Raw genomic sequence first — 47,462 nt, forward strand, 5'->3', positions numbered from 1 at the left:
ATTGCTTTTTATCTTTAAAATCGTATAATAATCTTTTCTTGAGGTCTTTTTAAAACCGAGTGCAAATATACAACGATTTTTATTACTTGCAAGTAGTTTTTTAAAAATATTTTAATTTCTATTTATTATCTTTGCAACCTTAAAAATATACTATTATGTTTCACAGAAATATCAAACTAATTTTAACTGGTTTAATCTTTATCGCTGCGATATGGCAGTTTACTGAAAGCAATATCGGAAATGGAATTTTTCTTATCCTATTGTCCTTGATTCCGTTGTTTCTTTATTTTAGAAATGAATTTATTTTACTGGCTTTTTTACAATTAAGAAAACAAAATTTCCCTGGAGCAAAAGCTTGGTTAGATAAAATTAAAAATCCGGAAACAGCTTTAGTTCAAAAACAACAAGGTTATTATAATTACCTAAACGGAATTATGTTATCGCAAACCAACTTAATTCAAGCAGAAAAATATTTCAAAAAAGCTATCGAATTAGGATTGAATATGGATATGGATTTGGCTGTTGCAAAACTAAATTTAGCTGGAGTTGCGATGTCAAGAAGAAGAAAACTTGAAGCTACCAACTTAATTGCAGAGGTCAAAAAATTAGACAAACAAGGAATGTTAGCCGATCAAATTAAAATGATGAAGGAACAGATGAAGAAGATTTAGTGTTCAGTTTTCGGTTATCCGTTTTCGGTTATCAGTTATCAACGTTCAGTTATCCGTTTTTGGTTGGCAAGTACTTAAATAAAAAAGTTCGCAGTTTTTGCGAACTTTTTTTATGTTTAAATCTTTGTGCCAACTGAAACACTGATTACTGAATACTTAATATTAATAACCTTGCGTTGGTATTTCTATAATATACTTTTTCTTTGCAGGATTACTTAACTTTTTATCTCTTAACCAAGGATTGTGAATTTTTAAAATCTTGTAGTTAATTCCTTGTGACTTGGCAAAAGTTGCTAAATCGGTTATCGAGCTGTCGACTTCAATAGTTTTTGTTGGAATGTTATCATACAACTCGTGTTTCGCTACCTCAAAACCATATAAAGTTGGGTTTTTCATAATTTCTTTTAAAGCTAAAATTCTGAACACGTATCTTGAGGTTTCATCGGTCAATAACAAATCATAATAATCTGAAACTTTTTGCTCCACAATTTTGTTGTTAATTCCTGACATACCACCATTGTAAGATGCAGCAGCAAGTGTCCAATTTCCAAATTTTTCTTTGGCTTTTAACAAGTACTTACACGCAGCTTCGGTTGATTTTTGCAAATGGTAACGTTCGTCAATACCTTCGGTAACTTCCATTCCTTTTTCTTTGGCCGTATCGGGCATGAATTGCCAAACACCTCTTGCTCCAGCAGATGACACTGCGTTGGTCAACGAACTTTCAATCACGGCTAAATATTTAAAATCATCTGGAACACCATATTGTTTTAATATAGGTTCGATGATTGGAAAAGCGCGGTTAGCTCGTTTTATAATTAATATGGTTGAAGAATGTAAATTAGCATTAATCAATAATTCTCTATCAAATCGTTCCTTGACATCAGCAATTTGTAATGGCGCTCGTTCACCTGCAAAATCTACCGTACTTGGAAAATATTGTGACGTCTTTTCGCCTAACTCCTTTTCTCTAGTTGTTCCTGAAATTGCAAAAATAAATAATCCGCTTGCGAAAATCATAACAACGGCAATTCCAAACATTTGAATCTTTTTCATTTTCTGAGTAATTTTATTAAGTGACAAAACTACAAAAATCGAGCCGCAAATTATTATTTATCCAAAATGATTTTAGGCAAATTAGCATTAAACCATCTGTATTTACTAATAATCATTGCGTGCGTTCCTCCTTTCACATTTATAAAATTTTTAATGTTTTTAGAAGGAAAAACCTCATCAGCATCTCCGTGAATATGAATGATTTCGGCATCAATTTTAGTTCTACTCCAACACACCATTTGCTCAATTGCCCAATCTAAATAAATTTTGTCGCGCATGTGCAAATACTTCTCATATAACTTTAGTTTTCGTTTTAAAGTATCGCCAAAAGCATATTTCACTAATTTTTCGACATCTTGCATCAAGCCTGTAGGCAATAGTTTGTAGGCTTTAGTGGTTTTTGCAATCTTCATTCGCCTTGGCAATTCCACATTAGATTTCACACTCGAAATAATGATTACCTTTTTAAGATTTAAAAAAGCTTTCATTTCTTGAACCAAAACGCCTCCGAAAGAAACACCTATTAAAACGGCATTATCGTGTTTAACATCTTCTGCCATTCTTTTGGCATAATCTACTAAAAGCTCATTAGATTCGGGCAAAAACCAACTTAACAAATGCACTTCAAAAACATCCTTAGGCAAATCAATTAATTCAAATATTGTTGGACTTGCTGCTAATCCTGGCATAAAATAAACGTGTGTCTTACTCATAATTTAACTTAATTCAGTGGCTTTATCCATATTTTATTCCGAAATTTGCATAAAATTAATTTATTTATCCCACTTATACATGAACTCAGAGTTAATTTTAGAAAAAATGGAAATTAAAGACAATACCTTCGCTAGACAGTTTGAAACTTTGGTAGATGGAAAATTGGTTTCTGTTGAATATTCGTTTCAAGAAAAAAAGATTTTCTTAACTAGAATTAATGTTCCGGAAGGATTTACCGATGAAAATTTTATTACTGATTTATTAAAAAACATTATGGAAATTGCCTACGAACGCAAGTTAAAAGTGGTTCCGATTCTACCAAAAATTGCTTTGTTTTTCAGAAAAAATGTAACCTACAGAGATTTATTACCTCCAGGTATCAAAATATAATTTGAATTTCCAAAAAAGATAAAATCCCAAATTCTATATACACTAGTAGAATTTGGGATTTTTTAGTTATTTTTATGCAATGAATGCAGAAGAACTTAACCTCAACATTATTTCTTTTTTTGAAGAAATCCCAAAATATTATGGTTGCAAAACCGAAATTACAGAAGGATTATTTTCAGATTTAGAAGTATTGGATGCCAACCTTACCACTTGGAATTTATCTGAATTTGATTTAATTCGCTCTGCCTATCGCAATAACGGCAAACGATTTATGTTTGAAGGTTCTTCAATGTACTACGAAATTTCGGGTGAACGCATTGTTGGTTTTAAACAATCTGGAAGAAACAAATTTGAATTCATCGAACAATACAGCGCAACCGTTTTTAGAATTACAAAATTAAGATTTCACTACAACTATTAAATAGTCTACAATAAGCAAATTTTATTGTTATTTTATCAAAATTATTATTTAAAATATAAGAAATCCATTTGATAAAAATAAAATTAGTATCTAATTCTCATTTTAAAAATTCTTGGCATCAAATTTGAATGGTCAAAATTTGTAAATAATTCGCTTAGTAAATCCGGAATACTAAAAGTTATTTAAAGACAAAAAATCAATCTTTAACATTTTAAAAATTTAATTAAATGAAAAATTACCCTTTTTATTTAAGTGTATTCCTATTGCTTTTATTCAGCAATTGCAAAAACGGATCAAGCTCAGAAAATTATGCCACAGATACAACATCGGTAGCAATTGAAACCGATTTAAAAATCGAATCTATCGAAAATGAAAACAAAGATTCTAACTCAGAAAGTTATGCCGAACTAGAAGAAAATCCCTTTGAATCTCCAAAAAACAATCCGCTATCAACCTTTTCTATTGATGTTGATAATGCTTCTTACACCAACATTAGAAGATTTATAAACAACGGACTGAAAGTTCCAAAAGATGCTGTTAGAGTTGAAGAAATGATGAATTTTTTCAAGTATACTTATCCGCAACCTACCGATAATCATCCGTTTTCTATCAATACTGAATACAGCGAAAGTCCTTGGAATGAAAAACACAAATTATTAAAAATTGGTTTGCAGGGAAAAAATATTCCGATGACTAATTTACCTAAATCTAATTTGGTTTTTCTAGTCGACGTTTCGGGTTCGATGAGTGATGACAACAAACTTCCATTATTAAAAGAATCAATGAAAATTTTGGTCAAAGAACTCCGAAAAGAAGACAAAGTTTCTATTGTAGTTTATGCTGGTTCTGCTGGCGTTGTTCTAGAACCAACCTCAGGATTAGAAAAAGAAACCATTATGGATGCTTTTGACGATTTGCAAGCTGGAGGAAGTACTGCTGGCGGAGAAGGAATTGAATTGGCCTACAAATTAGCACAACAAAACTTTATAAAAGAAGGAAACAATCGCGTAATTATTGCAACTGATGGCGATTTTAATGTTGGCGCTTCTTCTGACGATGAGATGATTGATTTGATTGAAGAAAAAAGAAAATCAGGTGTTTTTCTAACCGTTTTAGGTTTCGGAATGGGAAATTATAAAGACAGTAAAATGGAAATTTTAGCCGATAAAGGCAACGGAAATTATGCTTACATTGATAACATTCAAGAAGCCAATCGATTTTTGGGAAAAGAATTTAAAGGTTCGATGTTCGCCATTGCCAAAGATGTAAAAATCCAAATTGAATTCAATCCAAAACACGTTCAAGCTTACCGATTAATTGGTTATGAAAATAGAAAACTGAAAGCGGAAGATTTTAAAAATGACGCGATCGACGCAGGCGAATTAGGAAGCGGACACACCGTTACTGCTTTATATGAAATAATTCCGGTTGGTGTTGAAAGTAGCTTCACTCCTTCTGATTTGAAATATACTAAAGTAAAAAATGACGAGGTAACTTATAATGAAGAATTAGCCACAGTAAAATTTAGATATAAAAAACCTGACGGAGAAAAAAGTGTTGAACTAATTCAAACCATACAAAATCAATCAGTTGCATTAGTTAATAGTTCTAAAGATTTTAAATTTAGTAGCGCTGTGGCTTGGTTTGGATTGAAATTACGAGATTCAAAACTAATAGCTAATGCCTCAACTTCTGAGATAAAAAAATTAGCAAAATCAGGATTAGCCTCGGACGAAGAAGGTTATAAATCAGAATTCCTACGTTTGGTTGAGTCCGTCAATTAAGTTATTTGTAAAAAAAGAAACCCTGAAAACAGCTATTTTCAGGGTTTTATATTTTTAAGCTTCAATGTTTATAAATTCCATTCTCACACTTCCATCTTCGTCTATTCTTGTCAAGTTGATTTCGTGCAAAGTATTTACTAATTCAGGATTCCAAGGCGTCTTTACTTTTACATAATTCTCTGTAAAACCGTGAATGTAACCTTCTTTATTTTCACCTTCAAACAAAACTGTTCGGTTGGTTCCAATTTGACTTTCGTAAAAAGCACGGCGTTTTTTTACCGACAATCCGCGAAGCATTTTACTTCTTTTTGCTCTCACATTCATTGGAACCACTCCATCCATAGTTGCAGCTTCCGTATTATCTCTTTCGGAATAGGTAAAAACGTGTAGGTACGAAATATCCAATTCGTTTAAAAAATTATAAGTTTCTAGGAAATGTTCGTCCGTTTCACCAGGAAAACCTACAATGACATCAACACCAATACAAGCGTGTGGCATTACTTTTCTGATATTTTCAACTCGATCAACATAAACTTCTCGTTGATAACGACGTTTCATTTTTCCCAAAATTTCATTACTTCCTGATTGCAAAGGAATGTGAAAATGAGGTACAAAAGTTCTGCTTTTTGAAACAAAATCAATGGTTTCGTTTTTCAATAAATTAGGTTCGATAGAAGAAATTCTTAAACGTTCTATTCCTTCAACTTCATCAAGAGCTTTTACTAAATCAAGAAATGTGTGCTCGTGTTTTTTATTTCCGAATTCACCTTTGCCGTAATCGCCAATATTTACGCCAGTTAAAACTATTTCTTTAATTCCTTGTTGTGAAATTTCATAGGCATTTTTCAATACATTTTCTAAAGCATCACTTCTAGAAATTCCTCTCGCCAATGGAATGGTGCAATACGTACATTTGTAATCGCATCCATCTTGCACTTTAAGAAATGCACGCGTTCTATCACCAATAGAATAACTTCCTACATAAAAATCGGCTTCTTCAATTTCGCACGAATGCACTTCGCCCATATCATTTTTGGACAAATCATTAATATAATCGGTGATTTTAAATTTTTCTGTGGCACCAAGAACCAAGTCAACACCATCTACAGCAGCGAGTTCTTCGGGTTTTAATTGCGCATAACATCCAACGGCAGCAACAAAAGCTTTATCGTTGAGTTTCATTGCTTTTTTGACAATTTGCTTGAATTGTTTGTCGGCATTTTCTGTAACCGAACACGTATTGATGACGTACATATCTGCGACTTCTTCAAAATCAACTCGTTCAAAACCTTCGTCTTGAAAATTTCTAGCAATAGTTGATGTTTCTGAGAAGTTCAACTTGCATCCTAAAGTGTAGAATGCTACTTTTTTTCTATTTTCCATAAGTAAACCCAATTGATGAAACCTGTCTGCCGACAGGCAGGTCGTTGTCAAAAAATTGAGAGTGCAAAGATAATTAAACAATTAATTAATGAAGCAATTAATTTTCATATTGTTACATTGCTTAATTACTAAATCCGACTACTCTTTTCTATATTTCTTAGTTTCTTCAAAAACGTGTTCGAGAATTCTAGCATCTTCTTCCGAAAATTCTACATTTCGTCTAGCCATTACAATTTTAGCCGTTTGAAAAGCTTTATTGGTTAAGTAAGTTGTAAATCCGGATGCTCCACCCCAAGAAAAACTCGGCACAAAATTTCTAGGAAAACCACTTCCAAAAATATTAGACGATACACCTACAACTGTAGCTGTATTGAACATCGTATTGATACCACACTTACTGTGATCACCCATCATTAATCCACAGAATTGTAATCCAGTTTTTGCAAAACCTTCGGTTTCATAACTCCACAAACGTACTTCTTCGTAGTTGTTTTTTAAGTTTGAATTGTTACTATCAGCACCAATATTACACCATTCACCTAGAACAGCATTTCCTAAAAATCCGTCGTGACCTTTATTAGAATATCCAAAAAGCACTGAATTACTAACTTCGCCACCGATTACTGAATGTGGTCCAACTGTAGTAGCACCATAAACTTTAGAAGATAATTTTACTCTTCCCGATTCGCACAGTGCAAATGGTCCGCGAATAACAGAACCTTCCATAATTTCGGCATTTTTACCGATGTAAATTGGTCCAGTTAAGGCATTTAAAGTTACGAATTCTAGCTTTGCTCCTTCTTCAATGAAAATATTTTCGGCAGCCAAAACATTTACTGATTTTGGAATAGGTTGCGAAATTCTTCCTTCAGTTATTAAATCAAAATCTTCTCTAAGTGCGCTATCATTTTTGGCAAAAATATCCCAAGTATTTTCGACTGTTAGACAATCATCGTTGAACTCTATAATTTCGTAAGTATCAAAATCAACCTCTTCTTGAGAATCGTTAGTATAAAAAGCTATGACTTCATCACCTTTAAATATGGCTTGATTTTGTTCTAGATTTTTGACCATTTCTGATAAAATTTCATTGGGCAAAAACGATGCGTTAATCATCACATTCTCTTCTAATTCAACCATTGGATATTTTTCAGAAAGATATTCTTCAGTTAAAGTTGTGGTTGTATATCCTAAATATTTTTCCCATTTTTCACGAATAGTTAAGATTCCGATGCGTATTTCGGCAACAGGACGCGTAAATGTGAAAGGTAAAAGTGCGTTTCGAACGGTTCCGTCAAAAAGTATATAGTTCATTATTGGTTGCGAATTTAAAGTTGCGAGTTCAAAGTTACAAAAGTTTAGTTCATAAAAAAACCTCCCAAAAAATTGGAAGGTTTTAATAAAATTTGAACTACTAAAAAATTATTTTGCTTTCTTAGCGTATTTGCTATTAAATTTATCAATACGTCCTGCAGTGTCGATAAGTTTAGATTTACCTGTGTAAAATGGATGTGATGTTCTTGAGATCTCCATTTTAAAAACTGGATATTCAACTCCTTCGTGAATGATTGTTTCTTTAGTTTCTACTGTTGATTTAGTAATAAAAACATCTTCATTTGACATGTCTTTAAAAGCAACTAATCTGTAATTTTCTGGGTGAATTCCTTGTTTCATTGTGTAAATCTTTTATTTGTTATGAAGTAGTTTGTTGTGAAGCTTTTAGAATAAAAGGTATCAACTGGCTACGACTTTTAATTATTATTTTATTTTGAGTGTGCAAAAATACAACTATTTTTTATAATTCAAAGATTTAAAGCACTTTTTTTAATTGAATTATATATTCGGCAGTAATTATGGAATTACTATATTTGTGGATTAATTTTAAAGACAATAAAATGAATGAAAATAAATCGGCTGCTAAATCAGGATTGAACTATGGTTTGCTCTTTGGCGCCATAATGATTTTGGAGTTTGTAATTGGTTATGTAATGAATATTGATCCTCAGACAAATCCAACTTATGGAACAATAATCAATGTGTCAAACTTTTTAATTCTTCCATTCGTTTTTATTTATTTAGGTTGTAACAATTACAAAACTAACATAAATGGAGGATTCGTTAGCTTTGGAGAATGTTTAAAAATTGGCGTTACAATATGCGTTATTGCAGGACTTCTATCTGGAATTTTTATGGTAGTTTTTAACCTTATCTTGCCTGAATACATGACGGAAATGTATGATAAAGTTGGTAAAATGATGGTTGAAAAAAATCCTGAATTGACATCAGAACAAATTGAAATGAGTATTTCTATGATAAAAAAATTCTCCCATCCTGCTATATTATTACCTGTTACGGTACTTATGTATGCTTTTATTGGGTTAATTCATTCACTAATAGTTGGTGCTATTGTTAAAAAAGACCGCAATCAAGGTTTCTAAGTAATGAATCTATCTATAATTATCCCTTTATTAAACGAACAAGAATCGTTACCCGAGTTGCATTCATGGATTGTAAAAGTCATGAAAGAAAACAACTATACCTATGAAATTCTTTTTATAGATGATGGTAGTACCGATAATTCTTGGCAAACTATTGAAAATTTATCTAAAGAAAATTCTAATGTAAAAGGCATTCGATTTTTAAGGAATTTCGGAAAATCACAAGCACTTCATGCCGGTTTTGCAAAAGCGCAAGGCGATGTTATTATCACTATGGATGCTGATTTACAAGATAGTCCAGACGAAATTCCGGGTTTGTTTAAAATGGTTACTGAGCAGAATTTTGATTTGGTTTCAGGTTGGAAAAAGAAACGTTACGACTCTGTTGTTTCTAAAAATCTTCCGTCTAAATTATTTAATTGGGCAGCTAGAAAAACTTCTGGTGTTCATTTAAATGATTTTAATTGTGGTTTAAAAGCGTATAAAAATATTGTAATAAAAAACATTGAAGTTTCGGGTGAAATGCATCGTTATATTCCGGTTTTAGCAAAAAATGCTGGCTTCGGAAAAATTGGCGAAAAAATTGTAATTCACCAAGCTCGAAAATATGGCGAATCTAAATTTGGAATGAGCCGCTTTATCAATGGCTTTTTAGATTTAATCACCATTTGGTTTTTGTCGCGATATGGCAAACGACCAATGCATTTATTTGGTGCAGCAGGCGTTTTGATGTTCATCATTGGTTTTTTAGCCACAGGATTTATCATAACTTTGAAACTGATCAAACTATATTCAGGGTTTGAAACCATTTTAGTAACCGATAATCCCTTGTTTTATATTGCCTTAACCTCAATGATTATTGGTTCGCAATTGTTTCTTGCAGGATTTTTAGGAGAAATTATTCTTCGGACAAAAAACAATGAAGAACGCTATAAAATTGCTACTGAGATAAATTTATATTAATACAAAGCGAAATATCGCATTTCAAGATAACATTATGCACATCGAACAAACTATTTTAGATAAAGTCAATGAGTGGTTAACACCGACCTTTGACGAACAAACCCACGATGCTATCAAATTAATGATGACTTCGGCTCCAAAAGATTTGGAAGAAAGTTTTTATAAAAATTTAGAATTCGGAACTGGCGGAATGCGTGGAATAATGGGCGTTGGAACCAACCGAATCAACAAATATACTCTTGGAAAAAACACACAAGGTTTGTCAAATTACATGATAAAATCATTTCCAGGCGAACAGTTAAAAGTAGCAATCGCCTATGATTGTCGTCATAATAGTGATACTTTGGCAAAAGTTGTGGCCGATGTGTTTTCGGCAAATGGCATTCACGTGTACTTATTTTCAGATATGCGTCCGACTCCAGAATTATCTTTTGCCTTAAAATATTTAAACTGTCACGCCGGAATTGTTTTAACCGCATCTCACAATCCACCAGAATATAACGGATATAAAGTATACTGGCAAGATGGCGGACAATTAGTTCCACCACAAGATGGCGAAATTATTGAAGTAATTGAAGCTTTGAATTATAGCGAGATTAAATTTGAAGCCAATAACTCTCTAATTGAATATATAGATGTTGCCATTGATGAAGCCTTTGCAAAATCGACGGTTGAAAATGCAAGTTTTAACACTCCAAAAGAAGCAAAAGAAACCTTAAAAATTGTTTACACTTCGCTTCACGGAACATCAATTAAGTCAATACCAAACGTTTTAGCAAAAGCAGGTTACACTGACGTGAATATTGTTAAAGAACAAGAAGTTCCAAACGGTGACTTTCCTACGGTGAAATCTCCCAATCCAGAAGAACCTGAGGCGTTATCGATGGCTTTGGCTTTGGCTAATGAAATAGATGGTGATATTGTAATCGGAACTGATCCTGATTCTGATAGACTTGGTGTTGCTGTGCGCGATACTGATGGCAAAATGATTTTGTTAAATGGTAATCAAACTATGGTTATTATGACTGCCTTTCTTCTAGAACAATGGAAACGTGCAGGAAAAATTGATGGAAAACAATTTATTGGTTCCACCATTGTTTCTACGCCGATGATGCTTGAATTGGCTTCAGGATATAATGTAGAATGCAAAGTAGGTTTGACAGGATTCAAATGGATTGCTAAATTCATAAAAGATTTTCCGGAATTGAAATTTATTGGTGGCGGCGAAGAAAGTTTCGGATTTATGGTTGGCGATGCTGTGCGCGATAAAGATGCTGTTGGTGCTTGTTTGTTAGTTTGCGAAATTGCAGCTCAGGCAAAAGCAGCAGGAAGTTCACTATATAAAGAATTATTAAATCTATATGTAGACTTCGGATTCTATAAAGAACATCTGATTTCCTTGACTAAAAAAGGAATTTCTGGAATGCAAGAAATCAATCAAATGATGATTGACTTACGCGAACATCCAATGAGTGAAATCAATGGACAACGCGTTGTTTGTATTGAAGATTATGAAAATTCAACTTCTAAAAATATGTTTTCGAATGAAATTGAATCTATCGCAATTCCGAAATCTAACGTATTAATATATTATTTAGAAGATGGCTCTAAAATTTGTGCACGCCCAAGCGGAACCGAACCTAAAATTAAATTCTATTTTAGTGTAAATGCACCTTTAGATACTGTTGCAAATGCCAAAGAAATCGAATCAGAATTGGATACAAAAATTAAAAATATAATCGCAGCAATGCAGTTAAACTAATGGACGAAAATATAAAAAAAATAATTCCTTTTGTAAAACCTTATAAATATCACGTGATATGGAATGTGATTTATAATATTTTATATGCCTTGTTCAGCACTTTATCATTCGTAGCTTTAATACCAATGATGGATGTTTTATTCAAGAAAGAAAATAAAGTACTTGAAGAACCAACCTACACCACCATTTGGAATATTGTAACTTATGGTAAACAGTACTTATATTATCAAATAAACACTTTGTCTAAAAATGACGGTCCGCAATTTGCTTTAATTCTTGTAGTTAGTTTGGTAATCATTACGTTTTTATTTAAAAATTTATTTAATTACTTAGCTTCCAATCATTTAATGCATTTAAAGAATGGCGTTTTAAAAGATTTAAGAACGACTATGTATGATAAAATCATTGGTCTTCCAGTTTCTTATTATTCCGAAAAAAGAAGAGGCGATATTATGGCAAGAATGTTGGGCGACGTCAATGAAGTTCAAAATTCCTTTTTCTCTATTTTAGAATTGGTAGTCAAAGAACCAATGACGATCATTTTCACTATAATAACTATGTTCGCTATCAGCGTAAAACTGACGCTTTTTGTATTCATCTTCATACCTATTTCGGGCTTTATCATTTCAAAAATTGGAAAATCATTAAAAGCAAAATCAGAACGAGCGCAATTTGAAAGTGGTTTTTTAATTTCTATTGTTGAAGAAAGTTTATCGGGTTTAAAAGTTGTAAAAAGTTATAATGCCGAACCTAATTTTAAAGAAAAGTTCAACAATTCGGTTACAAGATTACTAAATTTATCCAACAGTATCGGACGAAAAAATAATTTAGCCTCACCATTTAGTGAGTTTATGGGAATTATTGTAATTGCCGTTTTACTTTGGTTTGGTGGTAATATGGTTTTGGTAGATAAACTACCTAACGGAAAAGAGGTTTTAGAAGGCGCACAATTTTTGATTTATATGGGATTGGCTTATAATATTCTAACACCAGCAAAATCCATTTCGAAAGCGAGTTATTCCGTTAAAAGCGGACTTGCTGCTGCGCAAAGAGTATTTGAAGTTTTAGAAGTTGAAAACACCATTACCGATAAACCCGATGCCATTAACAAAGAAACATTTGATAAAAATATCACTATTGAAAACATCAACTTTAGATATGAAGAAGAAAACATTTTAACCAATTTTTCATTAGAAATTCCAAAAGGCAAAACGGTAGCACTTGTAGGTCAATCGGGCAGCGGAAAAAGTACAATTGCCAATTTGCTTACTCGTTTTTATGACGTGCAAGAAGGAAGTATAAATATCGACGGAATAAATTTAAAAGATATGACGATGAATTCTTTGCGTCAAATGATTGGTTTAGTGACTCAAGATTCTATTCTTTTTAATGATACCATAAAAAATAATATCTTAATTGGTAAACCCAATGCTACCGATGAAGAACTTATTGCAGCGTTGAAAGTGGCGAATGCTTATGAATTTGTAAAAGATTTACCAAATGGTATTGAAACCAACATTGGAGATGCTGGTGGAAAATTATCTGGTGGACAAAAGCAACGTATTTCTATTGCGCGTGCGGTTTTAAAAAATCCACCCATAATGATATTGGATGAAGCAACATCAGCATTGGATACTGAGAGCGAGAAATTCGTGCAAGTTGCTTTAGAAAATATGATGCAAAATAGGACTTCGGTAGTTATTGCACACCGACTTTCAACCATTCAAAAAGCAGATAAAATTGTCGTGATGCAAAAAGGTATCATCGTTGAGCAAGGCAATCACGAAGAATTGTTGGCTAAAAACGGAATGTATTCTAAGTTGGTTTTGATGCAAAGTTTTGAATAATTAAATAATTTTAAACGATGAAAAGAGAGTATATTATTGGTTTATTCCTAATTGTTTTTATTTCAATTGTTTTAATTAGTAGCTATGCTTTCAGCGAACAACTAGTGGAGGAATATCTTTTTAAGTTTATTGTGGTTTGGCTTCTTCTTGCCATCTATGTTGGGCAATATTCAATGAAATTTCCTAAACGTTTTTAAATGTATATTAACAATCCAAATATCACACTTCCAGAAGATCCAGATACGGTAGTTTGGAAGTATTTGGACTTATCAAAATTTCTAGATTTACTTTTGTCTAGAAAATTATTTATGTCGCGATCGGATAAATTTGAAGACCAATATGAAGGAACTTTTAGCGAACCCACATTTGAAGAAATAAAAAAACTTGCTGCAAACAATCCCGAATTTTTAAGTTACTATAAATCACATCGTGAAAAAGTAGTCATTAGTAGTTGGCACATCAATGAATATGAATCCTTTGCAATGTGGCAAATTTTCACTCAAAACAGTGAAGGTTTGGCAATTCAATCTACCATTGGAAGGCTTCAAAAAGCATTAGAAGTTGAAAAAGATTTCAATCAATATATAGGTGAGGTTAATTATATTGACTACAAAAAAGAATACATTCCGTTTGACGATATGTTTTTCCCTTTTCTATTCAAACGAAAAAGTTTTCAATATGAACGCGAAGTGCGAATCATTGCCGATTTATCACAACAAGAACTAAAAATAAACGACGGATTGAAAATTGAAGTTGACATTGATCAATTGATAGAAAAGATTTACATCCATCCAAAATCGGAAAACTGGTATAAAAAGTTAGTTATTGAGTTGGTTGAAAAACTCGGATTTGACTTTGAAATAGAAAAATCAGATTTAGAAAGTGATATATTAATTTAACATACGTTTCGGTCAGTTTTTTCTTAATAGTGTTTTGGAATTAATTATTTTTACAACGCAATCAATTTTGAAACAACGTGAAAATCAATTTTTATAAGCCAAAAAACAAAATCCTTCAAGACTATATTGAAGGCTATTATTTCTTGACCAATTCAAAAGAAGATTTACCAATCGAATATTTTACCTTCCCAAATAATTATAGCATTGTTTCGATTATGCAAAATGCAGAGGTTTTATATGCAGAAAATCAAGGAATTATTAAGGAGAAAAAAGGTAATCCATTGAGTTCCGATTTGATTTGCCATTACAAAAAGCCAATAAAATTAAGCTACGAAGGCGATATTAATGAACTTACTTTTTATTTCAAACCACTCGGATTGAATGCTTTTTTAGACAAATCTTTATGCAATTATACCAATAATTTCTTTTCAAATTTCATACCTTTTGATGATTACGCAGAACGTTTTAGTGCCATTTTAAATGAAAAAGAAACAAACAAAAAAATTGATTTAATAGAAAATTACTGGTTATCAAAACTAAAAGCATTTCAGCATCCTTTTTTAAACGAGGTTATTGCTGATCTTAAAGATTTAGAAAAAGACTACTCCATAGCAGATTTAGCAAAAAAACACCATACTTCACGTCAAAATCTCACAAAGCATTTTGAAGCCAATTTATGCAAATCACCTTCTGATTTCAAAAAAATTCAACGTTTTAGAGAAGCTTTAAAGAACAAAATGAGTAAAAAATCTACTGATAATTTAACATCATTGAGTTATGATTTGTTGTTTTACGACCAATCCCATTTGATAAAAGATTTTAAGTCACTAACAGGTTTGACTCCGAAAAACTTTTTCAAAAATATTTCATTGCAAGAAGATGGCGAAGTGAATTGGTTATTTGTTTAAGTTTACATTTTTACAATTTTTAAAAAATTATATCGACTACTTTTACTAAAATTAACCAATACATTTTTGAATTATGATTAATCTAATTGTAAAAATCGTTGTTGCTACTTTAACCTTGGTAGTTAGTTGCTTGTTTTAAGTTTAATTTAAAAGCTAGCTGAAGCACATCATATTCAAAATCATTCCTTTATTTTTGAATAGAAAACTTCTATGATGTTTAATTTTTAAATTTGAAATACCTTATGAAAACAATAGCACTCTTATTGCTTGGAATTCTTTTGACTTCGTGTGGCGAAAAATCTAAAGCTAACGAAAATTCAAAAAACGAAAAACTTGTAAAAACCTATTTCGAACATTTCAATAATCACGATTGGATAAAAATGGCTGAAATGTATACTGAAACAGCCGATTTTAAAGATCCATCCTTAGGTAGTGGCGTCGTTAAACAAGCACAAATGCAAACTATTGCTAAGTATACTGCACTCAATAAAATATTTCCAGATTTGAAGGATGAAGTAAAAACAGTATATCCATCTGGAGAAAATCATATCATTGTAGAATTTATATCTACTGGAACTGCTCCAGATAATACAAAATTTGAGTTGCCAATTTGTACCATTTTCACCATCGAAAACGGAAAAATAACTAAAGATTTCACTTATTATGACAATTTTGAAGAGTAATTAATTTATGAAAAAAGCACTACTATTTATCCTACTATCCTCACTAGGATTTGCACAAACAATCAAAGATCCTGATACATTTTTGATTCCAAATAAGGATAATTTACCCAAAATATTTTTGGTTGGAACTTTTCATTTTGAATACTACAACAAAGATGCCTACAAAGTCAATAAAGACCAACAAGTAGATATTTTATCTGATCAAAAACAAAAGGAACTAAAAGAATTACTTGATTATATTGCTAAATTTAAGCCTACAAAAATTTGTATTGAAGCGCCTGAAAAATGGGATGCGATGGGCAAATACAAATCCTATAAATCTGGTAAAACTGTTTTAGGAAAAGATGAAATTCAACAAATTGCCTTTCGATTATTGGAACGATTTAAGCTAGATACTGTATATAGTGTCGATGCAAAAGCGGTGTATCAAGATTTGATGGAAAGTAAAGATTCCACAGTTATCAATCCGTATTTCGAAAGAATCTTTAAAGATTATACTTTTAAATCAAATCCCGAATATAAAAAATGGATTGAGTATGAAACTGAAATGAATCTGAAAACACCGTTATTGGATTATTTTAAATACTTCAATTCCGAAAAAAGATTTTTAAGAGATTACGGATTTTATTTAACCGAAGATTTTAAAAACGGAAAATTCGAAGGTGCTGATGCTTTAGCCACTTATTGGTATAGCAGAAATTTAAGGATTTTCAGAAACATTCAAAGAATAACGACTTCACCTAATGATAGAATTTTAGTATTATTTGGAGCAGGTCACATATCGATCTTAGACCAATTATTGAAATGTTCCACCGAATATGATTATATTAAATTTAATGATTTAAAATAAAACTGATGAAAAAAGCACTATTATTTCTACTAATCGGTTTAACCTCATTCGCGCAAACTAAAAACGAAAAAATCAAAATCATCCTGATGGGAACGTTTCATTATGGCGCCACTGGAGACCGAAATTCCACCAGTTTTAAAGATTTATTTTCAGAAAAAAGACAAAAAGAATTGGATTTTATCACCTCAAAACTAAATGCTTTTGGTGTGAAAAAGATTTTTGTGGAAACTGATTTTCGCCAACAAAAAAAATCGGATAGTTTGTATGATGCCTACAAAAATGGAGTTTTAAAAGATTCTGTTTTATTGCGACGTGAAGAAGTGCAAGTTGCTTTTAGGCTAGGAAAAATAAACAACCTTCCAATTATTGCAGCTGATAATCGACAAGACTTAGATTACAGTCCGATGAACGAATATGAAAAAAAGCACAAAGATGACAAGCCTAATCCCGATTCGTTTTTTGAAGTTCCGTATCCGTTTACCGAGAAATTGAAAAAACTTTCAGAAACGCCTCTACCCGATTATTACATCCAGTTGAATTCGCCTTATGCGCGCCAAGCCAATCAATATGACTATTTGCATTACGCAATGGCTTATGGTGAAAAAGACGATTTTACAGGCGAACAATTTACCTTATCGTTTTATGACCGAAATTTAAAAATTTATAACAATATTCTTCGCTCTATTGATATTAAGAAGGATAAAGTAATCTTGGTATTATTTGGTGCTGCTCATACCAATATCATCCGACAATTTTTTGTAAACCATCCCTATTTTGAAATTATAGAACTGGAAACCGTCTTTAAATAATTTGTTTTTAACAAAACTAATTTTACTTTTGGACAGAATATTATTTCAAAAAATAAGAAAAAATGCACCCCATTCTTTGCAAAAATTGCGAACATACATTTGACGGAAACTTTTGTTCTAACTGCGGTCAAAAATCAACTGTTGGCGAACTAAAAATGCACGACTTTTTACACGAATTATGGCATTCAGTAACCCACACCGATAGTGGAATTTTAAAACTTATAAAAGATTTAGTTCTTCGTCCAAAAAGTGTTTATTCGGGTTATTTTTATGGTAAACGAAAGACCTATTTTAGTCCAGTTACATTTTTTCTTATCGCAGCCACGCTTTTACTTTTAATTGGAGACAAAATATATGACTACGAAGATTATGTGCGACTTGCCGATAATCCGAATGGTTATAATGAAATGGGACGTTATGTCTTTGATATGACTAAATTTAAGACCTTGATTCTTTTACCGTTTCAAGTGCTTTTGATTTGGATTTTTTATCATAAACGATTTAATTTAGCCAAAATAATAGTCTTCTTTTTATACTTTCATGGACTGATTTTTGTAATTCAAATACTTATTGCTCCTGTTTATTTTATATTTATTTTACACAAAGAATTGCTTGATTCTATTGTTGCAATCACCACTTTTATTGTACTTTTTTGGCACCTAAATTTAGTCTTCGGACAGAAAAATTGGAAAACTTATCTTTTAAATTTTATCCTTTTGAATGCCTTTCACATCATAAATTATCTTATCATTTTTTATTTACTTTATGGTGCCACACTTTTTGAACAAACAAAAACGAATACTATTTTTGGCTTTATACGCGAACTATATAAACTATAACCATGCACCATCATCTTTGTAAAAACTGCGAACATACATTTGAAGGAAACTTTTGTTCTAATTGTGGACAAAAAACCAATACCAAACGATTGGATTGGAACTACATTTTTGATGAGTTAAAATATACTTTTCTCCATTTAAATGGTGGTTTACTTTATACTTGCAAACAACTGCTTGTAAGACCTGGTGATATGGTTCGGGAATTTATAGAAGGTAAACGAGTAAAACACTACAAACCTATTTTATTAGTATTTGTTTTGGCGGGTATCACAACACTTTTATTGCACTACAGCGGTGATATGGAAATACTTGCACAGTTAAAGCCGCAAAAAAACAATCCGTTTAATCCAAAAGTTTATGCAGATATACTATCTAAATATTACACTTATATTCAGTTGGCATCGATACCAATAATTTCGTTATGCACTTGGCTTGGCTTTAAAAAATGGGGTTACAACTATATTGAAAATATAATTATTAATTCATTTGCTGTAGCGCAATCATTATTATTAGGAATACTAATTACACCAATAAAGAATTTATGTATTGGTACTTCTGGATTTTTTATAATTACTACCGTTCTAAGTTTATTTACTATTGCGTTCCAGATTTGGTTGTACCTGCAACTTTATAAAAGCAGAGATTTAGGTTTTCTGATTCTGAGAATGGTTTTAAGTGGAATAATATTTGTAGTACTATTTTTATTAGCGATAGTTCTTGGTGTGGTAATTGGATTTTCGGTTGGTATTCTAAAACCTTAGATCGGATTGTATTCCACCACCTTTAAATCTTTGTCTAATAAATCAACAAAGTAATAATGAATTTTGTCTTCTTTGTCGAAGGCTCCGTTTTTGTTGATGTCTTCGATGGTTCTGAAATACAATCTGTTAAGTGATTCTATAACACTCCAATCGATGAATTCGTGAAATTCTACTGATAATTTTTTAAAGTTGCTACCATCAATCGCGCTGATGTACAAATCTTTAATGTCATTGCTGTCAAGTTTTCCGTCTTTGTTAGAATCCATATCCTCTAAAACATAAACTAAAAACTGCTTTTTGGTTTTGTCTGCTATCGATTTTAAATAAGTTACTCGTTCGATTAAAACTGGTTTATTGGTTAAAATAGTTAAAGAATCCTGACCAACTTGCTTGAACTTTATATTACTTAAATACCCTGTAATTTCATATTCGTTAGAATTAGAAACCACAAAACTTTCTCGTTCTGAACTTGAATATTTAGCTTTTGCAGTTCTATTCTGAACCGCAAACTCACCTATTGGAAATAATAAAACCGAAGTTCCTTCCATTTGTACAGGTAAATCAGCTACTAATATTTTTGAAGTATCTGCTTTAGCTTGAGGTTGTTCTTTAGAGCTGTTTTCATAAATCACTTTAGGTTTTTCTGCTTCTTCTTTGCAACTAACAAAAAGTGTGATTAAGACAAGAACGCTATATTTTAAGAAATTTTTCATTGGAACAATTTTAAATCGGTTTTCAAAGATAAGATTTTTGACTATATTTTTGAGTTTCTATGAAATTTTAGCAGTGTTAAAATATTTAGAATACCAATACCAAAAAAGGCAAAATACAAATACCACAATTTCTTTCTAAAAGAAAATAGTATTGCACTTTTTTCTTTTTCTTTCTTTTCAGCTTCTAACTTCAAAGTTTCTAAATGAGTGTAATAACTTGTACCACATCTAATTCCTAAATTAGTTGATTTTACTGTTTTTCTAGTAATATTTCCTAACACATATAAATCGTTATCAATTTGGTAAAACGTATTAGTCTTTTCGATGGCTTGAATATCTAAAACTCTTATAAAAACTTCATAATTCATTTGCTTTCCAAAATGCACTTTAATTCCGTTTATTGAATCGTTAGATTGATGCAATTTCCTTGTGGCTAATTGAAAATTATCTAGCTTAGTTTTTTCCTCCTCAAGTGAAGAATTAAATTCGTAAGTGATATTATTTCTTAGTACAGCTTTAGGATCTTTTTTAATAATCATCTTTGAAAATTGTTCATCAATTGCGTAATCCATTGATTTGTAATCTACAAAGTATCCGTTAGAAAAAATATACCAAAAACAAATTATTGGTAAAACTACCAAAGAAATCATTCCAGGAACATAAAAAATCGTTTTATGTTTCTTAATTTTCATTTACAATCTAGCGGTCAATTTGATATTAAAAACGCGCGTTGTCATATAATTGGGAATTCCATATTGATTTTTCGAAAAAGAGTCACGAACCCAAGTATTGGTTATAGCATTTTGATTATTAAACAAATTATAAACCTCAAAACCTAGTGATAATTCTTTGAATTTTTTCAACCAATGTCCATCAGGTTTTTGCTCATTTCTTTCGGTAAAAGAATAGAAAAACCCAACATCAGCACGACGGTAATCTCGCAAACGATTTTGATATTGATAAGCATCAGCATAAGATGGTGAACCACCAGGCAATCCAGTGTTGTAAGTTAAATTCAAATACAATTTTACGTTAGGAATATTGGGCATATAATCTTGAAACAAGATACCAAATTTTAACCTTTGATCGGTCGGACGAGCAATATTGCCGCGATTGTTTTGATTTTCTTCAGTTTTTAAATAACCAAAAGTAAACCACGATTCTGTACCAGGAACAAACTCTCCGTTTAATCTACAATCAAATCCGTAAGCGTAAGCCGTAGCTTCATTATTTGCTCTGTAGCGTATTCTAACATTCTCTAATGTATAAGTATTTACATCATTCATAGTTTTATAGAACGCTTCTGATACTAATTTGAATTTTCTATCCCACATTTTGAAATTGTAATCATTTCCTGCCACAAAATGAATCGATTGTTGTGCTTTTACATTAGCTTGTACTGCGCCATTTTGGTCACGCAATTCTCTATAAAAAGGTGGTTGGTAATAAAACCCAGTTGAAAACCTAAATATCATGTCTTTTTCCCAATCGGGTTTTAGAGAAACTTGTGCCCTTGGACTAAATACCGTTTGACTTGAAGAAGTAATAGCATCGCCTGAAACCGTCCAATTGTGGGCTCGAACTCCAGCATTCAACCATAATTGACTAGAACCTAAAGTAGTTTTAGTATTCCACTGTGCAAACGCTGAAATTCTATCAATTGAAACAAAATTTAAAGCTCTTACATTTTGATAAGGCACTAATGGTCCGACATAAGGATTGTAAGGTTGATCGTTTTGCGGTAAATCAATGATTGGTGGATTAATTGAAAAACCAGCCGAATCAATTACTTCATACTCCACTATTCTATCGCGAATGTTTTCATGTGTATATTTCACACCCCAATCTATTTGGAATTTCTTTTTAATTGAATGGCTTCCTTTTACTTCAGCATTGATTATCAAAGCATCTAGATCATTTCTTGCGTGATTTAATTGTGAACCAATGGCACGATTAAATGTAACATTTCCAAAAGTTTCAGAACCAATATTACTATCCACTTCGCCTAAAAAATATGCGGCATCAATGTCATAATATTCTTGCTCTTGGGTGTGATAGGCTGAAGCAATAAACTTGTAAGTGTTATCATCATTCGATTTGAAAGTAGATTTAATAGCTCCAAAATAGGTTTGATATTGATCTTCTTCTTGACCTTCATAAAAAACTTGTAAAGCAATTGGCTCGCTCAAAGTTCCGAAATTGGTTTGACGAGTTAAGGGTTGATAACTATATTTATTTTGAGAAATATTTCCTAAGAAACTCCATTGCCATTTTTTTGAAGCATCATAATTAACAACAGTTTGAACATCGGCAAATGTTGGTCGGTAATTACTTTCTGTTTCTTGGCTGTTAACTAAAAGTGAATTATCGCGGTAACGAATTCCCGTCATTGCGCTCCATTTTTTATTTTTAGAAACGCCTTCTGCAGAAATACTTCCGCCAAGGAAACTGGCTTCAAGTGAAGCTCCAAATTTTGTTGGTTTTCTATAAGTAATATCTAAAACAGAAGACATTTTATCGCCAAATTTAGCTTGAAAACCTCCAGCAGAAAATTCTATATTTTGAATCAAATCCGTATTAGTAAAACTCAAACCTTCTTGCTGACCTGAACGCACCAAAAACGGACGATAAATTTCAACTTCATTGACATAAACCAAGTTTTCATCATAATTTCCTCCACGAACAGAGTAAGCTGAACTCAATTCTGTATTAGAATTAACTCCTGGTAATATTTTAATAAGGCTCTCAATTCCTCCAGAAAGCTTTGGAATATTCCTAACTACTTCGGGTTCAATGTTTATAATTCCGGTAACTCTATTACGATTATTGGTAATGATTACCTCACTTAATTGGTTGTCTTTATTTGTTACAACCGGATTAAATTCTACCGTTTCGTTAGGTTTTAGTTGAAACGTTTGTGTCACACTTTTTAACGAAACGTGTGAATAAACCAAAACCACTTTTTGATTCGCCGGAATTGTAATTACATAAAATCCTGTACTATTCGTAACTACCGATCTACTTTGATAGCTAATGTTTACGCCTTCAACTGGATTGTTGTTTTCATCTAAAACTAAACCTGTCACTCTTGCTGTTTGGGCCGATGCAAATAAACTAAAAAGGAAAAAAACTAGATATATTGATTTTTTAATTGCTTTCATATGTAAATATTACTCTTTTTTTGGTGCATACCTTTCTGCCGACAGGCAGGTGTACCGCTATTTTTCATTGGTGTTTATAGCGATTTCAAAAGATGTTATTTTTTTTGACTTCTGTTAAACTGAGTTTCAAAGATAGTAGAATTTCCAACATTATCGGTAACCACAATTTTCAATTTGTTGGCGCCTTCTTGTAACAAATCATCGCTAAAAACGTGCGTCAATCGTTTTAATTTTGATTCATATTCAAACAAAACCCATTTATCGTTAAGATATCCGTTATAGGTTTTTATTCCAGACAAATCATCTGAGATGTTCACGCTGATGCTTTTTTGGTTGGTAATCCACTTACCTTCAATACTTTTTGCCATACTTATTTTTGGAGCCGCAGTATCTTTTGCCAAAGTAAATTGACCTAAGGTTCTTGCTTTACAAGAAAACGTATTACCTGATAGTTTTGTTGTGATGTATCCTAATTTACTTCCGTTAGTTGATGCAATAAACATCTTTTTTTTTTCTTCTTCACTAGATTTATTATCTTCGATGGAGATGGTAAAATTGGAATGCGCTGGAACAGTATCGTCATGGAGGAATAGCGTATTATTTCTAACATCAAAATTCATATAAAAATCTTCATAAAAAGTACCTGCCGGAATATAAACCGAGAAGTTATCTTTCTCAAAATTAGATTCCACTTTAGATTTCACAAAATATTTGGTTACTTTTTGCTCTTCTTGCACAAGTGCGGGTTTAACAGAATACTTAACTGGAATAGTAATTATGGTTTTGTTATTAAAGAAATCAGAAACCTCAATTCGCTGCACTTCTAGCGTATTTGGGGTAATGTTTAAAATTCCGTTTTCATAATTTTGATAAATATTACTAAATGGATACGCATTTTTCATAAACAATTTCTGAACTCTTTGGCGCGTTTTTTTATACCTATTATAATCAATAAAAGTATTTATGTATCTTGCTTCATCAAAAACCATTGCGTCAAATTCATATCCAAAAATAACCTTTCCATTTGACATCAATTGGGTTTTATAAACGCCATTAGGATTATATGAAACATTATCCGTGTCGTAGGCACTAATTCCAAATCCGATTTTACCACTTGCCAAGACAGGTTGAGATAAGTACGTACCATCAGGTTGTAGTGACAAACTAAGAATCACCGGTCGTTTAGATTCATTTACAACCGAATTTTTATCAATTGGATATGCTAACAAACTCGAAACAATAGGGTTTTTGGTATCTTTAGTTTGAATGCCAAAAAATAACGGATTTATAATTTTCTCGGTTTTGTTATCTCTAAATTCAAAATGCAAATGCGGACCTTCAGAACCACCAGTATTTCCTGAAAGCGCTATAATGTCACCTTTTTTTACTACTAATTCGCCTGGTTTGAAAAAAGCCTCAATTTCGTAATTTTTTTCTGCATATTGCAAGGCAATTATTTTGTCTTGTAGAAAACCAACCGCCTTTTGTAAATGTCCATAAACAGAAGTGTAACCGTTGGCGTGAGTTATATAAATTGCTTTACCATAACCTGATGTAGAGATTTTTATTCTCGAAACATATCCATCTCCTACCGCATAAACATTCAAACCTTCTTTTTGATTGGTTTTAAAATCAAATCCGGCGTGAAAATGATTTGGACGTAATTCACCAAAATTACCTGACAATTGCAAAGGAATATCTAAAGGAGATCTAAAATAATCATTAGGATAGTTGTTTTGTGCCGATGAAAAAATCGAAAACAATAAAAATAAAGGAATATATTTCATTCTATATGGTTTTTTGCTAAAGTATAAAAAAGTTTATTATTATAAAAAAAATACTAAAATCTTAATTATAACTAACTATTTTACAAAATATTAGAAATGAATAAAAAAATAAATTCAATTTTTAACGAAAAATATTGCTTTAATAGATTAGGAATTATAAATTTGTAAGATTAAGTAATGAATTGTGTCATAGATGAGTGAAATTGCAGAAATAATTGATACTCTTGAGAATAAAATTCAAAAATTGTTTAAAAGGATAAACGATTTAGAACAGAAAAATCAAGCGTTACAACAAGAAATTGAGATTTCTGTGAAGGCACATCAAAATCAAACTTTGACGTATGAGACGTTAAAAAAAGAATTTGAATCATTAAAAATTACCAATTCGTTGCTAGGCAGTGAAGAATATAAAAGAGATACAAAGCTTAAAATAAATTCATTAATTCGCGAAATTGATTACTGTATAGCACAACTTGCAGATTAACACTATGGATGATAAGCTTAAAATTAAAATATCAATTGCAGACAGAGTCTATCCGTTAACGGTTAGTATGCAACAAGAAGAAGCTATGAGAAGCGCTTCTAAAAAGATAGATTTAATGATTAAGCAATTTGAAGAGAATTATGCTGTTAGAGATAAGCAAGATGTTTTAGCGATGTGTGCCTTGCAATTTGCCTCACAACTTGAACAAAAAAAAGTTGATAATGCAATTGACGGAACAGCATCAATTGACCGATTGACAAAAATCAATGAATTACTAGACGATTATCTAAACAAATAACAAATTACAAAAAAAACGTTCTTTTAAATAAACTAAAAATACTGCCTACATTAGTTCATATTTTGGTAAACTCAACACTAACAAATTAAAATGAGTAAATCATCACTACTATAGTAAGCCCATTAAGTTGGGAAACTTGAACAGTGAGTTAACTCAAAACTTGTCCTTACGAGTTTATTCAAGCAATTAATGTAGGTTTTTTTTATATATAAATTTTTTATACAACCATGGACATAGTATCTATTATTATTGGCGTACTAGTTGGACTTGCTGGAGGTTTTGCGATAGCAAAAATGCTCGAGAAAAGCAATGTATCTAACTTAATTAAAAACGCAAAAAAAGAAGCTGCATCAATTTTAAAAGATGCTAATTTAGAAGCAGAAAACGTTAAAAAAGATAAACTTCTACAAGCAAAAGAGAAGTTTTTAGAATTAAAATCGGAACACGAGAAAGAGATTTTATCGAAAGATAAAAAAATGGCCGAAGTTGAAAAGCGAATTCGTGATAAAGAATCGCAAGTTTCAAGTGAATTAGCAAAAGCTAAAAAAGTAAACGACGATTTTGAAACCAAAACTGCAGAATATACTTCTAAAATTGAAATGCTTGACAAAAAGCACCAAGAAGTTGAAAGAATGCACAAAAGTCAAGTAGAACAACTGGAAGTAATTTCAGGACTTTCTGCAGAAGAAGCTAAGGAACAATTAGTAGAAAGCCTTAAAGCTGAAGCTAAAACCAAAGCAATGGCTCACATTCAAGAAACCATTGAAGAGGCTAAATTAACTGCGGCACAAGAAGCTAAAAAAGTAATCATCAGTACCATTCAACGTGTTGGAACAGAAGAAGCTGTAGAAAATTGCGTTTCAGTTTTCAATATTGAGTCAGACGATGTTAAAGGTAGAATTATTGGCCGTGAAGGTAGAAATATTCGTGCTCTTGAAGCGGCAACTGGTGTAGAAATTATTGTAGATGATACTCCAGAAGCTATCATCCTATCGTGTTTTGATCCAGTAAGAAGAGAAATTGCTCGTTTGTCATTACACAAGTTAGTTACTGACGGACGTATTCACCCAGCGAGAATTGAAGAAGTGGTTGCCAAAACTACTAAACAAATCGACGACGAAATTATTGAAGTTGGTAAACGTACCGTTATCGATTTAGGGATTCACGGATTACATCCTGAATTAATTAAAATCGTAGGTAGAATGAAATACCGTTCTTCTTATGGTCAAAATTTACTACAACACTCAAGAGAAGTAGCAAAGCTTTGTGGAATTATGGCTGCTGAATTAGGATTGAATGTTAAATTGGCTAAACGTGCTGGTTTACTTCACGATATTGGTAAAGTACCCGATGCGGAAAGTGATTTACCTCACGCACTTTTAGGAATGCAATGGGCTGAAAAATATGGTGAAAAAGAAGAAGTTTGCAACGCAATTGGAGCGCACCACGATGAAATTGAAATGAAATATTTAATTTCACCAATCATTCAAGTTTGTGATGCTATTTCTGGAGCTAGACCTGGTGCTCGTCGCCAAGTATTAGATTCTTATATTCAACGTTTGAAAGATCTTGAAGAAATTGCTTTCGGATTTAACGGTGTTAAAAGTGCCTATGCAATTCAAGCAGGAAGAGAACTTCGTGTAATCGTTGAAAGCGAAAAAGTAAATGATGATATGGCATCAAATTTATCGTTTGAAATATCTCAAAAAATTCAAACCGAAATGACTTATCCTGGTCAGGTTAAAATTACAGTGATTAGAGAAACTAGAGCAGTTAATATTGCTAAATAACTAGATGTAATAAAACTAAAAAAACCGTCAATGATGACGGTTTTTTTTATGCTTTAAAATTAAGATTACATAAATATGGTTTCAAAATCTTGTTGTGTCATTGGTTTATAAAAATACTTATTAACCACTTCATCATATTCTTTATATCTATTAAAATCAGTAACATCATTGGAAGAACTTACTAGATAAACTGTAATGTCTTTGGCCAATTTTTTCTTAATTTTTCTGAATTCTTCTAAAAATTGCCAACCATCATAAACGGGCATATTAATATCTAGCAATATCAAATCAGGCATACAATCATCAGTCTCAATCTTGTTTTTTATCTCATCAAGCGCCTCAAGCCCATTAAAAAAATATTTAGTTTCAACATCAAGATTACATTTAGAAAATAATTTTTTTATTATAAAATGATACACCATATCATCATCTACAATAAAAATAGTATTAAACTTCTTCATTAAAATATATTTTAAAAGTGGTTCCCACATTTACTTTACTTTCAACTTCTATGCTTCCACCCATCGATTCAATTTGATTTTTGGTGATAAACAATCCAATTCCACGTGCATTAGCGTTTTTATGAAAAGTTTTGTACATACCAAACAATTTTTCTCCATGTTTTTCTAGATTTATTCCCAATCCATTATCTTGTATTATCAACACTAGTTTACTGTTTTCTTGATAAGAAGAATAACTTATTTCCGGATTTCGGTCTGGATGCGAGTATTTAATTGCATTGGTTGTAAAATTTAAAAATAAACTTTCTAGATAAGCTGGGTTAAATTTTATAGTATCTTTTTCCCCAATTTTATTAACAATTTTTACGTTATTGTCTTTGACTTCTTTACTTAAAACCTCTAAAGTTTGATTCAAATAATGAGCAAGATTCAAATCTTCTTTTTTGTGTATTATTGTAGTGTGAATATCAACCAAGTCTTTTAAGTGATCAATAGTTTCCGACAAGGCATTGGAAGTAGTTTTTAAATAGGACAGACATTCATCTTTACTATGATCGTCCTCAGCATCATCAATAATATTTAAAAGCATTTGGAAATTCCCAGTATGTGATCTTAAATTATGGGAAACAATATGTGCAAAATTAAGCAACCTATTATTTTGCTCAATAATAATATCTAAATTATCTAAAAGTTCGTTTTCTTTTAATTTGTTTTCAGTAACATCACTATGAATACCAATAATTCTTGTAGCATCGCCATTTTCATTGCGTTCAATAACTTTACCTTTACTTAAAATCCATTTATAACTACCATCTTTAGCCAAAACTCGTTTGGTATTTTCGAAATAAGGAGTTCTATTTTCAATGTGCGATTGAATACTATTGATATAATTATCTAAATCATTTGGGTGAACACGCTCATCCCATTTTGAATTCGTATTAATACCATCTTTATCAGATAGTTGTAGTATATCCAAGGATTGTTTAGAGAAAAAAACAGCTCCGGTAACAAGATCATAATCCCAGATACCTTTTTTTGCTGCTTCAAGAGCAAACTGATATCGTGTTTCTGATTCTTTAACTTTTTGTTCTCTTCGCTTAATTTCAGTGATATCCGTTAAAGAACTGTAAAAATTTGTATTATTTCGTTCGTCAAGAACCACATTGGCGTCAACTTTAAACCACGTAAAGGAATCTCCATTAGATAGCACTCTAAATTCATGACGCCAAGGTCTACGTGTAAGTCTAGATTTATTGAATGAATAAATCATTGATTGGCAATCACTCGGATGTATTTTACCAGAAATTACATCAATTGGATTAGCTTTTAATTCTGCTTCGTTAAAATCAAAATAAGAAATTACGTTTTTATTTAAATAAGTGAAAACAAACTCATTCTCTGGTGATATCGTCAGATGAAAAATCAAATCAGGAACTTGATTTAAAATTTGGCTAAAAAAATGAACTTTCTCTTCTAATGAAAAATCATTAGAAACAACATTTGTCTTCATATTAGTGATAGGTTTGGGGCCAATAAATTTTTACATTTAAATGAAAAATCAACGGCAAAGATAGTAATTTTTACGACAAAATGCACTTTTTTACGACAAAATGCATAATTCGCTAGTAATTATATATTTATACAGAACTATCTTACTAAAATAAAAGGCTACTATTTTTTGAAAAAAACTTTAAAAACAGAACCTTTATCGATACTACTTTCAACCTCGATTTTTCCATCCATTACATCAATTTGATTTTTAGTAATATGAAGACCAATTCCGTTAGAATCTTTATTAGTATGAAACGTTTTATACAACCCAAAAAGATGTTCTCTGTTGGTATCTAAATCAATTCCGATTCCGTTATCTTCAATAACCAAAACTTGATAATCGTTTTCACATTCTAATGAATATTTTATTACTGGCGTTCTATCTGGTGAAGCATATTTTATGGCATTGGTAGTTAAATTAAGCAACACACTTTCAAGATAAGCAGGATTAAATAAAACAGTGGCATCTGCTGGAATTAAATCGACAATAGACACTTTTGCAAAATGAATATCTTCGGTAAGAATATTAAAAACTTTCTTTAAATATTCTTTCAGATTCAGATGATCTTTCGTGATGTCTTGATTGTTTTGTACTTTAATTAAATCCGATAAATTATCTATTGAGTCATTTAATTCGTTTGAAATGGTTTTAATATAAGCTAAAAACTCTGTTTGCTCAAACATACCACTTTCGTTAAGCTTGATTAAGGTACTCAAATTTCCGCCATAACTTTTCAGGTTATGCGATACTATGTAAGCAAAATTCAACAATTTATTTTTTTGATTATTAACCAAACGAAGCGTTTCTTCAAGATGCACTTCTCGTTCCTTTTGTGAAGTAATATCAGTATGGGTTCCAACCATTCGCAATGGCTTTCCTTGCTTGTCTCTTGCTATAACTTTACCTCTGTCAAGAATCCACTTGTACTTTCCGTTGCATAAAACACGATGATAGGTTTCATAATAAGGAATTTCTTGATTGAAATGTTTTTTAATATTTCCAAAATAGTCTTCTCTATCATCCGGATGAACTTGCGCATCGCAAATTTCAGGATTAGAAACCATCGCTAGATTTTGTTCTGGTATTTCAAGAATTCTTAAAGATTCTGGCGAATAAGCGACCTCATTGGTGATCAAATTCCAATCCCAAACTCCAACATTGGAAGCCATATTGGCAAATTTATTGCGTTCATCGGTGACTTGATGTGCCTCTTCAACTAATTTCTGGTTTGTAACATCCGTTATAACTCCATAAAAAACAACTTCATCGTCCGATATTTTTTCGACTGTTGCCACCACTTTCATCCACTTTAACCCTTTGGTTGGCAGCACCACACGGTAATCTGAATCCCATTTTTGTAATGTGATATACGAAGTGCAAATCGAATCTTTAAAATGCATCAAATCTTCTTCATGAATTCTGCTTTCAATAGCAGCAATAGCGTCTAGCTCAAAAGTTTCTTTTGATAATTCATAAAAATCGAACAACGATCCTTCAATAAAATCAACACTAATCTTGAGCGTGTTATTAATGGTAAATTGAAAGAACAAACTAGGTAGCTGACCAATAATTTTTTTTAAATATTGGTTCTCAATTTTCTCAGTCATTGTATTTTCGGAAAACATCATTTCTGTTCATTTAATCGATGACAAATAAAATGAATAAGAATATAACTACAATATCATAGTTTGTAGAAAGAAAACTACTTTTAAAAACTTTAACTTTTGTTGTAAGAAGCTATTTTCTAGGATGATAGGAATTCATAACCTGTGTTAAATGTTTTCTATCTAAATGCACATAAATCTCAGTTGTGGTGATAGATTCGTGACCAAGCATTAACTGAATAGCGCGTAAATCAGCTCCATTTTCAAGCAGATGAGTAGCAAAAGAATGCCTAAAAATGTGTGGACTAATTGATTTTAGTAAATTAATTTTTACTGCCAAATCTTTTATAATAGTAAAAACCATTGCTCGTGTTAATTGTTTTCCTCTGCGGTTTAAAAACAAAGTGTCTTCGTGACCTTTATGGATGGCCAAATGATTTCTTATGGTTGATTTGTATAACAAAATATACTTTTGCGTCACTTCACTAATGGGCACAAAACGTTGCTTGTTACCTTTACCCGTTATTTTGATAAAGCCTTCATCAAAAAACAAATCCGAAATTTTTAAGTTCACCAATTCTGAGACACGCAAACCACAGCCGTAAAGTGTTTCTAACATCGCTCTGTTGCGTTCACCTTCGGGTTTAGACAAATCAATGGCTTCAATAAGCGCATCAATATCTTGCACCGACAAAGTATCAGGAAGTTTTCGACCCAAACGTGGCGCTTCAATCAACTCCATTGGATTGTCTGTGCGATAATCTTCAAAAATTAAGTAGGAAAAAAAACTTTTTAGTCCAGAAATAATTCGAGCTTGGGACCGTGCATTGACTTCTTTAGCAACAGCGTAAATAAATTGCTGAATTGTTTCCTCGGTAATTTTTATTGGTGAAACCGTGATGGAATTTTGCTCCAAAAAAAGACAAAGTCGTTCTAAATCAAAAGAGTAATTATCAATGGTGTTTTTTGACAATCCACGTTCGATTCTGAGATACGACTGATAGCTTTTTATAAGGGCATTCCAATTCATTTTTCAAAGATATTAGAAAAAAAAGGAAATCAGAAAGATTCTAAGATAAGAGCTACTCGTCAAATTATATATTTACAAGAAAGTGAGATTCTGAAACAAGTGAGATTTTGAAACAAGTTCAGAATAAAAAAAACCCCACCGAAGTGAGGTTTTCATATTGTAATCTAAAGTTTAGATTAGAATTTGTAGTTAACTCCTAAAGAGATAGCTCTGAAATCTCCGCCTAAAGCAAAAGAATTAGTTTTTTCTGCACCATTTCCACCGTTGTCGTTAGAAGTATAACCTAAAACAGCAACACCAGCTTCGATTGAGAAGTTAGATGATACGAAATAGTTTAAACCTAAACCTAAACCTAAACCAAATTCTTTAGTTTCAAAAGAAGGAGTGTTTACTGTTCCATTTTCTAAATCAAATTCTTCATCAGTTGTTGTGTAATCAACACCTAATTCAGCAAATAAAGAAAATTTGCTTGCAGGAGTAAAATAGTAACGACCAAACGCACCAAAACCAATTCCATTGTTAGTTACATCATCAGTTCCGTTATCAAGTTTTAACGAATTAAAACCTAAAGAAGCACCAACTGCAATGTTTTCAGTTACGAAAATTCCAACTTTTGGAGCAATTTCAAATGAGTTAGCTTTAAAGTCACCAGTTTTAGATGAACCAAAAGATACAGCACCTGTTACAAACACATCACCATTAGAAAATCCTTCAGATGATTCTTTTTTGTCTTGAGCATTAGCAAATCCGAAAGCGAATACTGCAGCTACAGTTAAAATAATTTTTTTCATGTTTTATTTTGTTTAAAATTAACGGAACAAAGCTAGACATAATCTTATTTTATCCATTTATATTAACATTTTGAGTTATTAACATAGTTATTAACAAAATTAACAATAAATACCCTTGAAAAACAATAAGTTATAGCTAATTTCTTCCAAAAATTAAAAACACACCGTGATTAATTTTTCGAAAATATAGTGTTAGAATCCAAAAAAAAGGTCTGATTTTAAGAAATCGAAGTACTTTTTCATCTAAAAGGAACTTTCATTTTCCATTTAGCACACATCAAATTCATTTTCAAAATCCAGTCTCAAGTAGAAAAATAGTTGAGTTATTGAAAAACTGAACATTATGACAAAAAAACTTTATATAAAACATTTGTAAACCTTCTTTTTCGTAAATTTCATAATCTTTTCTAAAACTACTTTTTAATAAGAGTGGTTTTTTTACTTTTACGGAAACCTATTACAAAATGAAAATACTAATTATAAACGGACCCAACCTAAACTTACTCGGAAAACGCGAACCTGAAGTTTATGGTAGTACAACTTTTGAAACTTATTTTAATCAACTGCAAGAAAACTATCCTATGGTTTCATTAGAATATTACCAAAGTAATATTGAAGGTGAACTGATTTCAAAAATTCAAGAAGTTGGTTTTTCGTATGACGGAATTATTCTTAACGCAGCGGCATACACGCATACTTCAATAGGAATAGGCGACGCTATAAAAGCTATAACTACTCCAACTATTGAAGTTCATATTTCAAATACTTTTTCAAGAGAAACTTTTAGACATCAATCGTTTATCTCACCAAACGCTAAAGGTATTATTATAGGTTTTGGATTGAAGAGTTATGAATTGGCTTTACAAAGTTTTTTATCCAATTAAAATCTATTTTTTACAATGCAGATTTGAGAAATTTAAAAAATCTTAAAAATTCCTTTTGCAATTGATTTTTAGAATTCATACAACCTTTTCAAGTTAATAATCGTCTATACTTAAAACGCTATACCAATGAAAAAAATTACTTCACTCCTATTATTATTGTTTTCTATTTTAAGTTTCGCTCAAATTAAAGGTACTGTGACCGATGTCAGCGGAAAACCAATGGCTTTTGTAAACATTTATGTAAAAGACACCTACATTAGTACTACGTCTAACGATCAAGGAAAGTATGAATTGAACTTAAAAACAACAGGTTCGTATGTAATTTTATTTCAATATTTGGGTTATAAAACCGAAAAAAAAGTAGTTGAAGTTTCTAAAACTGCTCAAGTTGTGGATGTGACTTTGGTTGAAGAAGAAATAAAACTGAATGAGGTTGTAATTAACCCAAACAGTAATCCAGCCATTGACATCATAAAAAATGCCATTGCAAAAAGAAAAGAAAATTCAAAATTAACCGAAAAATATAACGCCGATTTCTATTCAAGAGGAATTTTTAGAGTTAAAAATCTTCCAAAAACGATACTAGGACAAAAATTAGATTTCTTTGATGAAGTAATTGATTCGACTAGAAGTGGTATTTTATATTTATCAGAAACCGTATCAAAAATTACTTTTCAAAAACCCGACAAACTTAAGGAGGTGATTATTGCCTCTAAAGTAAGTGGTAATGACAACGGTTTTAGTTTTAATAATGCGGCACAAGCGAACTTTGACTTCTACGAAAACTACCTTGACTTTGATGTAAAAGTAATTTCACCTATTGCCGACAACGCTTTTAATTATTACAAATACAAATTTGATGGTTCGTTTGCAGACGAAAACAATAAGGTCATCAACAAAATAAAGGTTACTCCAAAACGAAGTTCTGAACCTGCAATGGAAGGCTACCTATATATTGTAGATGAATCCTATGCGATTTATGCGGTAGACCTTAGTATTAAAGGAAATCAAATGCAAAATCCAGCTTTGAATAAACTGACATTAAAACAAAATTACAGCTTTAATACCAAAACTAAAATTTGGACAAAAAACACACAAACAATTGATTTTGAAGCCGGAATATTGGGAATAAACATTACTGGAACGTTCACGCACGTGTTTTCTAATTTTGAGTTTCCAGAGAAATTTGAAAAGAAAACGTTTACTAACGAGGTTTTAAAATTTGAAGAAAACGCTAATAAAAAAGAAGATACCTTCTGGAACACCATTCGTCCGGTGCCATTGACTACTGAAGAAAGTACTGATTATGTCAAAAAAGATGCGCTTCAAACCAAAAAGAAATCTGAAAAATATTTAGATTCTATCGATGGAAAAAGAAATAAATTTAGATTTAGTGATATCATTACGGGTTACAGTTATTCGAATTCATTTAAAAAATGGTCATTGAATTATGATGGTCCGTTGCTTTCTACCTCATTTAACACCGTTCAAGGTTGGAAAACTCAAATTGGTTTTTCTTACAACAAAAGAGATGAAGAAAAAAGAAGTTTTACACGAATTAATACCCGATTAGACTATGGTTTTTCTGAAAATCAACTTCGCGCTACAGCTGGTTTTTATCATAAATTCAACAATACCAACGATAGTTATATTAGTTTGAATGGTGGTAGTTCAATAAACCAATTCAATGCAAGCAATCCGATTTCGAACATGATTAACACCGTTAGTACTTTGTTTTTCAAAAATAACTTTATGAAATTGTATGAAAAGAATTTTGTGGCTGCTACATTTGGTCGTGAAGTAGTCAATGGATTGAATCTAAACCTTGGATTAGAATATTCTGAAAGAAAACCACTATGGAATACTACCGATCAAAGTGTGGTAAAATCATCGGATATTTATACTTCTAACAATCCGTTGGCGCCATTTGATTATGCTACTCCAGCATTTGAAAAATATAATTTAATGAAAGCCTCAGTTACTACTCGAATTAAATTTGGTCAACAATATTGGACGCGACCTGATGGCAAATTCAATATTGGAAACGAAAAATATCCAGCATTATATTTTAGTTATGAAAAAGGATTTTCGGCATCAGAAAAAAAATATGAATATGATTTCATTGCCGGAAGAGTAATGCACGATTTGTCATTGAGTAATAAAGGAGAATTAAAATTAAACCTTAAAGCCGGAAAATTTTTCAATGCCAATAACATTGCTTTCGTAGATTACAAACACTTTAACGGAAACCAAACGCATATAACTGGTGGCGATGGCTATACCAATCTTTTTAACAACTTACCTTATTATACGGCTAGTACTAATGACAGTTATTTAGAATTCCATACAGAATATAATGACAAAGGTTTTGTTATGAATAAAATTCCGTTGTTGAATAAATTAGGTTCACAATTGGTTTTAGGTTTCCATAACTTATCGGTTCCAGATAGAAAGCCTTATCAAGAATTCTCGGTTGGATTAGACAATTTAGGATTTGGTAAAGTAAAAATATTTAGAGTAGATTACCTTCGCTCTTATCAAAATGGCTACCAAGGTGATGCCGTAATTTTTGGATTAAAATTCCTAAATATTGTGGAATAAAGAACGAACAAAAATAAAACTCCAAATTCCAAATTCCAAACTTATCACAGAAGTTTTGGAATTTGGAATTTTACTTTATAAAAACATCATATCCAAATCTTATCAGTGTTCCAATCACAACAATTAAAAAGAAAATTCTAATGAATTGATTTCCTTTTTTGATAGCTAATTTTGCTCCCAAAAAACCACCAAGTGCATTACAGAAGGCCATCGGAATTGCAATGGCCCAAATGATTTTTCCTTTTAAAATAAATAAACAAATGGATCCAAAATTAGTGGCTAAGTTGACCATTTTAGCATTAGCTGAAGCGTGAAGAAAATCAAAACCAAGTAGTGCTACGAAGCCTAACACAAGAAAACTTCCTGTACCAGGACCAATAAAACCATCGTAGAAACCAATAAAAATACTCATCAACACGCCATAAAAAAGCAATTTAGTATCGGATAAATTCTTCTCTTGTTGCGATCCGAAATCCTTTTTCATAAAGGTATAAATGGCTATCAAAATCAAAACTATAAAAAGCAATGGCTTCATAAAATCATTACTAACCATCGTTAAAAGTGTTGAACCCAAAAAGGCCGAACCAAAAGCAACTACCGCCATTATTAACAGTAATTTCCAGTTCATATCTACTTTCTTCAAGTATTGTCTAGCTGCAAAAGATGTACCACTAAAAGCTGGAATTTTTAACGAACCCATGATGGATGAAACGGCATAATTAGGCAACAGAATTAAAGCCACAGGCGCTTGAATCAAACCGCCGCCGCCAACAATTGCATCGACAAATCCGGCGAAAAAGGAAGCAATACAAAGAAGTATGATTATATAGGTTTCCATAGATACAAAAAAATCCAAAAAAGAAATTCCAAATTCCAATACTATTACTTAAAGTTTGGAATTTGGAATTTCAAATATTGGGATTTATTAAATTATACTCTTACAATATTAGCTCCAAGTGCTCTTAATCTTTCGTCTATTCTTTCGTAACCTCTATCAATTTGCTCGATATTTTGAATAGTTGAAGTTCCTTTAGCAGAAAGTGCTGCAATTAATAAAGAAATTCCAGCTCTAATATCTGGTGAACTCATTACTGTAGCTTTTAATTGTGATTGGAAATTATGTCCCATAACCACAGCTCTATGCGGATCACATAACATAATTTTAGCACCCATATCAATCAACTTGTCAACGAAGAACAATCGACTTTCAAACATTTTTTGATGGATCAATACATCACCATTAGCTTGTGTGGCAACTACCAAAACAATACTCAATAAATCAGGAGTAAAGCCTGGCCAAGGTGCATCTGCAATAGTCAAAATCGAACCATCAATATCCGTTCTAACTTCATATCCATTTTCGTGAGCAGGAATATAAATATCGTCACCTTTGCGTTCAAGGGTAATTCCAAGTTTTCTAAACACACTCGGAATAACACCTAAATTATCCCAAGAAACATTCTTGATTGTTATTTCGCTTCTAGTCATAGCAGCAAGACCAATCCAAGAACCAATTTCGATCATATCAGGTAAAATTCTGTGCTCGCAACCGCCAAGTGATTCAACACCTTCAATAACTAATAAATTTGAACCAACACCTGTAATTTTTGCACCCATTGAGTTCAACATCTTACACAGTTGTTGTAAATATGGTTCGCATGCAGCATTATATATTGTTGTTGTTCCTTCTGCCAAAACAGCTGCCATTACAATATTAGCCGTTCCAGTTACAGACGCTTCATCAAGTAACATATAAGCACCTTTTAATCGTCCTTCGTTTTCAACACCATAAAAATGGTCTTCTCTCTCATAACGGAATTTGGCACCAAGGTTTATGAACCCTTCAAAGTGCGTATCTAATCTTCTTCTTCCTATTTTATCGCCACCTGGTTTTGGAATATATCCGCAGCCAAAACGTGCTAAAAGCGGACCAACAATCATAATGGAACCACGCAAACTTCCGCCTTCTTTCTTGAATGCTTCTGTTTTAAGGTAATCAACATTTACTTCATCAGCTTGAAAAGTATAATCGCCAGGACCATTTTTTTGAATTTTAACGCCTAAATTTCCTAAAAGCGTAATCAATTTATTTACGTCAATAATATCAGGAATGTTTGTAACTCGTACTTTTTCTGATGTTAATAAAGCTGGACATAAAACTTGCAGTGCTTCATTTTTTGCTCCTTGTGGTGTAACATCACCTTTTAGTCTAATGCCTCCTTCAATTTGAAAAGTTCCCATAGTTTATCAGTTTCGGGTTAAAAAGTTTCGGGTTTCGGGTTTCAAAAAACTCGCAACTCGCAACTCCTAACTCGCAATTATTTTGGATTATTGTTATTTTTTATGAAAGGTTTTTTACCATTATTTGGTTTTTTGAAACCTTGAATTTTTAAGTTTTTTTGTTGCATTTGCGTTTTGTTAGAAATCTTTTTGTTGGTTCTAATCAAATCGGTTGTGGTAGAAAGCTCTTCTTCACTCTGTGTTAAATTGATTCTTCCGTCAGAAAGCTCTAGTAAATGTTCGAATATTACTTCATCAGTTACGGTGTCTTTGTTCCAACTCAAATACGATTTCTTCATGTGATTGGCAATGACTTTTACCAAGGCACTTTTCATTTCTCCTTCTTCCCATTTGTTGGCAACTTCAATCATGTATTTGATATTGTTTCCATAAAATCGGTATTTCGGATTCTTTTGCGGATAAGCCAATCGCTCTGGTTTCAAGTTGATTACATCGCGAGTTGGTATTGGATAAGGTGAATCTACATCCAATTTAAAATCAGACATAATAAAAATTTGATCCCACAATTTGTGCTGAAAATCAGGTACATCACGCAAATGCGGATTCAAACTTCCCATTACCTGAATGATGTATTTTGCCGCTTTATTACGTTCGGTTTTATCCTCAATTGCAACCGCTAAGTCAATCAATTTTTGCAAATGACGACCATATTCTGGAATGATTAAATGCGGACGCTCGGCATTATATTCAATATTGAATACCACATCGTTAGCATTTTCTTTTATATATTTTGGTACCATATTAAAATGAAATTATTCCTTCAATCGAAGAAACTTCTATGTATTTCTCAACCACATCATTGGGCGATTCCATCATAACATTTACAGAAACACTTGTAAATTTTCCGGTTTTAGATTGATTAGTTTTTATTACTGCACCCATATTGTCAAAAGCATTTTCTAATTCTTCGACTTTTTTAGCATCGGTTGGCACAATAAATTTATAAAGATATTCCGTTGGCCAAGAAGAAGTATTTCCCAATTCTTCTTTCAACCTGATATAAAATTCCTCGGTCTTCTTATCCATTCTTAAAATTAAAATAAAGGCAAATATACATTTTTGATATTAGAAATAGGATATTAGACATTAGATTTTTTTGGATTTATGCTGATGAATTTCAATGGCAAATGTTTATATCATTAATGGAAACCATTTTCTAACTTTTCTAATTAAAAGATCTTGCTTCAAATGAAATTTTTTGAAGTCTTAAAAAATTATTAGTAAAGTAATTCAAATAAGTTTGGATTCTAATATTTGAAAAACAATTATCTAAAAACAAGGATCCAGCCACGCTTAGTTTCTCCAGTTTTTAATTGTGCAAAATAAAAATAAGTTGCATCAGGTAAGTCACCACCATTATTGTTTTGACCAAACCATTCATCTAAATAATTTGCTTTTTCATAGACCAACCTTCCCCAACGGCTGAAAATTTGCAAATTAAGCACCTCTAAACCTATCAAATCAAGTGAATCATTATAACCATCATTATTGGGCGTAATGCCATTAGGTATCTCACAAAAGGTAGTCTGAACATCAATAGATTGTGTAGCGGAACATCCGTTTGCATCTGTAATAGTTGCATAATACAATCCTCTTTCTCCTCCTGTAATTTGAATAGGATTTCCGATAGCTGAAAATCCATTTGGCCCAGTCCAATTATAAGAAACTGAAGATGTTTCAAAAGAGTTTTGAATTGGAGTTGCTGTCAAAACAAAATTTAAACTTAAACAAGCAGATTCAATAGCAAAATTTGGCAGTGGGTTTACCAAAACGTTGACAGAAGAGGAGCCAGAAACACAACCATCTTGAATTACATTAACAGTATAGGTTCCACTCATTAAATTTGAAATAGAATTAATTGTTGGGTTTTGATCCGTTGAATAAAATCCATTTGGTCCAGTCCAATTATAGATGGTATTTGGAATAAGAGTAGCAAATAAATTTAAAGTATTAGAGTCACAAACAATCGGGTCTACGGAAGCTAATGGTGTAGAAGGCAACGATTTAATTGTTATAGTAATTATAGCTTCATCAAAAGTATTGCACAATCCTATAACTTTATATTTGAAATTGTAAATACCCGAAGGTACATTGGTAGCATTCCAAATATTATTTGTAAGCATTCCACTTGATGAAATTTCTTGCCAAGTACCTCCTGTATCATAACTTCCTAATATCAAAGAAAATAAATCTATGTTATTTGGATTTCCACAATAAGTAATTGCATTATTTTGTCCAGCATTTGGATTAAATGCATTTGTAGAAATGGTGTAATCTAGAGTAAAATCAATGCATGAATTAGGATTACCGGTATAACGCACTCTTACATGATAAACTCCAACATCAGTAACAGAATTAAAAGTTGGAAATGCTAACGTATTGGTAGTACTCAATATAGTTGTTGTGGCATTGTCTTTCCACCATTCGTATTGAAAAATTGAAAAATTTGGTAGAGTTAATGAACCTGGTTGACCATTACAAAAATCTATAGGTGTTATTGCAAAATTAAAAGGTCGAGGCACTTCAAACAAACTATTTAAAATATTACCGCAAGCATCTTCAACTTGAAAATTGTAAACTGCAGCTGGCAAACCCAAAAACACACTCGAATTTCCATTTTGTAAATTAAAAGGTAAACCGTTTTTTTGAGTTATTCTATAAATTAAAGGCTGGATACCAACAGCATCAACAAAAACATCATAGGTTCCATTATTACATAAAAAAGAATACACATCATTAATTTTTGGTAAACCATCATAATCAAATTCATATAAAACATTAGTACAATCCGCAGCAGAATAAAAGCTTGTTAGAATTCTAAAATGTCCTAAAAAAGCAAAGTTATAATTTGTTGTTTGATTTACTAACGGTATGGCATTAGCGACACTTAGCGTACCACCAAAATAAATAGTCCCGTTAACTGGATTAAACCATTGATTTGTAATAGGGTTGTACTGCTGAAGCCAATAGAGTTTAGGATTATTATTATTACTATTTGAAGTGTGGTTTAAATAAATATCAAAAGATCCACAATTTTCTATAACATCTATATTGGTATTTTGAATATAACCCACATTTGCATTAATGGTTTTAATTGAAGAATTTCCGCAAGTATCTGTAAAAGTAAAAACATAAGTTCCTAAAGGCACATCAACCAATTTGAAAAAACCAGAAGAAATAGAACTTGATAAATTTAATGGTAAGTTTGTTGTATATGAAGCTGGAGCTTGAGTTAAAATTGCTGTTTGTAAATTTACACCAGCACTTAAAGTTGCTAAACCTGGAGTACATCCTACCAATGATCCTAGAAAGAAAAAACCATTATCAGCCGCCAAAATTATTTGCTGAACCCTAACGACACCACATACATCAACAGTAGTAAATGTATAAGTTCCAGGTATTGAAGTAAATAACTCTAAATCTCCTGATGTATTAGGTATTACTGTGTAAGGTAAAGCATAAGGTATTCCCAATGGACCATCAATCAACACTGCACTTAAAGCATTGTGAATAATAATATTATAATCATTACAAAATAAGTTTTGACGTGAAAGTATAGGGACAGTAGACGAGTATACTACAACATCATTCCTATTATATGTATTTCCGCAACCATCTATAACACTAACATCATATGTATAATATTGGTTTGGATATAAAATTATATCCTGAATAACTTGTAAGTTGTTACTTGATGTAATGGTATTATTATAAACAATTGGCGCACCACCACTTGGTGGATTTACTGATATTGTAATTTGTAATGGATAAACTATAACGCTATTAGGTATATTTTGTATTGAAATGGATATTTTTGTTAAAGTACAATTTAATATATCAATAGTATTACTAACCCCAATTCCTAAATCAGCAGGAGTATTCAGAACTGTAAAAGTTTGTACAACTCCTTCGCCACAGGCATCAAATACTCTAACATTATACTGACCTGCAACCAATCCAGTAAAAACATTTGAAGGTTGCAAAGGTCTTACAATAGGTCCAGAAAAAATTTCATATGAAACAGCAGTACCTGTTAGAGTATTTACAGTAATCGAACCATCAGCACCGCATATTTCATTGTTTCCACTCAAGCTATACGTTAATAATACAATTTGATTCACTATGGTTATATCTTGTTGTTGGCTGTTTGTTAAACTTCCTAACGATTGGGTAGCCACTACTCTATAAGTTCCTGCAACTAAACCAGAAAAACTTGTAGTGTTTTGAACTGAAATTGGAGTGGTCAAATTAGGTAATTGGTAAATCGTATAAACCATTGTTGCACCAGCCGTAGTATTAGCAACAGTAAAATTTAAAGTTCCATTTGCTGTGCAAGTTTCATTAGTTTTTGTAACATTTAATGTAAAACTAGCCAATTGACAATAAGCAAGATTTGAAAAGAAAAAAAACAACCCAAAAATGGTTAATGACTTGAAATCGATTTTATACATGAAAGCCTATTTATATTTAAAGATGCAGATATTAAATTTTGGTTGCGTTGAATTGTTAAATATAAAAAAATAAAAATAAAAAACACAGCATATTATCTAAAACAATTCAATAAATTTGCGCCTTATTTCAAAAAATTTTGGAAAAAGAAATTGTAGTTATTATTGGCGGTCCTGGAACAGGAAAAACAACAATCATTGATAATTTAATATCAAAAGGTTTTTGTTGTTATCCCGAAGTTTCGCGTGAAATTATTAGCGAAGCGCAAAAACAAGGAATCGAGCAACTTTTTCTTGAAAAACCATTGCTTTTCAGCGAGTTACTCCTTGAAGGAAGAAAAAAACAATTCAATAATGCTAAAAAAGAAACACACAAAACGGTTTTCCTAGACAGAGGAATTCCGGATGTTTTGGCTTATATGCATTACATTGGTGATAGTTATCCTGCATTTTTTCACGAGGCTTGTACCGAACATAAATACGACAGAATATTCATCCTTCCACCTTGGGAAGAGATTTATGTCAGCGATGATGAGCGTTATGAAAACTACGAACAAGCCAAATTAATCTACAACCACCTTGTAGAAACTTATGAAAAATATGGTTACAACTTAATCGAAGTTCCAAAAGGCACGGTTGAGGAACGTACAAATTATATTTTACAATCTTTACAATAAATGACGGTTCAAGAACTAGAAAAGACTTCAAGCTTAGTTTTTGAAAATTTGGAATTAAAAATCCGAAATCTAATTATAGAAAAAGAAAGTCAAGAATATTGCGCTGCTCAATTTGAACTCAACAATTCAAAAATAATTTTTCGAAAAGCAAAAGTTACACCAACTAAAATTGGACAATTCGTTACTTTATGGAAACGAATTAAGGACAAACCAATTGAGCCGTTTTCATCAACAGATAACTTTGACTTTGTGATTATTAATTGTGAAACTCAATTTAACTTCGGACAATTTATATTTCCAAAAACTGTTTTAGAAGAAAAAGGATATCTTCAAAGTCAATCTATAAAAGGGAAGTTAGGATTTAGAGTTTACCCTTCTTGGGATAAAACAGAAAACAAGCAAGCACAACAGACTCAGAATTGGCAATTAAATTATTTTATAGCAACACCAATTTCTATTTCGAAAGCGAAATCACTTTATTCAAAAAATCTATAAGTCTAATTATATTTATTGTTTTTACTACTTTTACGAAATATTCCTATTTTAAAATTTTTAAATCGTAATTGAATACAATGTCTAAACCATTAGAAATCCTTCAAAAATATTGGAATCACGATGCGTTTAGAACTCCGCAAGAAGAAATAATTACCTCTGTTTTAGCAGGAAAAGACACCTTTGGTTTAATGCCAACTGGTGGCGGAAAATCAATTACTTTTCAAGTTCCAGCAATGATGAGGGAAGGCATTTGCTTAGTCATCTCTCCATTAATTGCGTTGATGAAAGACCAGGTGCAAAACTTGCAAAACAAAGGAATCAAAGCCATTGCTTTAACTGGTGGAATAGCATCAGATGAAATCATTGACTTATTAGATAATTGTCAATTTGGAAATTATAAATTCCTGTATTTATCGCCTGAACGATTACAAAGCGATTGGATTTTAGAAAGAATAAAAGGTCTTCCTATAAATTTGATTGCTATTGACGAAGCGCACTGTGTATCGCAATGGGGACACGATTTTAGACCTGCTTATTTAAAAATATCAAAGCTCAAAGAATTTTTTCCGAAGGTAGCTTTTTTAGCCCTAACAGCTTCAGCAACGAAACGAGTTCAAGAAGATATTATTAAGCAATTGCAACTTGAAAATCCTGCTGTTCTTACAAAATCATTTGCTAGAGAAAATTTGGCCTATATGGTTTTTAATGTCGAAGATAAATTGCATTTGATGGAGCAAATTCTGAAGAAAAATCCGCAGCCATCCATCATTTATGTCACTAATAGAAAATCTTGTTCAGAAACCGTTAAGCAATTAGAATCGTTAGGATTTTCAGCTACTTTTTATCACGGTGGATTAGCTCCAAAAGACAAAGAAAACCACATGCAACTTTGGATGAAGGAAAAAGTTCAAATAATGGTGGCTACCAACGCTTTCGGAATGGGAATTGATAAAGCAAATGTAAAAACCGTAATTCATTTGCACATTCCACCCAATCTTGAAAACTACTATCAAGAAGCTGGCCGTGCCGGACGAAATGGCGAAAAAGCCTTTGCTGTTTTATTAACCAATCCGTCGGATGTAATTCACGTTGAGGCACAATTTTTAAGTATTCTATCAGATAAAGCCTTTTTAAATTTGGTTTTTGTAAAACTCTGCAACTTTTTTCAAATTGCTTATGGCGAAGGAATTGACGAAAAGTTTAACTTTAACATCAATCACTTTTGTACCAAATATAATTTTCCTGTACTTAAAACATACAACGCTTTACAGTTTTTAGATGGACAAGGAATCATAAGTTTATCGCAAGAATATACCGAAAAAATTACAATGCAATTCATTATTGAGTCTAAAGAAGTCATTCGATATATGAGTTTGAATCCGAGTGATGAAGAAGTTATACTAACCATTTTACGCACCAATCCTGGCGTTTATGAAGCGCAATCGGTCATCAATATTTCGTTGATTGCAAAAAAAGCTAATTGTGAAGAAAATAAAGTACTTGCAATTCTACACAAATTAAATGAAAAACAAGTTATAGAATTAAACGCCAAAAACAATGATGCTACTCTGACCTTTAATGAAGTTCGTGAAGATGAAAGAACAATAAGTCGCGTAATTAAATATCTTGAAGCCCAAAACAAACTCAAAACCGAACAATTAAAATCGGTTATAAACTATATTAAGGAAGATAAAACCTGTAAAAACAAGCTTCTTTTAGATTACTTTGGCGAAGTTACCAAAAAAGATTGTGGCGTATGCTCTTATTGTATTTCAAAAAAAACTACACCAAATGATGTAAAAACTTTATCTGAAAAGATCATTGGCTTACTCAAAATTCAAGAAATGAATTCAAGAGATATTCAAAAGTTAACCAAATATCCGAAAGACGATGTTATCTTTGCACTTCAAAATTTAATGGAAAACGATAGTATTATCGTACAACCAAATAATTTATATTCGATAAAAAAATAGATACTAAATTCTGAAAAAAAAATCGGAATTAATTAAAGCATCGCAAAATGGAAAAATTAAGAATCGTTTTTATGGGAACACCAGAATTTGCCGTTGGCATTTTGGATACCATAGTAAAAAATAATTATGACGTAGTTGGTGTAATCACTGCTGCTGATAAACCTGCCGGTCGCGGACAAAAGATAAAATATTCTGCAGTCAAAGAATATGCTCTCGAAAATAACTTAAATTTACTACAGCCAACCAATCTTAAAGACGAAAGCTTTTTAGCAGACTTAAAAGATTTGAATGCCAATCTGCAAGTAGTAGTTGCTTTTAGAATGCTACCCGAAGTAGTTTGGAGGATGCCAAAATTTGGAACCTTTAATTTACATGCATCACTCCTACCCAATTATCGTGGTGCTGCTCCAATTAATTGGGCTATAATTAATGGCGAAGCAAAAACAGGCGTAACAACATTCTTCATTGACGATAAAATTGACACTGGCGCAATGATTTTGAGTAAAGAAACTCCAATTTCCACTACCGAAAGTGCCGGAATATTACACGATAGATTAATGACTATTGGCAGTGATGCTGTTATAGAAACTTTATCTTTAATTGCAAACGAAAAAGCAACTACCACGATTCAAGTAGATGATTTAGATATAAAAACAGCCTACAAGTTAAATAAAGAAAATTGCAAAATTAACTTTACTAAATCGGGTATAGAAATTTATAATTTAATTAGAGGATTATCACCTTATCCAAGCGCTTGGTGTTTTATAAAAGACAATAATGAAGAATGGAATGTCAAAATATATGAAGCAAAATTAACTTCAGACACACACAATTTAGCAATTGGCTCGTTGGTGACCACCAAAAAAGAGATTAAGATTGCTGTTGCAGATGGTTTTTTAGAAATACTAAGTTTACAATTTCCTGGTAAAAAACGAATGAAAAGCTTTGAACTGTTAAACGGAATCACCTTTTCAGCCGATGCAAAAGCGTTGTAAGCTACTGAAATCATTGAAATATTGTCGCTATTTTACTAAAAAGAATAAGTTTTATTAACAAACAAGCTTAGTTATCAACAAATTTGGCAAAAATCACGTCAATCACTTGTGTAGTCTGATATTTCTACTAAATTTGTTTTGATTAACAAAAAAGTTTAACCAACAATTAATAACTATTATTATGAACAAATCAGAATTAATCGATGCTATTGCTGCTGACGCAGGAATTACAAAAGCAG

At 31.7% G+C, this 47,462-nt stretch carries 43 protein-coding genes; 24 read left to right on the forward strand and 19 right to left on the reverse strand.

What is annotated here, in order from left to right; all coding sequences use genetic code 11:
• Positions 1–155 precede the first annotated feature (155 nt).
• A complete protein-coding gene (locus tag Q0050_RS07645) occupies positions 156–671 on the forward strand; it encodes a DUF2892 domain-containing protein (RefSeq protein WP_298393898.1) in 516 nt (171 codons plus the stop codon).
• A gap of 162 nt (positions 672–833) precedes the next feature.
• On the opposite strand, the gene Q0050_RS07650 is transcribed toward Q0050_RS07645, so the two are convergent.
• Positions 834–1,727, reverse strand: a complete 894-nt coding sequence (locus Q0050_RS07650; protein WP_298393900.1) for a lytic transglycosylase domain-containing protein — start codon at positions 1,725–1,727, stop codon at positions 834–836.
• 53 nt (positions 1,728–1,780) lie between these two features.
• On the reverse strand, positions 1,781–2,440 hold the full coding sequence (locus Q0050_RS07655; protein WP_298393902.1) for an alpha/beta hydrolase: 660 nt from the start codon (positions 2,438–2,440) through the stop codon (positions 1,781–1,783).
• A 106-nt stretch (positions 2,441–2,546) separates the two neighbouring features.
• Between Q0050_RS07655 and Q0050_RS07660 the strand changes: the two genes are divergently transcribed.
• The 3 genes from Q0050_RS07660 (at position 2,547) to Q0050_RS07670 (ending at position 5,036) form a co-directional block, all read left to right on the forward strand.
• The gene (locus Q0050_RS07660; RefSeq protein WP_298393904.1) at positions 2,547–2,831 is read left to right on the forward strand and encodes an N-acetyltransferase; all 285 of its coding nucleotides are present in this window, start codon (positions 2,547–2,549) and stop codon (positions 2,829–2,831) included.
• 79 nt (positions 2,832–2,910) lie between these two features.
• Positions 2,911–3,252 carry a hypothetical protein gene (locus Q0050_RS07665; RefSeq protein ID WP_298393906.1) on the forward strand — a complete coding sequence of 114 codons (342 nt, stop codon included), beginning with the start codon at positions 2,911–2,913 and terminating at the stop codon, positions 3,250–3,252.
• A 227-nt stretch (positions 3,253–3,479) separates the two neighbouring features.
• Positions 3,480–5,036: a von Willebrand factor type A domain-containing protein gene (locus tag Q0050_RS07670; protein ID WP_367277160.1), complete on the forward strand. Its 1,557-nt coding sequence runs from the start codon at positions 3,480–3,482 to the stop codon at positions 5,034–5,036.
• A 54-nt stretch (positions 5,037–5,090) separates the two neighbouring features.
• Here the strand turns inward: Q0050_RS07670 and mtaB are convergent, their stop codons facing one another.
• The 3 genes from mtaB to Q0050_RS07685 form a co-directional block, all read right to left on the reverse strand.
• On the reverse strand, positions 5,091–6,419 hold the full coding sequence (gene mtaB / locus Q0050_RS07675) for a tRNA (N(6)-L-threonylcarbamoyladenosine(37)-C(2))-methylthiotransferase MtaB (protein WP_298393908.1): 1,329 nt from the start codon (positions 6,417–6,419) through the stop codon (positions 5,091–5,093).
• A 138-nt stretch (positions 6,420–6,557) separates the two neighbouring features.
• Positions 6,558–7,733, reverse strand: coding sequence for a GlmU family protein (locus tag Q0050_RS07680; protein ID WP_298393910.1), 1,176 nt, complete (start codon positions 7,731–7,733; stop codon positions 6,558–6,560).
• Positions 7,734–7,841: 108 nt separating this feature from the next.
• Positions 7,842–8,093, reverse strand: coding sequence for a type B 50S ribosomal protein L31 (locus tag Q0050_RS07685; RefSeq protein WP_298393912.1), 252 nt, complete (start codon positions 8,091–8,093; stop codon positions 7,842–7,844).
• A gap of 221 nt (positions 8,094–8,314) precedes the next feature.
• On the opposite strand from Q0050_RS07685, the gene Q0050_RS07690 reads away from it, so the two are divergent.
• From Q0050_RS07690 to Q0050_RS07740, 11 genes are all read left to right on the forward strand, one after another.
• Positions 8,315–8,857, forward strand: coding sequence for a DUF4199 domain-containing protein (locus Q0050_RS07690; protein WP_298393914.1), 543 nt, complete (start codon positions 8,315–8,317; stop codon positions 8,855–8,857).
• 3 nt (positions 8,858–8,860) lie between these two features.
• The gene (locus tag Q0050_RS07695) at positions 8,861–9,820 is read left to right on the forward strand and encodes a glycosyltransferase family 2 protein (RefSeq protein ID WP_298393916.1); all 960 of its coding nucleotides are present in this window, start codon (positions 8,861–8,863) and stop codon (positions 9,818–9,820) included.
• A 34-nt stretch (positions 9,821–9,854) separates the two neighbouring features.
• The gene (locus tag Q0050_RS07700; protein WP_298393918.1) at positions 9,855–11,582 is read left to right on the forward strand and encodes a phospho-sugar mutase; all 1,728 of its coding nucleotides are present in this window, start codon (positions 9,855–9,857) and stop codon (positions 11,580–11,582) included.
• Complete coding sequence (locus tag Q0050_RS07705; RefSeq protein ID WP_298393919.1) at positions 11,582–13,429, forward strand: ABC transporter ATP-binding protein; 1,848 nt, start codon at positions 11,582–11,584, stop codon at positions 13,427–13,429. The genes Q0050_RS07700 and Q0050_RS07705 overlap by 1 nt, the downstream gene beginning before the upstream one ends.
• Before the next feature lie 197 nt (positions 13,430–13,626).
• Positions 13,627–14,328: a hypothetical protein gene (locus Q0050_RS07710; RefSeq protein WP_298393920.1), complete on the forward strand. Its 702-nt coding sequence runs from the start codon at positions 13,627–13,629 to the stop codon at positions 14,326–14,328.
• A gap of 77 nt (positions 14,329–14,405) precedes the next feature.
• Positions 14,406–15,236 (forward strand): AraC family transcriptional regulator, encoded by an 831-nt coding sequence (locus Q0050_RS07715; RefSeq protein WP_298393922.1) that lies wholly within the window; start codon positions 14,406–14,408, stop codon positions 15,234–15,236.
• Between the two features lie 242 nt (positions 15,237–15,478).
• Complete coding sequence (locus tag Q0050_RS07720) at positions 15,479–15,919, forward strand: nuclear transport factor 2 family protein (RefSeq protein WP_298393924.1); 441 nt, start codon at positions 15,479–15,481, stop codon at positions 15,917–15,919.
• Between the two features lie 7 nt (positions 15,920–15,926).
• On the forward strand, positions 15,927–16,769 hold the full coding sequence (locus tag Q0050_RS07725) for a DUF5694 domain-containing protein (protein ID WP_298393926.1): 843 nt from the start codon (positions 15,927–15,929) through the stop codon (positions 16,767–16,769).
• A gap of 5 nt (positions 16,770–16,774) precedes the next feature.
• Positions 16,775–17,578: a DUF5694 domain-containing protein gene (locus Q0050_RS07730; RefSeq protein WP_298393928.1), complete on the forward strand. Its 804-nt coding sequence runs from the start codon at positions 16,775–16,777 to the stop codon at positions 17,576–17,578.
• Between the two features lie 62 nt (positions 17,579–17,640).
• On the forward strand, positions 17,641–18,417 hold the full coding sequence (locus Q0050_RS07735) for a DUF3667 domain-containing protein (protein ID WP_298393930.1): 777 nt from the start codon (positions 17,641–17,643) through the stop codon (positions 18,415–18,417).
• 2 nt (positions 18,418–18,419) lie between these two features.
• Positions 18,420–19,178, forward strand: a complete 759-nt coding sequence (locus Q0050_RS07740; protein WP_298393932.1) for a DUF3667 domain-containing protein — start codon at positions 18,420–18,422, stop codon at positions 19,176–19,178.
• On the opposite strand, the gene Q0050_RS07745 is transcribed toward Q0050_RS07740, so the two are convergent.
• The 4 genes from Q0050_RS07745 to Q0050_RS07760 form a co-directional block, all read right to left on the reverse strand.
• Positions 19,175–19,891, reverse strand: coding sequence for a hypothetical protein (locus tag Q0050_RS07745; RefSeq protein ID WP_298393934.1), 717 nt, complete (start codon positions 19,889–19,891; stop codon positions 19,175–19,177). The two genes, Q0050_RS07740 and Q0050_RS07745, sit on opposite strands and share 4 nt — an antisense overlap.
• A gap of 41 nt (positions 19,892–19,932) precedes the next feature.
• Positions 19,933–20,583, reverse strand: coding sequence for a hypothetical protein (locus Q0050_RS07750; RefSeq protein WP_298393936.1), 651 nt, complete (start codon positions 20,581–20,583; stop codon positions 19,933–19,935).
• Positions 20,584–23,052: a carboxypeptidase-like regulatory domain-containing protein gene (locus Q0050_RS07755; protein ID WP_298393938.1), complete on the reverse strand. Its 2,469-nt coding sequence runs from the start codon at positions 23,050–23,052 to the stop codon at positions 20,584–20,586. It lies immediately after the preceding gene.
• A 95-nt stretch (positions 23,053–23,147) separates the two neighbouring features.
• Positions 23,148–24,839 (reverse strand): M23 family metallopeptidase, encoded by a 1,692-nt coding sequence (locus Q0050_RS07760; RefSeq protein WP_298393940.1) that lies wholly within the window; start codon positions 24,837–24,839, stop codon positions 23,148–23,150.
• 193 nt (positions 24,840–25,032) lie between these two features.
• Between Q0050_RS07760 and Q0050_RS07765 the strand changes: the two genes are divergently transcribed.
• The 3 genes from Q0050_RS07765 (at position 25,033) to rny (ending at position 27,411) form a co-directional block, all read left to right on the forward strand.
• Complete coding sequence (locus Q0050_RS07765; RefSeq protein WP_298393942.1) at positions 25,033–25,323, forward strand: hypothetical protein; 291 nt, start codon at positions 25,033–25,035, stop codon at positions 25,321–25,323.
• 4 nt (positions 25,324–25,327) lie between these two features.
• Positions 25,328–25,621 (forward strand): cell division protein ZapA, encoded by a 294-nt coding sequence (locus Q0050_RS07770; protein ID WP_298393944.1) that lies wholly within the window; start codon positions 25,328–25,330, stop codon positions 25,619–25,621.
• A gap of 227 nt (positions 25,622–25,848) precedes the next feature.
• Entirely contained in the window at positions 25,849–27,411 is a 1,563-nt protein-coding gene (gene rny / locus Q0050_RS07775) for a ribonuclease Y (protein ID WP_298393946.1), read from the forward strand.
• A gap of 65 nt (positions 27,412–27,476) precedes the next feature.
• Here the strand turns inward: rny and Q0050_RS07780 are convergent, their stop codons facing one another.
• The 5 genes from Q0050_RS07780 to Q0050_RS07800 form a co-directional block, all read right to left on the reverse strand.
• The gene (locus tag Q0050_RS07780) at positions 27,477–27,872 is read right to left on the reverse strand and encodes a response regulator (RefSeq protein WP_298393948.1); all 396 of its coding nucleotides are present in this window, start codon (positions 27,870–27,872) and stop codon (positions 27,477–27,479) included.
• Entirely contained in the window at positions 27,859–29,382 is a 1,524-nt protein-coding gene (locus tag Q0050_RS07785) for a PAS domain-containing sensor histidine kinase (protein ID WP_298393950.1), read from the reverse strand. Before Q0050_RS07785 ends, Q0050_RS07780 begins: the two co-directional genes overlap by 14 nt.
• 161 nt (positions 29,383–29,543) lie before the next feature.
• On the reverse strand, positions 29,544–31,052 hold the full coding sequence (locus tag Q0050_RS07790; RefSeq protein ID WP_298393952.1) for a PAS domain-containing protein: 1,509 nt from the start codon (positions 31,050–31,052) through the stop codon (positions 29,544–29,546).
• Between the two features lie 109 nt (positions 31,053–31,161).
• Positions 31,162–32,058, reverse strand: a complete 897-nt coding sequence (gene xerD, locus Q0050_RS07795; protein ID WP_298393953.1) for a site-specific tyrosine recombinase XerD — start codon at positions 32,056–32,058, stop codon at positions 31,162–31,164.
• A gap of 176 nt (positions 32,059–32,234) precedes the next feature.
• A complete protein-coding gene (locus Q0050_RS07800) occupies positions 32,235–32,849 on the reverse strand; it encodes an outer membrane beta-barrel protein (protein WP_298393955.1) in 615 nt (204 codons plus the stop codon).
• A 464-nt stretch (positions 32,850–33,313) separates the two neighbouring features.
• On the opposite strand from Q0050_RS07800, the gene aroQ reads away from it, so the two are divergent.
• Together aroQ and Q0050_RS07810 are read left to right on the forward strand one after the other, a co-directional pair.
• Entirely contained in the window at positions 33,314–33,733 is a 420-nt protein-coding gene (aroQ, locus tag Q0050_RS07805) for a type II 3-dehydroquinate dehydratase (RefSeq protein ID WP_298393957.1), read from the forward strand.
• Between the two features lie 126 nt (positions 33,734–33,859).
• The gene (locus tag Q0050_RS07810) at positions 33,860–36,334 is read left to right on the forward strand and encodes a DUF5686 and carboxypeptidase regulatory-like domain-containing protein (RefSeq protein WP_298393959.1); all 2,475 of its coding nucleotides are present in this window, start codon (positions 33,860–33,862) and stop codon (positions 36,332–36,334) included.
• Between the two features lie 70 nt (positions 36,335–36,404).
• Here the strand turns inward: Q0050_RS07810 and Q0050_RS07815 are convergent, their stop codons facing one another.
• The 5 genes from Q0050_RS07815 to Q0050_RS07835 all read right to left on the reverse strand — a co-directional run bounded on the left by Q0050_RS07815 (position 36,405) and on the right by Q0050_RS07835 (position 43,086).
• Positions 36,405–37,172, reverse strand: a complete 768-nt coding sequence (locus Q0050_RS07815; protein WP_298393961.1) for a TSUP family transporter — start codon at positions 37,170–37,172, stop codon at positions 36,405–36,407.
• Positions 37,173–37,264: 92 nt separating this feature from the next.
• Positions 37,265–38,575 carry a UDP-N-acetylglucosamine 1-carboxyvinyltransferase gene (gene murA / locus Q0050_RS07820; protein WP_298393964.1) on the reverse strand — a complete coding sequence of 437 codons (1,311 nt, stop codon included), beginning with the start codon at positions 38,573–38,575 and terminating at the stop codon, positions 37,265–37,267.
• 77 nt (positions 38,576–38,652) lie between these two features.
• Positions 38,653–39,375, reverse strand: a complete 723-nt coding sequence (locus Q0050_RS07825; protein WP_298393966.1) for a DUF4290 domain-containing protein — start codon at positions 39,373–39,375, stop codon at positions 38,653–38,655.
• A 1-nt stretch (position 39,376) separates the two neighbouring features.
• Positions 39,377–39,661: a DUF493 family protein gene (locus Q0050_RS07830; RefSeq protein WP_298393968.1), complete on the reverse strand. Its 285-nt coding sequence runs from the start codon at positions 39,659–39,661 to the stop codon at positions 39,377–39,379.
• 239 nt (positions 39,662–39,900) lie between these two features.
• Complete coding sequence (locus tag Q0050_RS07835) at positions 39,901–43,086, reverse strand: gliding motility-associated C-terminal domain-containing protein (protein ID WP_298393970.1); 3,186 nt, start codon at positions 43,084–43,086, stop codon at positions 39,901–39,903.
• 137 nt (positions 43,087–43,223) lie between these two features.
• Between Q0050_RS07835 and Q0050_RS07840 the strand changes: the two genes are divergently transcribed.
• From Q0050_RS07840 to fmt, 4 genes are all read left to right on the forward strand, one after another.
• Positions 43,224–43,760, forward strand: coding sequence for an ATP-binding protein (locus Q0050_RS07840; protein WP_298393972.1), 537 nt, complete (start codon positions 43,224–43,226; stop codon positions 43,758–43,760).
• On the forward strand, positions 43,761–44,255 hold the full coding sequence (locus Q0050_RS07845; protein WP_298393974.1) for a MepB family protein: 495 nt from the start codon (positions 43,761–43,763) through the stop codon (positions 44,253–44,255).
• 77 nt (positions 44,256–44,332) lie between these two features.
• Complete coding sequence (locus Q0050_RS07850; RefSeq protein ID WP_298393976.1) at positions 44,333–46,228, forward strand: ATP-dependent DNA helicase RecQ; 1,896 nt, start codon at positions 44,333–44,335, stop codon at positions 46,226–46,228.
• 47 nt (positions 46,229–46,275) lie between these two features.
• Positions 46,276–47,223: a methionyl-tRNA formyltransferase gene (gene fmt / locus Q0050_RS07855; protein ID WP_298393978.1), complete on the forward strand. Its 948-nt coding sequence runs from the start codon at positions 46,276–46,278 to the stop codon at positions 47,221–47,223.
• Positions 47,224–47,462: the final 239 nt, after the last annotated feature.

Source organism: Flavobacterium sp., from assembly GCF_027483985.1.
Lineage (GTDB): Bacteria > Bacteroidota > Bacteroidia > Flavobacteriales > Flavobacteriaceae > Flavobacterium.

What these genes read in the sequence shown, in the direction of transcription:
- Q0050_RS07645 (WP_298393898.1), top strand. Translation starts at nt 156, where the DNA reads ATGTTTCACAGAAATATCAAACTAATTTTAACTGGTTTAATCTTTATC.
- Q0050_RS07650 (WP_298393900.1), bottom strand. Translation starts at nt 1,727, where the DNA reads ATGAAAAAGATTCAAATGTTTGGAATTGCCGTTGTTATGATTTTCGCA.
- Q0050_RS07655 (WP_298393902.1), bottom strand. Translation starts at nt 2,440, where the DNA reads ATGAGTAAGACACACGTTTATTTTATGCCAGGATTAGCAGCAAGTCCA.
- Q0050_RS07660 (WP_298393904.1), top strand. Translation starts at nt 2,547, where the DNA reads ATGGAAATTAAAGACAATACCTTCGCTAGACAGTTTGAAACTTTGGTA.
- Q0050_RS07665 (WP_298393906.1), top strand. Translation starts at nt 2,911, where the DNA reads ATGAATGCAGAAGAACTTAACCTCAACATTATTTCTTTTTTTGAAGAA.
- Q0050_RS07670 (WP_367277160.1), top strand. Translation starts at nt 3,480, where the DNA reads ATGAAAAATTACCCTTTTTATTTAAGTGTATTCCTATTGCTTTTATTC.
- mtaB (WP_298393908.1), bottom strand. Translation starts at nt 6,419, where the DNA reads ATGGAAAATAGAAAAAAAGTAGCATTCTACACTTTAGGATGCAAGTTG.
- Q0050_RS07680 (WP_298393910.1), bottom strand. Translation starts at nt 7,733, where the DNA reads ATGAACTATATACTTTTTGACGGAACCGTTCGAAACGCACTTTTACCT.
- Q0050_RS07685 (WP_298393912.1), bottom strand. Translation starts at nt 8,093, where the DNA reads ATGAAACAAGGAATTCACCCAGAAAATTACAGATTAGTTGCTTTTAAA.
- Q0050_RS07690 (WP_298393914.1), top strand. Translation starts at nt 8,315, where the DNA reads ATGAATGAAAATAAATCGGCTGCTAAATCAGGATTGAACTATGGTTTG.
- Q0050_RS07695 (WP_298393916.1), top strand. Translation starts at nt 8,861, where the DNA reads ATGAATCTATCTATAATTATCCCTTTATTAAACGAACAAGAATCGTTA.
- Q0050_RS07700 (WP_298393918.1), top strand. Translation starts at nt 9,855, where the DNA reads ATGCACATCGAACAAACTATTTTAGATAAAGTCAATGAGTGGTTAACA.
- Q0050_RS07705 (WP_298393919.1), top strand. Translation starts at nt 11,582, where the DNA reads ATGGACGAAAATATAAAAAAAATAATTCCTTTTGTAAAACCTTATAAA.
- Q0050_RS07710 (WP_298393920.1), top strand. Translation starts at nt 13,627, where the DNA reads ATGTATATTAACAATCCAAATATCACACTTCCAGAAGATCCAGATACG.
- Q0050_RS07720 (WP_298393924.1), top strand. Translation starts at nt 15,479, where the DNA reads ATGAAAACAATAGCACTCTTATTGCTTGGAATTCTTTTGACTTCGTGT.
- Q0050_RS07725 (WP_298393926.1), top strand. Translation starts at nt 15,927, where the DNA reads ATGAAAAAAGCACTACTATTTATCCTACTATCCTCACTAGGATTTGCA.
- Q0050_RS07730 (WP_298393928.1), top strand. Translation starts at nt 16,775, where the DNA reads ATGAAAAAAGCACTATTATTTCTACTAATCGGTTTAACCTCATTCGCG.
- Q0050_RS07735 (WP_298393930.1), top strand. Translation starts at nt 17,641, where the DNA reads ATGCACCCCATTCTTTGCAAAAATTGCGAACATACATTTGACGGAAAC.
- Q0050_RS07740 (WP_298393932.1), top strand. Translation starts at nt 18,420, where the DNA reads ATGCACCATCATCTTTGTAAAAACTGCGAACATACATTTGAAGGAAAC.
- Q0050_RS07745 (WP_298393934.1), bottom strand. Translation starts at nt 19,891, where the DNA reads ATGAAAAATTTCTTAAAATATAGCGTTCTTGTCTTAATCACACTTTTT.
- Q0050_RS07750 (WP_298393936.1), bottom strand. Translation starts at nt 20,583, where the DNA reads ATGAAAATTAAGAAACATAAAACGATTTTTTATGTTCCTGGAATGATT.
- Q0050_RS07755 (WP_298393938.1), bottom strand. Translation starts at nt 23,052, where the DNA reads ATGAAAGCAATTAAAAAATCAATATATCTAGTTTTTTTCCTTTTTAGT.
- Q0050_RS07760 (WP_298393940.1), bottom strand. Translation starts at nt 24,839, where the DNA reads ATGAAATATATTCCTTTATTTTTATTGTTTTCGATTTTTTCATCGGCA.
- Q0050_RS07765 (WP_298393942.1), top strand. Translation starts at nt 25,033, where the DNA reads ATGAGTGAAATTGCAGAAATAATTGATACTCTTGAGAATAAAATTCAA.
- Q0050_RS07770 (WP_298393944.1), top strand. Translation starts at nt 25,328, where the DNA reads ATGGATGATAAGCTTAAAATTAAAATATCAATTGCAGACAGAGTCTAT.
- rny (WP_298393946.1), top strand. Translation starts at nt 25,849, where the DNA reads ATGGACATAGTATCTATTATTATTGGCGTACTAGTTGGACTTGCTGGA.
- Q0050_RS07780 (WP_298393948.1), bottom strand. Translation starts at nt 27,872, where the DNA reads ATGAAGAAGTTTAATACTATTTTTATTGTAGATGATGATATGGTGTAT.
- Q0050_RS07785 (WP_298393950.1), bottom strand. Translation starts at nt 29,382, where the DNA reads ATGAAGACAAATGTTGTTTCTAATGATTTTTCATTAGAAGAGAAAGTT.
- Q0050_RS07790 (WP_298393952.1), bottom strand. Translation starts at nt 31,052, where the DNA reads ATGATGTTTTCCGAAAATACAATGACTGAGAAAATTGAGAACCAATAT.
- xerD (WP_298393953.1), bottom strand. Translation starts at nt 32,058, where the DNA reads ATGAATTGGAATGCCCTTATAAAAAGCTATCAGTCGTATCTCAGAATC.
- Q0050_RS07800 (WP_298393955.1), bottom strand. Translation starts at nt 32,849, where the DNA reads ATGAAAAAAATTATTTTAACTGTAGCTGCAGTATTCGCTTTCGGATTT.
- aroQ (WP_298393957.1), top strand. Translation starts at nt 33,314, where the DNA reads ATGAAAATACTAATTATAAACGGACCCAACCTAAACTTACTCGGAAAA.
- Q0050_RS07810 (WP_298393959.1), top strand. Translation starts at nt 33,860, where the DNA reads ATGAAAAAAATTACTTCACTCCTATTATTATTGTTTTCTATTTTAAGT.
- Q0050_RS07815 (WP_298393961.1), bottom strand. Translation starts at nt 37,172, where the DNA reads ATGGAAACCTATATAATCATACTTCTTTGTATTGCTTCCTTTTTCGCC.
- murA (WP_298393964.1), bottom strand. Translation starts at nt 38,575, where the DNA reads ATGGGAACTTTTCAAATTGAAGGAGGCATTAGACTAAAAGGTGATGTT.
- Q0050_RS07825 (WP_298393966.1), bottom strand. Translation starts at nt 39,375, where the DNA reads ATGGTACCAAAATATATAAAAGAAAATGCTAACGATGTGGTATTCAAT.
- Q0050_RS07830 (WP_298393968.1), bottom strand. Translation starts at nt 39,661, where the DNA reads ATGGATAAGAAGACCGAGGAATTTTATATCAGGTTGAAAGAAGAATTG.
- Q0050_RS07835 (WP_298393970.1), bottom strand. Translation starts at nt 43,086, where the DNA reads ATGTATAAAATCGATTTCAAGTCATTAACCATTTTTGGGTTGTTTTTT.
- Q0050_RS07845 (WP_298393974.1), top strand. Translation starts at nt 43,761, where the DNA reads ATGACGGTTCAAGAACTAGAAAAGACTTCAAGCTTAGTTTTTGAAAAT.
- Q0050_RS07850 (WP_298393976.1), top strand. Translation starts at nt 44,333, where the DNA reads ATGTCTAAACCATTAGAAATCCTTCAAAAATATTGGAATCACGATGCG.
- fmt (WP_298393978.1), top strand. Translation starts at nt 46,276, where the DNA reads ATGGAAAAATTAAGAATCGTTTTTATGGGAACACCAGAATTTGCCGTT.